We start from the raw sequence: 57,671 nt of genomic DNA, 5'->3' as shown, positions 1-57,671 counted from the left end.
GCTGCAGGTCTGGCTGCGCCGGCCGGGCTGGCGACCGGCCGATGTCGCGGCGCGGTATCCGAAGCCGGCGTTCGCGCTGGGACGGCCGATCTACGATCCACCGATGTCCGCGGCGTTGAAGGTCTACGGTGCGCTGCAATTCCTGTTGTTGCTGGGCATGGCGCTGCAGTTCCTGATGACGCAGGCGCAGCTGAGCACACCGACGCTGCTGGCATATTTTGCCTACATGGCGTTGTCGTTGATGTTGCTGGGCGGGGTGCTGGAAGGGCGCGCCTGGGCGCGTGGTCTGGAAGGCGCGCGGCTGGTGGGCAGTGCGGTGCTGGCGTTGATATCGGCCAGCTGGTTCGGTGCGTCGCTGCCCGCTTGGGCGCGCGGCGGCGTGCTGGTTTTGGCCGGGGTCAGCGTCTGCTTGCTCTGGTGGGTGCATCGTGGCCGAAGCACCTCGTCCCTATCGGCGGTGTAGACGGCCGTTCGCAGCTTTTTCGGCGGTTTTTCTGGACGTTAGACGACTGGTTTCTGGTTCTTCCGCTCAGCAAGCGGAATTTCTTTCTGGTATGTTTGTGCACTGTTGTGCAACAAAAGCGGCCTGAAAGACATGTTGGGTCGCGTTGCGTGAACAATGGGTGTGCAACCCTCTTCGGATCGAGTGCGGTGCCGGCTCGGTCCGAGTCATGTAGCGGTGCCGCGACGCGCAGTGTCGGGCACGGCGAGGGCACATTTGCGCACTGGGGAATGCGCCGAGGGCGCGACAAGGCACCGTGGTTCCGCGTGGCGTGAGGCCGAAGGCCCGCTACATCACATTCCGTATCCACATCCATCTCACTCCAAGGGGTAATGCATGGGATTCTGGTCCAAACTGATCCGACGCAAATCTGTCGAACAGTTGCAATCCGACGCCGGTGCCAGCACCGATTTCCGCCGCACCATGGGCGTGTGGCAGCTGACCGCCATCGGCATCGGCGCCATCGTCGGCGTGGGTGTGTTCGTGCTGGCGCCGCACGAGGCCGCGCTCAATGCCGGTCCGGCCGTGGTCATCAGCTTCCTGGTGGCTGGCATCGGCAGCGCCTGCGCGGCGCTGTCCTACGCCGAATTCGCCGGCATGATTCCGGTCACGGGCAGTGCCTACACCTACGGCTACGCCGTGCTGGGCGAGTTGCCCGCCTGGATCATCGGCTGGGACCTGCTGGTCGAGTACGCGCTGATCGTGGGCGTGGTCGCGGCGGGTACGTCGAACTACTTCCAGTCACTGATCGCCGACCTGACCGGTCTGCATCTGCCGATCTGGCTGCAGGGTGCCTACGATCCGGCGCATCCGGACAGCGGCAGGGTGGTGAACATCATCGCCGTGGCCGTGGCGCTGGGCATGGCCTGGATCCAGATCATGCGCACCGAGATCGGCGCGCGCCTGAACACCATTGTGGTGACCATGAAGGTGATCGGCGTGGCCATCGTCATCGTCGCCGGCGCCTTCTACGTGCACACCTCGAACTGGACTCCGTTCATTCCGCCGGAAGTGCATGACGCGGCGGCCAGCGGCGGTTCCCGCTACGGCTGGAACGGCGTGCTGGCGGCGGCCAGCATCGTGTTCTTCGCGGTATTCGGCTATGACACCCTGACCACGGCCGCCGAGGAAGCCAAGAATCCGCAACGCGATCTGCCGCTGGCGGTGGTCGCCTCGCTGGGCATCTCGATGCTGATGTATCTGGCCATCTCGCTGGTGCTGACCGGCATGGTGCCGTACAACGGCTGCGTCGATCCGAGCCAAGCCGCCGGCCACTGCAGCGAGATGATCCTGGCCAGCCAGGCGCCGGTGAGTGCGGTGTTCGCGGCGCGTGACCTGCACTGGATCAGCGCCATCATCGACATCGCCGCGGTCTGCGGCATCGCCAGCGTGGTGTTCGCCTTCATGCTGGGCGCAGCGCGCATCTGGTTCGCGCTGTCGCGTGACGGTCTGCTGCCGGGCTGGTTCGCCAAGAGCCATCCGAAGTACGGCACGCCGTATCGTCCGACCATGGTGCTGGGCGTCTTCACCGCGCTGGCGGCCGGCTTCCTGCCGATCCGCGAGCTGGCCGAGCTGGTCAACATCGGCACGTTGTCGGCGTTCATCCTGATCTGCGCCTCGGTGCTGATCCTGCGTATCCGCAGGCCGGAGCTGGAGCGCCGCTTCCGCACGCCGGCACTGTGGCTGCTGGCGCCGTTGGGCATCATTTTCTCGCTGTTCCTGATCATCGGCTGGCCGTGGTTCGAAAACGGCGAGTACCACCCGATCGGCGGTCTGGACATCGTCACGATCTGGCGTTTCGTGATCTGGATGGCGATCGGCCTGGTGATCTACCTGGCCTACGGCATGCGTCACAGCAAGGTCGAAGAGCAGAACCAGGGCAAGTAAGTCCCGGGAAACTGCGTGTTTCGCGCCCGCTGTCGCTTCGTGCGGCAGCGGGCGTTTTCGTTTGGGTCCGCCGTTTTCGGGCCTCCGGATTCGCCGGCTGCATGACCTTTGGCATGCGGGGCCGGCCGCGTGTGTGATCTAGGATGGTGGAATCGCCCATCGCCTGCGCACGTCGCGCGAGGGCACGTTTCGCAGTTTCCGTCCGGCAGCGCGGTTCACGCGTCTGCATGGCTGTCTTCCTGGAGTCCGTATGTCATCCGTATCGTTCCGTCCGCTTCTTGCCGCGCTGGCCGTTTCGGCCGCGCTGCTCGCGGCGCCGGCCCTTCGTGCCGAGTCGCCCGTTGCTGCACCGTTGCACCACAAGCATCCCAGCGATCATCCCTACCCGGGCGGCACGCTGCGCGTGCACGTGGACATGACCCGCGCGCCGGAGCGCATCTTCGACGTGCGTGAGACGATCCCGGTCGCGAAGGCCGGGGACTTCACCCTGTACTACCCGAAGTGGATTCCGGGCGAGCATGCACCCACCGGTCCGATCAACAACATCGCCGGTCTCATCATCAAGGCCAATGGCAAGCAGCTGCACTGGCGCCGTGATCTGGCCGACATGTACACCCTGCATCTGAAGGTGCCCGAGGGCGCGAAGGCGCTGGATCTCAGCTTCCAGTTCCTGTCGCCGGGCGACGGCGGCCTGTTCGGCGCGGGTCCTTCGACCAGCAACGAGCTGGCAGACATCGAATTCAACCAGGTGGCGTTCTACCCGGCCGGCTACTATTCGCGGCAGGTGATGATCCAGCCCACTGTGGAGCTGCCGACGGGCTGGAAGTTCGCCAGTGCGCTGCGGGTGGACCATCGGTCCGGCAACGAGGTGGCGTTCAAGCCGGTCAGCTTCAACAACTTCGTCGATTCGCCGCTGATCGCCGGCAAGTATTTCACCCGCGTGGACCTGGCGCCGGGCGCGAAGGTGCCGGTGCACCTGAACATCGTCGGCGACACGGCCGACAGTGTGAAGATCAGCAAGAAGCAGATCGACGATCACCGCAATCTGGTCACGCAGATCCTGGCGTTGTTCGGCAGCCATCACTACGACCACTACAACTTCCTGCTGACGCTGTCCGACCATGTCGATCATTTCGGGCTGGAGCATCACCAGTCCAGCGACGACCGGCTGCCCAGCAACTACCTGACCAGCAAAGCGATGTACCTGCGTGTGGCGACCCTGATGCCGCACGAGTGGGTGCATTCGTGGAACGGCAAGTTCCGTCGTCCGTACGATCTGTGGACGCCGAACTTCAACATGGTCAAGCGTGACGACCTGCTGTGGGTGTACGAGGGGCTGACCGACTACTGGGCCGGTGTGCTGACCACGCGTTCGGGTCTGTGGACGACGCAGCAGTACCACGACTCGATCGCCGGCATCGCAGCGGCGATGGCGCACCGTACCGGTCGCACGTGGCGCTCGCTGCAGGACACGGCCGATGCCGCGCCGCTGACCTACGCCGGCGCCAGCGGCTGGAGCAACTGGCGTCGTCGCACCGACTTCTATCCGGAAGGTCAGCTGCTGTGGCTGGATGTGGACACCAAGATCCGCGAGCTCAGCCACGGTCGCAAGTCGCTGGACAACTTCGCGCATCTGTTCTACGGCATGGACAACGGCAGCTACGTGACGCGCACCTACACCTATCAGGATGTCCTCGACACGCTGAACAAGGTGCAGCCGTACGATTGGAACACCTTCCTGCGCAAGCGCCTGGACTACACCGGCGATCAGCTGCCCGAGACGGGTCTTGCCCGTGGTGGCTGGAAGCTGGTCTACACCGACCAGCCGTCGGGGCTGGAGAAGGCCACGGCCGCGGTCAGCCATGGCGTGAACCTGGCGTATTCGGCCGGCTTCTCGGTCTCCAGCAGCGGCCATGTCTACGATGTGCAGTGGAACGGGCCGGCCTACAAGGCAGGACTGGTGCCGGGCATGACCGTGGTCGCCGTCGACGGCAAGGATTTCGACACCGATGCCCTCAAGCACGCCGTGACCGCCGCCAAGTCCGACAAGGCGCCGATCAAGCTGCTGGTCAAGAACATCGACCAGTACCGCACGATCGCCATCGATTACCACGGCGGCCTGCGCTACGCGCATCTGCAGCGCATCAAGGGCACGCCGGATCGGCTCGACAAGATCCTGAAGGCGCGCAAGTAACCCCTTTCCCCGCCGCCCGCGCCATGCATCCGGCGCGGGCGACCCACGACGATTCACAGGAGGCTCTCTCGTGAAAATCCGTTTCATCGCCGCCGCCGTGCTGGCGGCCACCGTCGGTCTGACCGGTCTGCCCGCGCACGCCAGCGCCGGCCCGCAGCCGACGCCGAACGAATTCACCATTCCGGCACCGCGCGACATCGCCTATCCGGGCACGATCCAGCTGCACGTGGACGCGACCGACCTGGCGCACCGCATCTTCAATGTCAGCGAGACGATTCCGGTCAGCTCCGGCCCGTTCACGCTGCTGTACCCGGCCTGGATTCCCGGCAACCACTCGCCGACTGGCCCCATCGACAAGTTCGCCGGTCTGGTCATCAAGGCCAACGGCAAGGTGCTGGAGTGGACCCGTGACCCGGCCAACGTCTACGCGTTCCACGTCGACGTGCCGCAGGGCGTGTCCTCGCTGGACGTGCAGTTCAAGTACCTGTCGCCGCAGAACCGCAGCCAGGGCCGCGTGGTGATGACGCCGGAGATGCTGAACCTGCAGTGGAACACGGTGGCGCTGTACCCGGCCGGTTACTTCAACCGCGACATCACCGTGCAGGCCGGCGTCACGCTGCCCGAGGGCTTCAAGTTCGCCACCGCGCTGGAAACCGCCAGCCAGTCGGGCAACAAGATCGAGTTCAAGCCGATCGACTTCGAGAACCTGGTCGATTCGCCGATGTTCGCCGGCAAGTACTACAAGCGCTTCGATCTGAACCCGGGCGGCAAGGTGCCGGTGCACCTGAACGTGTTCGCCGACCAGCCGAAGGATCTGGACGCGAGCAAGGAAGCCATCCAGAAGCACCGTAATCTGGTGGTGCAGATGAAGCGCCAGTACGGCAGCTTCCACTTCAACCACTACGACTTCCTGCTCGCGCTGAGCAAGAAGATGAGCGGTATCGGCCTGGAGCACCACCGTTCCAGCGAGAACGGCACTTCGACCAACTATTTCACCGAGTGGAAGCAGAGCTGGGCGCGCCGTGATCTGCTGGCGCACGAGTTCAACCATTCGTGGGACGGCAAGTACCGTCGTCCGGCACGTCTGTGGACGCCGAACTTCAACGTGCCCAAGCGCGATCATGGTCTGTGGGTCTACGAGGGCTTCACCCAGTACAGCGGCTACGTGATGGCCGCGCGCTCGGGTCTGTGGGACAAGAAGCAGGCCATGCAGATGCTGGCCTTCGTCGGCGGGCGTTACGATCGCGGGCGGCCGGGCATGAAGTGGCGCAACATTCTCGACACCACCAACGATCCGACCATCGCGCAGCGCGCGCCGCTGCCGTACCGCAGCTACCAGATGAGCGAGGACTACTACTCCGGCGGTCAGCTGATCTGGATGGCGGTGGACGCGAAGATCCGCGATCTGACCCGCAACAAGCGCAACCTCAACAACTTCGCGCGGGACTTCTTCGGCGTCGACCCGGGTGCATGGGACATCAATACCTACACCTTCGACGACATCGTCAGCGCGCTGAACAAGGTCGCGCCGTACGACTGGAAGTCCTTCCTCAACAAGCGTCTGACCGGTCACGTGAACCTGTCCAAGGCCTTCGAGGCCGAGGGCTGGAAGCTCGTCTACACCCACGAGGAAAGCGCTGCGGTGAAGGCACTGGAAAGCCATTACCACATGGCTGACCTGACCTACTCGCTGGGCATCGCCGTCAACAACAAGGGCGAGATGCGCGACGTGTTGTGGGACAGCCCGGCGTTCAAGGCGGGCCTGTCGCCGGCCATGACCATCGTCGCGGTCGACGGCAAGGACTTCAGCACTGAAGGACTGAAGAACGCCGTCAAGCAGGCGGTCGACAGCAAGGCGCCGATCAAGCTCCTGGTGAAGAACTTCAACGAGTACAAGACCGTCGAAATCAACTATCACGGCGGCCTGCAGTACCCGAGCCTGGAGCGCATCAAGGGTCGTCCGGACTACCTGTCTCAGGTGCTGACACCACTCAAGCGCACACTGAAGGCGGTCAAGTAAAGCGATTGCGTCGCACGCCTTTGCGCATGGACGAAGACCCTCGCCGTTACCGGCGAGGGTCTTTCTTTGCGTCCGGTCAGCCGATGCGCGTGAAGGTCGACGGGTAGATCGCGGTGGCCATCCAGTCCGGCGTCTGCGCGTCGGCATTCTGCTGCAGCAGATAGGTGGTGGCGATCTGGTCCTGGCCGTCCTTGTGCTGCAGCAGCCCGGTGAAGCCCGACACCCAGTGCCAGGACGGGTCCGGTTTGCCTTCCAGGCTGCGCCAGCTGACCGCGAACGAGATGGCCACGCTGTCGCCGTCCGGATGCGGGTCGGCGACGCCAACCACCGGATAATCGCCGCTGGCGCCGGTGCTCGACGTGTAGCGGCCACGGAAGCAGCCGTCGGCGTCGAGTGGGCCGATCTCCAGCGTCGAACCGAAACCGTTTCTCCACAGGCCGGTGACGCGCGAAGACGTGTGCCGGCGGGGCGTGGCCAGCGCCACGATGCACGGTCCGGCATCCGACGGCTGATACCAGAAAATGCTGTAGACCCAGTCCAGGAACACCGAGCCGACCACGAGCATTTCGTCCGGCAGGCCTTCCAGCACATGCACGCCGGCTTCCCAGCGGTGCGCGCCGAGGCGCTGGAAATATTGCGGCGGGGTCAGCGTGTAGACCGTGCTGTTGAGTTCGACCTCGATGTCCGGATAGGCGGCCAGCGCGGTCGCGTCATGCACCGTCAGCGGGCGCTTGCCGCCGTCGGTGATGGCGTTCTGGAAGCGCGCGATCACGGCTGCGCCCCCCTTGAAGCGCGACGAGCCGGTGTCCAGCACCAGCGCGCTGTCCTCGGCCACCACGCCGCTGCCGCAGCGCAGCGCCTGCATCGGCACGTTCCACAGGTAGGCGAGATCGCCTTCCAGTGGCTGCACCGGCAGAACGTTGAGGCTGCCTGGGTCGAAACGATGCAGGTCGATCGCGCCCATCGTGCACTGTCCGCGACCGTGCAGCGGATCGACGTCGAACGTCGCGATGGCATGGTCGATGAGTCCCTGGCGGGTGAGCTGTTCAAGCAGGGCGCTCGGCTGTGCCGAGGGCACGGCCGGGATCGCCAGGCCGCCATCGCTGTCCAGCATGGCGAACTGCACGCCGTTGTAGTCGGTGGCCAGGTAGAAGCTGATCGGCTCGTCGAGCGGCGTGGTGCGGACCTGACCGCCGACGTCGCGCTGCAGATGGCAGATGTCGTAGCCCAGCTCGACCTGCATCGTGCCCCAGGGGCCGAAGTCGACGGATTTGGGCGAATCGCCGCTGGCGCGAAAGGTGCTTGAGGCCGCGCTGTCGAAGGCGCGGTGTGCGCGGCAGGCATGCGTGGTGCAGGCGCTCGACGTCACCCAGGTGTTCAGGGTGCCAGTGTCGAGCATGAAGCGCAGCGGCTGCGCGGGGTTGCCCAGGCCGAGCGTGCAGGTCCAGGGCGTGGCGCCGTTGTCCGTGATGGCTCCGCGCCGAAGCGGAAAGCGGACGCGCGGCGTGTCCGGTCTGGCGATGACGCCGGCGTCGAGCGCGGTGATGAAGGCGTGTGCGGCGTCCATGCCGTGGCGGGTCATGAGGGCTCCCGGGTCTCGTGGGGCGCGGTGTGCTGCGGCGGTGGCGGAAATGGCAGCGCATTGCAGATCTGGTTGCGGCCGCATTCCTTGGCGCGATACATGGCACGGTCGGCCGCTTCGGCCAGTTGCTCCGCGGTGGCCACATGTTCGGGCACCGCCGCCACGCCGATGCTCAGGGTGATCCCGACCGCTTCGCCGCTCGGCAGCTTCAGAGGCATGGACTGCATGGCTTGCTGCAGCGTCTCGGCGATGCGGGTGGCCGCTACCGCGTCCATGCCCGGGAGCACCATGACGATCTCGTCGCCACCGAAGCGTGCGGCCAGGTCGTTGGTGCGCAGGTGGTCGCGGATCATGCGGCTGACCTGGCGCAGCACTTCATCGCCGGCGAGATGGCCATGCACGTCGTTGATCTGCTTGAAGTCGTCGATGTCGATCCACAGCAGGGAAAGCGGCTTGCGTTCGTGCTCGGCACGTTCGACGGCTTCCTGCAGGGCCATTTCCAGCTCGCGGCGATTGCGCAGGCCGGTACGGGTCCTGCACCGCCAGCTGTTCCAGTTGCCGTTCCATGCGCTTGCGGTCGGTGATATTGACGATGATGCCTTCCAGGTGCGGGCCGTCTTCGGCCTGCACGGCGCGGCCCTGCTCCCAGACCCATCGATGCTGGCCGTTGCGATGCCGGATGCGGTATTCGAGGGCGAACGCCTGATTTTCGCGCAGCGCATGATGGGTCTCGTGCTGCACGCGTTCACGATCCTCCGGGTGCACCAGCGAGGCGTAGGACATGCTGCGGTTCTCGACCAGATCGTCGGCGGCGTAGCCGGTCAGTCCGAGACAGCCGCTGGACACGAAGCGCAGGGTCCATTCGGTGTTGCAGCGCCGACGGTAGACCATGCCTGGCACGTTCGCCATCAGGATCGCCAGCTGACGGTCGCGGGCGCGCAGCATCTGCTGCATCTGCTTGTGCTCGGTGACGTCGCGGCCGATGGCGATGGAGCCGAGTTCTTTCTTCTGGTCGAAGAACCGGCGAGAACTCCAGTCGATGATCTTCTGCTGCCCGTCGCGACAGCGGATGCGGGTTTCCAGGTTCTCCACCTCGACACCCTTGGCCAGGATCTCGTTGACTTTGGCGACCACGCTCTGCCGGTAATCGCTGTCGGGGTAGAGGTGCTCCCAGATGTCGCTGCGGCCGACGACCTCGTCGCGGCTGTACCCGCTGATCTGCTCGGCCGCCTTGTTCCACAGCACCACCTTGGCCGAGGAGTCGAGCACGTTGATCCAGATGCTGGCGTTGTCGATCACGCTCTCGCGGAACTGGTTGAGCATGTGTACGTCGCTGCGCTGCTCCGCGTAGCGCTGCAGCAGGCCCGCGTCCTGGCGGAACAGGCGATAGAGCAAGCCGAACAGCAAGGCGCCCGTGGCCAGTGCGAAGATCCAGCCGTTCCATGTCTGCGCCTGCACTAGCAAAGCGTGGTCGGTGATCCATCCGTGAAGCAGGGCGTCGGAACCCGCGATCCAGATCGCAGCGAGCAATACATAGGTGATCGCGAACCATGCGGCTCGCTGCAAGGGCGGGCGCGGTATCCGCGGACCGTCCGTCCGTGTCGTCTTTGGTTCTTCCACTGACATTGCATCCGTGGCGACGGTATCCCCTTCCGTCGAAGATCGATTGTAGACCCAGGCCATGCCGGGCGCCACGTCGTATCCAGACTCAGTCAAAACCGCATAGTGGCGCCGTTTCAGGAAGGCCCCGCACCGGGGGCGTAGGCGCAGCCGCACGCCTCGGCTACAATGCGCGCCAACGCGCTCGTAGCTCAGCTGGATAGAGTACTGCCCTCCGAAGGCAGGGGTCGTGGGTTCGAATCCCGCCGAGCGCGCCATCTTTTCAGGGCTTTCCGCTCATGCCCGGTGGACTCGCGAGCGGGTCACAGTGTGTCCGCGGTTCTCGCGAAGCACTGACACGTGAAGCGGCGCACCATCCGCGTTGCCATCGAACCCAACACTTTCGGGCCAGGAGTGAGCACGGAATCTTTCCGTAGGATCAGGGCTGGAAAAAGGTGTCCGACATCATGGGCGATGACGCAGGCGCGAACTCTTCCCGCAGTTTCAAGTTCGGAGGGCTCTGGTTCCCGCTTCTCGTTCTGGCATGCATGCTGGTTTCATTCGTGGTGGTGCTTGTCGTGTCACTCGTGCAGGAGCGTGGAGTGGGTGTCGGAATGGTCGCGATCCTGATTCTCGCGATTGCTTTTCTGACATTCATAGGAAGAATTTACGCCTTTGCGCGAGCGGACATGGTTCTGGATGACGGTGCTGTCTCAAGGGCGCTTTTCGGAAAAATCGTGCAGTCCATCGACTGGCGGAACGTGGCGAAAATAAAAGTCTTTCCGCTGCGAAAGTCCGGCAACAAGGTGACTGTGACGGGGTACAACATCATGCCTCGCGATCACTCGATGACCCGGCCCAAGACCCGGAAGATCTATTTCTCGAGGCATGACAACGACTACGCGGAACTGCTCGATGCGCTCAATGAGTACGTGCGTCGGCACAACATCATCGTGGAGCGGGTCGTCAACGGAGTGACCACCACGTCGAACCAAGTGTGACGTGGTTTCGCGATAACTGTGCTGAGGGAGTGCGGGTTCGATTCAGCGGAATCGCCAGAGTTTCTGCTTGCGCCAGACCCCGGCGGGCATCGGTTTCAGCGCTGGACACACCGATTTCAGTCCTGCCTGGAACGCTCCGTTCGGCATGTACCTCCCGGTCACGAACAGCGCGTCGGGGTGCTGCTTGGCCAGCTCGCAGGCGCGTTGCTGGCTGCCTTCGGTGCGCCAGGCGACGCCGTAGAGGGGGCGGTTCAGGTACATGCGCATGCCCCACGGCGTGGTTTCGTCGACGTCGCTTTCCGAGTCGCTGTTGCGCACGAAGACGAGTGAATCGAAGTGCATGTCGCGGGTGATGCCGAGCAGCTCGCGGGTGCGCAGGCGGTTGTCGATCTTGGGGTGTTCGTAGAGCGAGACGCCCCCCTTCAGGCCGATCAGGATCAGCACCCACACGACCAGCAGTACGCGCTGGGATCGACGGCGCAGATCGATGCGCGTCCGCAGCACGTAGGCCAGCAGCAGCGAGAGCGGCAGGAACAGCGGCAGCAGATACAGCGGCAGGCGCGAGCGCGCGAGGATGAACACGCACAGCGGCAGCACGAACCACAGCAGCAGGAACAGGCGCGGTCCGGGCACACGCCAGAGCGTGCGCAGCCGGCTCGGTGCGAGCGTGCGGCGCAGGCCGCGCAGCAGGGACCACCACCACGGCAGCGTGCCCAGCATCAGGGCGGGCACGTAGACCTTGATCCAGCCGTACCACTGCCCGTGGCGATCGTGCACGCTGGTGAAGATGCGATCGTAGACCTCGTAGCGCAGATAGTGCTCGAGCAGACCGGGATGCGTCAGCACCACGGCGGCGTACCAGCCCAGGCCGGTCACCAGAAAGACCAGCAGGCCGAGCGGCGTGAACAAGCGGCCGAGTCCGCGCCAGCCGTCGCGTCGCGCGACGAACGGAACCATGCCCAGCAGGGGCATCAGTCCCGGCGGTCCCTTGGTCAGGAAAGCCAGGCCGAAGCCCAGCCACATCAGCACGCGCCATCTGCGTGGATGCGTCGCGTCCTGGTCCAGGAAGGCGCGGACGAAGCCGAAGCCGGCCAGGGCCTCGAAGAGCGTCAGGAAGACATCGGTACTGACGATGTTCGCGGTCAGGAATGGGTACAGCGTGCAGGCATAGATCAGTCCCGGTAGCCAGGGTTTGTCCGGGATCAGCGTGCGTCCCATGCCGACCAGCAGCAGGGCGGTGAAGATGAAGGCCAGCGCATAAGGCGTGCGCACGGCCCAGGTGTTCTGCCCGAACGTGCGCATGGAGCCGGCGATGAGCCAAGCCGTCATCGGCGGTTTGTTGAAGTTGGTGCGGTCGGCGTTGTAGGCCGGCACCAGATAGTCGCCGCTGGCGATCATCTGCAGGGCATTGCCGGTGTAGCGACCTTCGTCGCGGCTCCACAGCGGGCGCGTGCCCTGGAAGGCGAAGCCTAGAAGAACCAGCAGGCAGGCGAGCAGCGCCATGGCCCGTCGCGTGGACGTGTTTGCGTGTGCAGAGCTTGAGTTCGGCATGCAGACCTTCGTGTCCTTGCAGTGTCTTGCCGGCGGGGCGCGGCCCATCGAGGGGCGATTATATCGGCTCGGATGTCTTCGTGATGACCGCCAATGGAAGGGGTGGCATCGATTTTTCAGTCATATCAACGTCATGCGCGGATAAAGTCGCTGCAACATGAACCCTGCATGCTGCGGACACGAGACCCCATGGGCGTGCCGCATGCAGATCGCCATCGTTACGGAAACCTATCCGCCGGAGACCAACGGCGTGGCCTTGACCGTGCAGAGCATGGTGCAGGGCATGCGCGCGCGCGGCCACCGCGTGATGCTGGTGCGTCCGCGGCAATACGGCGAGGCGAAGGACGCCGTGCCCGAGGCGGACGCGATGCTCACGCCGAGTGCAGCCCTTCCCGGCTATGCGGGCCTGCGTTTCGGTCTGCCGGCGGATCGACGACTTCTTCGGGCTTGGCGTGCGCGGCGACCCGATGCGATCTATGTCGCGACCGAGGGGCCGCTCGGCGCCAGTGCGCTGCGTTGTGCGCGCCGCCTGGGCATTCCGGCGACGACCGGATTCCATACCCGGTTCGACCACTACGCTTCGCATTACGGCGTGGGTTGGCTGACACCGATGGTTCGCGGCTATCTGCGCCGTTTCCACCGGCGCGCCGCAGCGACGCTGGTGCCGACCGACGCACTGGCCCGCGAGCTGCGGAGGCTGGGTGTGGACAATGTGCGCCTGCTGCATCGTGCGGTCGATACCGAACAGTTCGATCCGGCGCATCGCGACGCCGAGTTGCGTGCCCGATGGGGCGCCGGTTCGCGGGCGCCGGTGATGCTGTACGTCGGGCGCATCGCGGCGGAGAAGAATCTGCCGCTGGCGGTGCACGCCTTCTACGCCATGCGCAAGCGCTGTCCGGACTTGCGCTACGTCTGGGTCGGCGACGGCCCGGCGCGCGAGGCGGTGCAGCGCGCGCACCCCGAATTCGTGTTCATGGGCATGCAGCACGGCGAGGCGCTCGCGCGCTGTTACGCCAGCGCCGATCTGTTCGTGTTCCCCAGCCGCAGCGAGACGTTCGGCAACGTGATCCTGGAAGCGTTGGCCAGCGGCTTGCCCACGGTCGCCTTCGACAGCGGCGCTGCGCACGAGCATCTGCGCAGCGGTCACAACGGGTACTGCATCGAGGACGGCGACGAGTCGGCATTCACCGCGGCCTGCGTCAAGCTGATTCGCGACGAGCGGTATCGGGACATGCGCGCCAGTGCGCGCAGCAGCGTAGCCGCGCTGAACCCTGACGCCGTGATCGCCGATTTCGAAGCCCTCCTGCTCGGCGTCAGCGCGCCGGGGCGCACGACGCGTCAGGCGCGTGCGCTGGGTTTCAGCGGTCATCCCCGGGACAGCGGAGCACGCACATGAACCCGATGATCCAGCCCCCCGTCGCGCCGCATCCGACGCTGGACGCACGGCTGTGCAGCCGTGCCAACCGCTGGGGCACGCGGCGTGCGATCGGACGCTTCTTCGCCGTCGTCAGCCGGCTCGGCGACGGCATGTTCTGGTACGCGTCGATGGCGGCGCTGGCGATCTTCGGCGGCGCGCGCGGACTGCAGGCGTCCGTGCACATGGCGGCGACCGGCTTGTCCGCGTTGCTGCTCTATCGCGCCCTAAAGGGGTGGACCAAGCGTCCGCGCCCGTTCCGGGCCTGTCCGGGGGTGATCGCGCACGTGCCTCCACTGGACGAATTCAGCTTCCCGTCCGGGCACACCCTGCAGGCTGTGGCGTTCACGCTGGTGGCGTTGGCGTATTACCCCGTGCTGGCCGCCGTGCTGATGCCGTTCACGGTGCTGGTCGCGTTGTCGCGGGTGGTGCTCGGTCTGCACTATCCCAGCGACGTGCTGGCGGCGTGTGTCATCGGTGGCGCGCTGGGCAGCCTCTCGCTGTATGCCGTGCAGGGCGTGTCGTTCTGGTTGTGAAACCGTGTCGTGCATTCCGCGGCGGACGATCATTTTCGTTTCCACACGACGTCGGGACGCAGCGTCGGGCACATGTCCATCGAGCTGTCCTCGAGCGGAGCGCGCGCTGTTCGGCGGCGATGTCAGGCATCCCCCGATCCAGTTGCTGCGCCTGGGATGGAATTCGTGCTCCTGCGGTGCGGCGGAGCAGGCGCGGGGATCGCGCGCCTGGGTGCAGGATTTCGTGGCGCGGTGCGGTGCGCTGTGTTTCAGCTCGCGCTTCGCGAGAACTTCCGTGGTCCGCGCCGAGCACGTGCGCGGAGGTCTGCGGTGGGGTTCGTCTAGTCCTCGGCGTGTCGCGCAGGCGCGGACCACGCACGGGAGTCCTTGCAAGACCGTCGACGCGAGATGCGGCCGGCTTCGTCAGGGCGCGGCGAGTTCCGAGGTAGACGACCGGTGTTTCTGATGCCGGACCCAGGCCAGCAACTCTCGGTGCGAGGCGGTGCGCGGGTGGATGCGGACCAGTGCGGCGCGCAGGGGGTCGATGCGCCGTCCGTGCCGCCACAGCTCGAAGTACAGATGCGGGCCGGTCGACAGTCCGGTGGTGCCGACATAGCCGATGACCTGCCCGCGCCGAACGTGCGTGCCGCGGGTGACGCCTTTGGCGAAGCGCGACAGGTGGCCGTAGCGGGTGGCCAGATGGTCCGGGTGGCGGACTTCGACCAGGCGGCCGTAGTTGCCGTGCCATCGCGCCAGATCGACCACGCCGCTCATGGCCGCGCGGACCGGGGTGCCGATCGGTGCGGCGTAGTCGATGCCCTTGTGGAACTCGTGCCAGCCCAGCACGGGTTGCGTGCGCCAGCCCCAGCCGGACGAGATGCGGGTGTGCACGACCGGGTTGCGCAGATCGATCGCCTGCAGCATGCGCCCGTGGCCGTCGGCCAGCAGCAGCCCGTGGTGCGACTCACGCACCAGGAACACGCACTGGCTGCGATCGCCGTGGCGCATCGCGAGGGCGAGATAGGCGCTGTGGTCGTCGGTAGGCGCTTTGCCGAACCGGATGTCGACGCGTGCGTGATGCGGCAAGCGGCCAGCGTGCGCCCAGTAGCGGTGCACGTAAGCCAGCGCGGCGCGGATGGTGGTCCAGCGCACGTCGCGGTGACGCAGCCGCGCCACCAGGGCGCGGACACTCGCGACCGGAACGTGCCGTGCATGCGCGGCGGCGAGTGCGACATTGTGCGCGAGATGCCGGGCCGGCGGCGTGAACGGGGGCGGCGGCGCCAGCGGAACGGCTGGAGACGCCGGCTGTGTCGGGTTCGCTTGGGCAGTCCGCGGTGAGAGGGTGTCCGGTTGCGGATGCCATGCGACAACAAGACTCCATGCGGACAGGGCGGAAAGTGCCGTCAGCGCGAGCAGCAAGGGAGTGGCGATGTACTTCATGGTGTCTTTGCGATAAATTGTTATGTTATAACGTAACGTTTAGTGATGCGGCAAGCCGATATGCCCCCATGGATTCCCGCCCTCTTGGCCAGCGTCGCGGTGGCCGCGACCAGCGTGACGACGCGCTGGGTCGTGTTGACGCCGATGCGTCGGGTGCAGGCGTGGCTGCCGTGGATGCAGGCGGCGACGGCCGGGCTGCTGCTCGGCGACGGTCTGCTGCACATGTTGCCGGAAGCGATGTCCCACGGCGTGCCCGGCCATGCGGCCGGCGGCGTGATCGCGCTTGGCGTGCTGTTGCTGGTGTGTGTGGAGAACCTGGTGCGCGTATGGGCGTCGAGCCGTGATGTGGCGGCGTTCGCGCGTATGGATGTACTCGGCGATGCGCTGCATCACGTGGTCGACGGCGTGGTCATCGGCGCGGCCTTCACCGCAAACACTTCGCTGGGCGTGTTCGTGGCGGTGACCGTGCTGCTGCACGAGCTTCCGCGCAGCGTGGGGCACGCCGGAGTGCTGGTCGCCGGGGGCTATGCGCCGGTGCGCGCGTTCGGGTTGTCGATCCTGGCGGCCGCCGGGGTACCGCTGGGCGCCGGGCTGGCACTCGGGCTGGGCAGCGCGAGCGGGTTCGTCGGCTACGGTCTCGCGTTCGCCGCCGGATGCACGATCTATCTGGCCTGCGTCGACGTGCTGCCGGCGGTGTGGCAGCGGCTCGACGCACGCAGCCGCCTCGCGCCCGCAGTGGGCATGATCGGCGGCGTGGTGTTCATGTGGGCGGCGGCACTGGTCGATCACGTACATTGAGTTCTTAGTCATCATGCGGCCGCGCAAGTTCAGCCGCGTGCGCAGAGATCGGGGCGGATGCACATGCAAAGAAAGACATGGTCGATCACCATAGCAGGCTTGCTCTGGGGCGTTGTATGCGTCGCCGGGGCGGCACGACCGGAAATCACGCCGGGCTTCCAGATAGTGGAAAGCGTGCCGGAGGCAACGAACTACGGCGCGCCGGGCGTGCCGCGCACGCAGGCCGTGTGGCTGGACATGATCCACAGCGCGCACAAGCGCATCGACGTGGCCGCGTTCTACCTCGCCAACAAGCCGGGCAGTGCGCTGGCGCCGGTGCTGGACGCCGTGATTGCTCGTGCACGCGACGGTGTGAAAGTGCGATTCCTGCTCGATCGCACGTTCATGAAATACAGCCGCGACAGCGTGGACAGACTGCGCAAGGTGAAGAACATCGAAGTGCGCGTGCTGCCGATGGACGCGCTGACCGGCGGCGTCCTGCATGCCAAGTACATGGTGGTCGACGGTCGCGAGGTGTTCGTCGGCAGCGCTAACTGGGACTGGCGCGCGCTGACCCAGATTCACGAGATCGGCGCGCGGATTCGCAATGCCCGCTTCGCGCGCACCTTCGAGGCCAGTTTCGATTTCGACTGGCATGCGGCGGCGCATCCGGACATGCCGAAACTGGCGAAGCGGGCCGAACGCTCGTTGCCGTTCGCGCCGGTGACAGCGGCCGATCCGGTGACGTTGCACGATAACTCGGGCGAAGCCCTGAGCGCTTTTCCGGCCTTCAGCCCGCCATCGTTGATTCCGCATGGCGTCAGCGCCGAGCAGCCGGCGCTGGTCCGCATGATCCACGACGCGCGCCATGTGCTGCGCGTGCAGGTGATGACGCTGACGGCGATCCGGCAGTACGGCCCGAAGGGTTGGTGGACGCCGGTCGATGCGGCTCTGCGCGATGCTGCCGCGCGCGGTGTCGATGTGCGCATCATCGTCGCCGACTGGGCCCTGCGCGAACCCATGCAGGCCTATCTGAAGAGCCTGGCGGTGCTGCCGCACATCACGGTGAAGTTCAGTCATCTGCCACCGTCGCCGCAGGGCTTCATCGACTACGCCCGCGTGGAGCACGCCAAGTACGCGGTGGCCGATGATCGCAGTGTGTACATCGGCACCGGAAACTGGGGCTGGAGCTACTTCAACAACACAGTGGACGCGTCGGTGTTCGCGCATGGGGCCGGGCCGGCGAAAACGCTCATCGGCATCTTCGACCATGACTGGAGCGGTCCGTACGTGACCACGCTGGAACCCGGAAAGGACTACAAACCGCCCCGCACGCATTGAGCGTGCAGGAGCGTGACGCCCGCCGCGGAAGAGTCATTCCGCGGCGGGCGCATGGGGCTTACTGGTGCCCTTTTTCCAGTTCCTCGGCCAGACGCGGCAGGTGATAGACCTTGCGCAGTGCCTGATCCAGTGCGGCGGTGTCCACGGCGACGGCGCGGTTGACGCTGTCGTCGAAGGTGAAGTTGCCGCCCAGCGAGTGGATGTTGCCGTCGAAGATCAGGCCGACGACATGGCCTTCCTTGTTGATGACCGGGCTGCCCGAGTTGCCGCCGATGATGTCGTTGTCGGTGACGAAATCCATCGGCGTGGACAGATCCAGCGACGACTTGGCCTTCAGCCAGCTCTCCGGCAGCTTGAACGGATCGGCGCCGGTGGCGCGCTTGTACAGTCCGGCGAAGTGCGTGAACGGCGGCACTTCCTTGCCCTTCTCCATCCAGCCCTTCACGGTGCCGTAGGACAGACGCATGGTGAAGGTGGCGTCCGGATAGCTGGACGCGCCGTCCCGTGCGAAACGGGCCTGGGCGATGGCCTCGGAGGCCTTGCGCATCGGCGCATCGACTTCGTCCTCGTACTGCTTGCGCAGCTTGCGGGCGACTGGGTCGATCTTGCGCGCCAGTTCGATCATCGGGTCGTGCGAGGCCTCGATGGCCTTCTCGCCGCCGTTCCACAGCTGCTTGCGCACGGCAGGATCGCCGAGCTTGCTGTTGTAGACGAGCTCGTGGGCCAGTTGTTCCGGCGACTTCTTGCCCAGCACTTCGTGCACGAACGGATCGTCCGCGCCCAGGGCCTGGCGCATCTTCTCCAGGGTCCAGGCCAGCTTGGTCTCGTCGTACTGCGGATAGAACGGGGTCTTCGCTTCCACCCGCTGCTGCATCGCCGGCAGGTTGGCGTCGCGGTACGGCGGCAGACGGTCGGCGTCGGGCTTGGTGCGTTCGGCGGCGGCGCGGACCAGCATGCGCGCATCGCTGAACAGGGTGCTGCCGAAGCCCTGGCCACGTTCGATCATGGCGTAGCGCTCGCGCAGCTGCGCGCCGCGCTGCTGGGCCTTGTCGAGCATCTTCCACGGATGTCCGAATTTCTTCACGCGTGCCGGGTCGGCGTTGATCCAGTCACGCAGCGAAGCGTCTTCCTGCTTCTTCTTGGCCACGAAGGCTTCGTTGTTGAGCGTTTCCAGCCAGCCCTTGAACACCTTGAGCGAGTTGTCGATACCGAACAGCGAATCCTGGGCTTCCTTGGCCTGCTGCTTGCCCATGCGGCTGTACTGCCAGAGCAGTCCGCGTTCCTCGGACAGGTAGCCGAAGAGTGGGACAAGGATCTTGTCGCGCATGTAGGCGAGCGAGGTCCACGGCGTCTGGCGCTGGGTGGAACCCGGATTGCCGACCACGAAGGTCAGTTCACCGGCTTTCGGACCCTTGGGGTCGAACTGGAAGAAATCGGGTGTATGCGCCGGCTTGCCGTTGACGTACGCGCGGAAGAAGGTGACGTCGAGGTCGTAGCGCGGGAAGTTGAAGTTGTCCGGATCGCCGCCGAAGAAGGCGATCGACTGTTCCGGCGCGAACACCAGGCGCACGTCCTGGTAGCGGCGGTACTTGTACAGTGCATAGCGGCCGCCGTGGTACAGCGTGACCACGTCGCAACGCCAGGTGTCGGGATCGCCGTTGACGCACGCCTTCTCGATGGCGCTGTCGACCGCGCGCTGTGCCTTGATGCGCGCCGCGCCGTCCTTGCCGGCGGTGGCCGCGTTCACGCGGGCGGTGACGTCGGTGATCTTCTCGAGCTGATTCAGCTCCATGTCCGGGCACTTCGGCTCGTCCTTGTCGTCCTTGGCGACGTAGCCGTCCTGCATATAGTTGTGGTTCTTGTCCGACAGCTGCGACAGGCAGGTGTTGGCGCAGTGGTGATTGGTCATCACCAGGCCGTTGGCGGACACGAACGAGCCGGAGCAGCCCTCGGCCAGACGCAGCGCGGCGCGCTGTACATGGTCGATCCACTGCTGTGAGGGCGTGAAGCCGTATTTCTGCTGCATTTGCTTGATCGGCAAGTGGTTCATGGTCCACATGCCCTCGTCGGCCATGGCCGATCCGGCCGTGGCGAGCAGCAGACCCGTGAGCAGGGTCAGAGCGAGTCGTTTCATGATGCCTCCCTTTGAGATGCGCGCAGAGCGCCGTCCAGCCATTATCAAACTGATGTTATAAAGTAACAACATGACTTTCGTAGCACGCGCGACGGTGTACACCTCGCGTGCTTTTGGTCGACCGGGGTTACGCCGTGCGGTAGTGATCCTGCAGCGGATAGCGTCGCGCGTAGAGCGCGAACACCAGGGCGGCGAGGAAGGCGAAGCCGGCGAAGAAGAACATCAGGAATGCGTTCTCGCCGATGCCGCTCTGCGCGATCTGGTGCGTGACGGCCTCATTGCGCACCGCGGCGTTGGTAATCAACACCCACAGGTTGCCGTAGGACACCGACAGCAGCCAGAAACTCATGATGACGCCCTTCATCTGCTGCGGCGCCTGGCTGTAGGCGAACTCCAGGCCGGTGGCCGAGACCAGCACCTCGCCCATGGTCAGCAGCACGTATGGCGCGATCTGCCAGGCGATGGAGACGGCGTCGCCGTCGTCGATGTGCAGCTGGATCAGTGCCGCCACCACCCAGGCGACGCCGGAGAACGCCAGTCCCGCGCCGATGCGGCGCAGCGAGGTGACCTTCACGCCCATGCGGCGCAGCAGCGGGTAGATCACGAGATTGTTGAACGGGATCAGCAGCATCACCAGGATCGGGTTCAACGCCTGCATCTGCGCCGGTTCTTTCACCAGCCAGCTCGGCCACCACCATTGATCGTGCGGGATGACCATGGCGTTGCCCTGGATGATCCAGGTCGAGGCCTTCTGGTCGAACAGCGACCAGAACGGCGTGACGATGGCGAACACCACCAGAATGCGCAGCACCGCGCGCGCGCCGTCGACGGCACTGTCCGGATGCACGCTGCGCGCGCGCTCCATCTGCATCGCCGCGCCCGCGCCGCCGAAGCCGATGATCAGCCCGAGCGCCAGCAGCACGGCAATGACGAAGTCGTCGACGGCCAGCCAGGCCAGCACGATCAGGGCCAGGGTGAAGCCGGTGACGGCCAGGATCAGGCCCGGGCGTCCCCTGTCCGGCGCATTGGCGAACAACGCCGTGCGCACCACTTTCAGGAAACTGTGCGGGTCGGAAGCGACCGGCGGCACCACCACGTATTTCCTGCGGCCGGACCAGAAGATCACCGTGGCGATGAACATCAGGATGCCGGGAATGCCGAAGGCCCAGGTCGGACCGTATTCGCGCAGGATGATCGGCATCAGCAGCGAGGCGAAGAACGAGCCGAAGTTGATGATCCAGTAGAAGGCGTCGTAGACCACCTTCGCCAGATGCTTGTTGGACTGGTCGAACTGGTCGCCGACGAAGGCCGATACCAGCGGCTTGATGCCGCCCGATCCGAGCGCAATCAGGAACAGGCCGGTGTAGAAGCCGGTGCGGTTGTCCTCGAACATCGCCAGACAGGCGTGGCCGGCGCAGTACACCAGCGACATCCACAGCACGGTGTTGTACTTGCCGAAGAAACGGTCCGAGATCCAGCCGCCCAGCAGCGGGAAGAAGTACACGCCGATGACGAAGGTGTGGAACACGTCCTTGGCGATGCCGATACGCTCGGCTTCAGGGGCGAACAGCAGCAGGCTGGAGATCAGGAACGGCGTGAGGATGTTGCGCATGCCGTAGAAGCTGAAGCGCTCACATCCCTCGTTGCCGATGATGTAGGGAATCTGGCGCGGCAGCGCGCCTTTGCCGGCCGGAGCCGCGGCGGTGGTTTCCATACGTGAAGCGGTCGCGGGTCGTTGGGAGCGCTCAGGCTAGCCAAATCCCGCGAACCGGACACCTGCCTAGGCAGGTGCTCCCGAGGGTGAGGATGATTCGGCGCCGTTCGGGCACTCAGCGCGCCGTTTTCCGAGGTCGGAAATGGTGCGCCAGGCGGTTTCTGAAGAACCGCTGCTGTGGAGCAGGCTACTGCAGCGAGAACAGCCAGTGACCGAGGATCGCACCGAAGCCCAGGTGCAGGCCGGCCCAGACCACGGCGCTGAATGCGTCGGCGAGGAGGAACCGGCGAAGCGTCAGTTCGGACATGCCCGCCAGCACCGGCATCAGCGCACGCAGCGGCGGGACCTGGCGACCGACGAACACGGCCACGTCGCCGCGGCGGGCCAGCAGGTCGGTGGCGCGCGCGGTCCATTCCGGGCGGTAGGCGAACGGGCGCATCGCCAGCATGCGCGAACCGTGGCGGCGGCCCAGCTCGTAGGAAAGCAGGTCGCCGGCGACCGCGCCCAGGGTGGCCCACACGATCAGCCATGTCAGCGAGACATGCTGCGAGCCGGCACTGGTGGCGATGGCGACCAGCAGTGTCGAGCCGGGGACGAACGAACCGACGACGGCGATGCCCTCGGCGAAGGCGATCGCGCCGACCAGTGGCGCGGCGAGGAAGCCGTAGGTCAGTATGAAGTGCGCGACCCGTTCGATGAGCGCATGCCAGTTCACTGGCGCGCCCCGCGCGGGTTGCCGGGCGTGTGGCCGGATTCGCTGCTGCGGAACGGGTTGATGTCGAGGCCGCCGCGGCGCGTATAGCGTGCGCTGACGTCCAGTCGCGCGGGCGCGCAGTGCCGGATCAGGTCCATGAAGATGCGTTCGACGCAGTGCTCGTGGAATTCGCGGTGTTCGCGGAACGAGACGATGTAGCGCAGCAGGCCTTCGCGGTCGATCGGCGCGCCGACGTAGTCGATGCGCAGACTGGCCCAGTCGGGCTGGCCGGTGACCGGGCAGTTCGACTTCAGCAGGTTCGACAGCAGGGTCTCCCGTACCGGTGCGGCGTCGGTATCCGCGCGCAGAAACGACGGGTCGGGCGGGCCATAGACGTCGATGTCGAGATCCAGCGCATCAATCAGCACGCCCTCCGGTTCCTCGATGCGCTGGGCGCCGAAATCCGCCGCCGGGGTCAGGTGCACGGCGACCGGCGCGCCCGCGGCCTCGCCGAGATCGCGCGCGAGGCGTTCGACCAGTGTGGCCTCGTCCAGGCGCTCGCCGCTGAAGCTGTTCAGGTACAGCTTGAACGACTTCGACTCGATGATCGCTGGCGAATCGGACGGTACGTGGAATTCGGCCAGCGCCACCACCGGTTTGCCGCGCGGGTCCAGCCAGGACAGTTCGTAGGCATTCCAGATGTCCACGCCCTGGAATGGCAGGTTGCCGTGCAGGCCCAGTTCCGCACGGCCCTTGCTGCGCGGAATCGGGAACAGCAGGTCCGGCGCGTAGCGGTTGCGGTACGCGGTGGCCTTGCCGAGCTGGGAGTCTTCGGGGGTGGTCATGGCGGATTCGGCGGGACGGAATGACGCATTGTACGCGCTGCTGCGAGGCGATATGGCGGCGGGCGCGGCATTCGTTCAGATCAACTCATGGCACGGGTCGGCGTGGGCCGGTCCGCGCTAGGATGTTCGCTTGCGCTGCGTCCGCAGTTTGTCCAAGGGGATTTTCATGCATTCGTTGAACCGTACCTCCCGTACGCTGCTGGGCCTCGGTCTGGCGCTGGCCTGCACGGCCGCCGCCGCTCAGGGCCGCACCCTGAACGCCAAGGATTACGCGCAGGCCGCGCAGGCACTTTCGATTCACACCAACCCGCTGATCGACCACGATGTCAGCGGCGTGCATTGGCAGAACGACCACGTCGTTCTGTATCGGGAACAGACCGGCGGCAAGACCGCCTACATGCGCATGGATGCCGCGACCGGCAAGGCGCGCGTCGCCTTCGATCCGGCGCAGCTGGCCACGCGTCTCGCGGCGGCGTCCGGCAAGCCGGTGGATGCCGGGCATCTGCCCGTGCGCGACTGGAGCTTCGGTCAGGACGGCCGTCTGCAGGTCTCGGCCTTCGGTGGCTGGTATGCCTGCGGACTTGGCGCCAGGGACGTCTGCGTGAAAGGGCGCGCCGTGCGCACCGAGGCGTCGCGCAAGAAGATGTCGGCCACGCGCGACGAGCCCGGTGTGTTGTCACCGGACGGCACCAAGGAAGTGTTCGTGCGCCGCTGGAACCTGTGGGTGCGCGACCTGAAGACGGGCGACGAATTCCCGCTGACCACCGACGGCGTGAAGAACTTCGGCTACGCCACCGATAACGCCGGTTGGTTGCATTCGAACGGCGCCATCGTGCGCTGGTCGCCGGACTCGACGCACGTGGTCACCTACCAGCAGGACCAGCGCAAGGTTGGCGACATGTACACCCTGCGCACCCAGGTCGGACATCCCAAGCTCAATGCCTGGAAGTACCCGCTGCCGGGCGACAAGCACGTGTTCATGATCGAGCCGGTGGTGATCGACGTCGACACGCACAAGATGGTGCGCGTGAAGATGAAGCCGCAGCAGCGCCTGTCGAGCCTGTGCGACGACATCGACTGCAACCGCGACGGCAGCTGGGACGACGTGAAGTGGGCACCGGACGGCAAGAGCTTCGCCATCGTCACCACCTCGCGTGACCGTCATCACGAGTGGTACCACGTGGTCAACGCCGCCAACGGTGACGTGCGCACCGTGTTCGAGGATTCGGTCAAGACTTTCTACGAAAGCGGCCATGGCATGGTGAACTGGCAGTACCTGCCGGCCAGCGACCAGGCCATCTGGTTCTCCGAGCGCACCAACTGGGGCAACCTGTACCTGCGTGACCTCAAGACCGGCAAGGAACTGCACGCCATCACCACGGGTGAGGGCAACGTCACCCAGGTGCGTCACGTGGACCGCAAGAACCGCGAACTGTGGTTCGTCGGCGTCGGTCGCACGTCGGGTGTGAATCCGTACTACCGCCAGTTCTGGAAGGTGAGTCTGGACGGCGGCAAGCCGGTGCTGCTGACGCCGGAAGACGCCGACCACGACATCACCATGTCCAAGGACGGCACGTACTTCGTCGACCGCTACTCGACGCCGACCACACCGCCGGTGACGGTGCTGCGCTCGTCCGCCGACGGCCATGTCATCGCCACCATCGCGAAGACCGACATTTCGCGCCTGAAGGCCGCGGGCTGGGTGCCGCCGGTGCCGTTCACGGTCAAGGCGCGCGACGGCAAGACCACGCTGTACGGCATGATGTTCAAGCCGGCGAACTTCGATCCGCACAAGAAGTATCCGATCGTCGACTACATCTACCCGGGTCCGCAGACCGGTTCGGTGCGCGGCCGCAGCTTCCTGGCCTCGCGTGGTGACAACCAGGCGCTGGCCGATCTCGGTTTCGTCGTGATCGCGCTGGACGGCATGGGCACGCCGTGGCGCTCCAAGTCGTTCCACACCACGTGGTACGGCGACATGGGCGACAACACGCTGCCCGACCAGGTGGCCGGCATCAAGGAACTGGCCAAGCGTTATCCGTGGATCGACCTGTCGCGCGTTGGCATCTGGGGCCATTCCGGCGGCGGCAACGCCACCGCGGATGCGCTGTTCCGTTACCCGGACTTCTTCAAGGTCGGCTGGGCCGAGAGCGGCAACCACGACAACCGCAACTACGAGAACGACTGGGGCGAGAAGTACCAGGGTCTGCTGGTCAAGCACAAGGACGGCACCACCAACTACGACAACCAGGCCAATCAGGACATCGCCAAGAACCTGAAGGGCCATCTGATGCTGGTGCACGGTTCCATCGACGACAACGTGCCGACCGGCGAGACGCTGCTGGTGGTCGATGCGCTGATCAAGGCCAACAAGAACTTCGACATGCTCATCATCCCGAACGTGCACCACGGCTACGGCTTGACCGGCACGATGTACGCCATGCGCCGTCGCTGGGACTACTTCGTGAAGCATCTCGCCGGCGACACGCCGCCGCCGGCGTTCCACTTCGAGCTGCCGGAGTGGATGAAGAAGATGCGTCATCACTGAGTTCGCGCTGCTGGCGACGGCAACAGGTCATCGTCGGCATGCGGTTTAGGGTGAGCGAGTTCGTTGGCCGTTCGCCATCATGCATGACGTCGGCCGCGTCGATATCAAGGGCCTGCCCGGGGAACCGGGCAGGCCCTTTTGTAAGGCTGGTGCGGGCTGACGGGACATGCCCATCTGATGGATGTTGCGGAAATTATGCGCCGCCCGGTAGGCGTACGGATGCGTGTGGACATCAGGGGGCATCGGGAAGTCCGGCCACGGCCGTCGGCGAGCCGTGCGCGTCCAGCGCGATCATCACGAAGCGCGCCTGCGTGCACACGCGGCGGTCGCCGCTGAGCAGGTCCTCGGCCGTCAGCGTCACCTCGACCTGCATCGAGCTGCGGCCGACGCCGGCGACGTGCGCGCGCAATTCGACCAGCTGGCCCTGGCGCACCGGCACGTGGAAGTCGGCCTGCTCGGAACGGCCGGTGACCACGGTCCGGCGCGCGTAGCGCGAAGCGGCGATGAAGGCGGCCTTGTCCATCCACGCCAGCGCCTGGCCGCCGAACAGCGTCCCGAGGTGGTTGGTGTGGTGCGGGAACACCATCTCCATCAGCACCGCCTCGCGCGGTGCTGCATCGGTATCGGTGGCAGCCATGCTCAGAACGCCACGTCGAAGGCGACCTCGCCCTCGACGCCGACCTGATAGGCCGACACGCGGCGCTCGAAGAAGTTGGTCACTTCCTGCACGTCCTGCAGATCCATGAAGTCGAACGGATTGGCGACCCCGTACTTCGGCGTCATGCCGAGCTGACGCAGGCGCTGGTCGGCGACGTATTCGAGGTACTGGCGCATGTCCTTCAGCGACAGGCCGGCGACGCCGCCGGCGAGCACGTCTTCGGCGAACTGCGTTTCGCAGGCGATGGCCTCCTCCAGCATTGTTTCGACGTCGGCCTGCATGGTTTCGTCGAACAGGTCCGGCTCTTCCTTGCGCACCTGCTCGATCACGGCGAAGGCGAAGGCCATGTGGCCCGATTCGTCGCGGAACACCCAGTTGGTGCCGCCGGCCAGGCCGTGCAGCAGGCCGCGCGCGCGGAAGTGGTAGACGTAGGCGAAGGCGGCGAAGAAGAACAGGCCCTCGATGCAGGCCGCGAAGCAGATCAGGTTGAGCAGGAACTGGCGGCGATGTTCGCGCGTCTCCAGGCGATCCAGCTGCTGCACCGAATCCATCCACTTGAAACAGAAGTCGCCCTTGGCGCGGATCGATGGGATGGTCTCGATGGCGGCGAACGCCTTGTGACGCGCCTCCGGATCGGGCAGGTAGGTGTCGAGCAGGGTCAGGTAGAACTGCACGTGCAGCGCTTCCTCGTACAGCTGGCGCGACAGGAACATGCGCGCTTCGGGCGCGTTGATGTGCTGGTACAGGTTCAGCACCAGATTGTTGGAAACGATGGTGTCGCCGGTGGCGAAGAAGGCGATCAGGCGCTCGACCAGGTGGCGGTCGGCGTCGCTCATCTTTTGCTTGAGGTCGGCGGTGTCCATGCCGAAGTCGACTTCCTCGACGGTCCAGGTATTGCGGATCGCGGCGCGGTACATCTCGTAGAACTGCGGGTAGCGCATCGGCCGCAGGGTCAATGCGAAGCCGGGGTCGAGCAGGCGGGATGAAGGGTTCATGGGCATTCCTTGTGCGTGCGTGTCGGTCGACCCGAGGCGGGTGCCGCGTTCGTGCGGCAGGCGTCGTCCATGCGCATCCGTGCCGTCGGGTCGTCCGTGATGCCGCATCCGTGCGGCGGGTTCGTCCATGGCTACGAAGGGGTCAGACGGAGGCGTCGGTCACTGGCAGGCCTCGCAGTACTCCGGGTTCTCCAGCGAGCAGACCACGGCGGCGTTGTCGTCCGGCTTTGTCTGCGCGGCGGTGTGGCCGACGGTGGTCTGCGCGATGCGCGTGGCCGGGCGTGAGCGCAGGTAGTAGGTGGTCTTGATGCCGGCCTTCCAGGCGTACATGTACATCGACGACAGCTGGCCGATGTTGGGGTTCTCCATGAACAGGTTCAGCGACTGGCTCTGGTCGATGTAGGCGCCGCGTGCGGCGGCGTGGTCGATCAGCGCCTTCTGCGGCAGTTCCCACGCGGTACGGTAGATGCGGCGCAGCGGTTCGGGGATGGCCGCGATGCCTTGGATCGAACCCTCGGCGCGCTTGATGGCGTCGCGCACTTCGGCAGTCCACAGGCCCAGCGTCTTCAGCTCCTCGACGAGGTGGCGGTTGACCACCACGAAGTCGCCCGACAGCGTCTCGCGCTTGAACAGGTTGGACACCTGCGGCTCGATGCATTCGTAGCAGCCGCAGATCGAGGCGATGGTGGCGGTCGGCGCGATGGCGATCAGCAGCGAGTTGCGCAGGCCGGTGTGCCGGATGGTTTCGCGCAGGGTCTGCCAGCGCTCGGCGTCGTGCGGCGCGGCGTCCGTCCAGTGGTCGAACTGCAGCTGGCCGCGCGCCGCGCGGGTGTCGGCGAAGGCCGGGTGCGCGCCGAGCTCGGCGGCCAGTTCGCTGGAGGTGTCCAGGGCGTGGAAGTAGATGTCCTCGGCGATGCGCGCCGACAGCGCGCAGGCCTCGTCGCTGTCGAACGGCAGGCGCAGGCGGAAGAATACGTCCTGCAGGCCCATCACGCCCAGGCCCACCGGACGCCACTTCATATTCGCCGCGCGCGCGGTGTCGATGGGGTAGAAGTTCAGGTCGATCACGCGGTCGAGCTGGCGCACGGCCAGACGCACGGTGTCGGCCAGCTTGTCGAAGTTGAACGACCAGCGACCGTCGTCGTCGCGCGCGAGGTGGCGCGACAGGTTGATCGAGCCGAGGTTGCACACCGCGGTCTCATCGTTGGACGTGACTTCCAGAATCTCGGTGCACAGGTTGGACAGGTGTACCGTGTTCCCGGCCACGGCGGTCTGGTTGCAGGTGGCGTTGGCGCGGTCCTTGAAGGTTATCCAGCCGTTGCCGGTCTGCGCCAGCGTGCGCAGCATGCGCGTGTACAGCTCGCGTGCGGGCAGGGTGCGCACGGCCAGGCCGTCGGCCTCGGCCTTGCGGTAGGCGGCGTCGAAGTCGTCGCCGTGCAGGTCGACCAGCTGCGGCACGGTCTTGGGGTCGAACAGCGACCAGTCCGCGCCGGCCTCGACGCGACGCATGAACTCGTCGCAGATCCAGTTGGCGAGGTTGAGGTTGTGCGTGCGACGGGCGTCGTCGCCGGTGTTGTCGCGCAGTTCCAGGAATTCCTCGATGTCGGCGTGCCACGGTTCCAGGTACACGCAGGCCGCGCCCTTGCGGCGGCCGCCCTGGTTGACCGCGGCGACCGAGGCGTCGAGCGTCTTCAGCCACGGCACCAGGCCGTTGGAGTGGCCGTTGGTGCCGCGGATCAGCGAGCCGCGCGAGCGGATGCGGGAGTAGGCCAGGCCGATGCCGCCGGCGAACTTGGACAGCTTGGCGACGTCGGCGTACTTGTCGTAGATCGCTTCCAGCGTGTCCGCGGGCGAGTCGAGCAGGAAGCACGAGGACAGCTGTTCGTGCCGCGTGCCGGCGTTGAACAGCGTCGGCGAGCTGGGGATGTAGTCGAGCGAGGAAAACAGGCCGTACAGCGCCAGCGTCTCGCCCATGTCGCCGCCGCCCAGCGCGCAGGCGATGCGCATGAAGAAGTACGGCGGGCTCTCGATCACGTGGCGCGCTTCGGGATGGCGCAGCAGGTAGCGGTCGTAGACGGTGCGTAGGCCGAAGTACTCGAAGCGGCGCGTGGCGTCGTGGTCGATGGCGTCGTCGAGCTTGCGCGCGTTGGCGGCGACGAAGGTCTGCAGGCGCTCGTTGATCAGACCCAGCTCGGCGCCGCGCGCGACCGATTGCGAGAACGACTGGATGTCCTGGCCGCGCACTTCCTTGTCGATGGTGGCGGCCAGCAGGCGCGCGGCGAGCTGGCCGTATTCGGGTTCCTCGGCGGTCAGCGCGGCGGCGGTGCGGATGGACAACTCGTCCAGTTCGCGGGTGCTGGCGCCGTCGTACAGGCCGCCGATGGTCTTGTGCGCGACGCGCATCGGGTCGACGGCGTGCAGGCCGTCGGCACAGCGCTGCACCGCGCGCACGATCTTGTTGACGTCGACCGGCTCGTGCGCGCCGTTGCGCTTGGCGACGTGCATCTGTGCGGCGTTGTGCGCCGGCGTCAGGCGGAAGGATTCGTCCGTGCCGCGCGCGGCGGTGGACGGCGAAAATGCGGGTGGGACGGACGCGTCGGCAGACGCCGCGTCCACGGGCGATGAAGCCGTTTCCGGCAGGGTGTCGAGTGGATCCATGGCGGACCTCCGGATGGGTGGACCCGCCGCGCCGATCTGGGATAGCGCGACGGGTCCGTGACTCAAACGCCTGCTCCCTCGCGCAGGGCCTGAGGGTGTCGCCATGCGGATCACGCTCGCCAACGGACCGGCGGACCGGTCCCTTCAGCGACGCGCCTCCCCGCGGAAGCGGTCACCCGCACCAGGCGGCTTCTAGGTTCGGTCCCTCGCATCTCACGGACTGCGACGGCCGGACGGCCTGGCGTGTCGGCAGGTCTTCGGGCTTGCGGCTCGAGTCGTGCGACTCACCTACTGGCCTTCGCTTCCCGGGTACAGCGACCCAGTGCGCGGGAGTGATCCCATCAAGGCGTTCGATACCGCTTACCGCTGCGGGGCAGCTCCGGATTCACACCGGATTCCCTATTGTGTCCGCCGCGAGGCGAACACCGACGAACCCAAGATATGGGGTTTTGCGGGGTGGGTCAACGCGAAATATGGAGATGCTTCGCAAATCAGACAGTTGCCGTTCCGGGTCGTGATCCGTGCTGCATGGCGCTTGTGCGCGACGCGCGCGGGCGCTACGCTGCGCCCTCGTTTCGGGTGTCCTGCGGCGTGTTCGCGACGCGGGATGAAACGGGAAGCCGGTGTGAATCCGGCGCTGCCCCCGCAACGGTGAGTGCGCGACGGCATCGATGGATGCCGCGGCGTGACCTTCCGCCACTGTGCTTCGCGGCATGGGAAGGCGGTCACGCCGGGTCCGAGGTTGGAGGATCCGCCACAAGCCCGGAGACCGGCCCGATACGTGCGACTGCGGCTTGCGCCGCGGCGCATTGTCCGGTGGCTTCGCGGAGGGCGAAGGCGGATCGAGCCGCGCCCGTTCCGGGTTTCCGCGTCCGTCCGTTTTCTCTTCCTCGTGTCGCCTTCATCCGCACCATGCCGTCGCGCGGGGCGCACGGCGAGGAGACGTTGCATGTACATCAAGATTCCGGGCGCGCCGTTCGCGTTTCTGACCCTGCTGACGGCATCGGCCGCTGCGACGGCTGCATCGCCGATGCCCGCTTCCAGCGATCTGAAACCGGTGGTGGTCACCGCCACCCGTACCGACGTGTCGCTGGACGATACGCTGGCGCCGGTCACCGTGCTCACTCGCGACGACATCGCACGCCTGCAGCCGACCTCGCTGGTCGGGTTGCTGGAAGGTCTGCCGGGCGTGAGCCTGGCCAATTCGGGCGGCATCGGTCAGCAGACATCGCTGTTCCTGCGCGGCACCAGTTCGACCCACACGCTGGTGCTGATCGACGGCGTGCGCGTCGGTTCGGTTAGTGCCGGGCTGGCTGCGTTCGAGCAGATTCCGGTCGACCAGATCGAGCGCATCGAGGTCGTGCGCGGCCCGCGTTCGTCGCTGTACGGCGCCGACGCCATCGGCGGCGTGATCCAGATCTTCACCCGCCACGGCCAGGCCGGCGAGGGCATCACGCCGTCGTTCCGCCTCACTGGCGGCGGGCACGGCTATCGCGACGGCCAGGTCGGTCTGTCCGGCGGCACGCGGCACGCCTGGTACAACCTCAGCGTCGGCGGCACCTACACGCGCGGCATCAACAGCTGCAAGCAAGGCGCCGGCACCGTGTTCGCCGGTTGCTTCACCAACGAGCCGGACGCCGACGGCTACCGCTCCTGGAACGGCCTGTTCAACGCCGGCTACCGCTGGGACAACGGCACCGAACTGGCCGGCAACTTCCTGCGCAACAAGAGCTACGTCGAATACGACGGCAGCTACCAGAACCAGAGCCGCCACGTGCAGCAGGTGGCCGGCGCGCGTCTGCGCCTGCAGCCGACCGCGGCCTGGACGGTCACGCTGACCGCGGGCCAGAGCCTGGACAAGGCCAGCAACTACAAGAACGGCACGTTCGTCGGCTACGGCGATTCGCGGCGCAACCAGTTCGGCTGGCAGAACGACATTGCGCTGGGCGACGGCCAGTTGTTGACCGTCGGTCTCGACGATCAGCACGAGCACATCGACAGCGACACCGCCTACCTGCGTACCGCGCGCGAGGACGTCGGCGCGTACGCGCAGTACCAGGCCAGCTTCGGCGCCAACGAAGTGCAGATCAGCGGTCGCCGTGACCACAACCAGCAGTTCGGCAACCACAACACCGGCGCGCTGGCCTGGGGCTATCACTTCGACGGCGGTCTGCTGCTGACAGCGTCGTACGGCACGGCGTTCCACGCGCCGACCTTCAACGACCTGTACTACCCGTCGTATCCGGGCTTCCCGCCGAGCGCCGATCCGAATCTGAAGCCGGAGAAGTCGCGCAACGTCGAGCTGGGTCTGGGCGCGGTGCACACGCACTGGCACTGGCGCGTGGACGCCTACCGCAACACCATCCGCGACCTGATCGCGCTGGACAGCCACTTCACGCCAGGCAACATCAGCCGCGCGCGTATCCGCGGCGCCGAGGCGCAGGTCGGCGGCGACGTCGGCGCCTGGCGCGTGGCCGGCTACGCGACCTGGCTGCAGCCGGAGAACCGTGACGGCGGACCGAACGACGGAAACTGGCTGCCGCGCCGCGCCGGACGCAGCGCACGCATCGACCTGGATCGCACGTTCGGCGCGTTCTCGGTCGGGACCACGGTGTCGGCCTACGGCCACCGCTACGACGATGCGGCCAACCTGCATCGCCTGGGCGGTTACACCACGGTCGATCTGCGCGCCAGCTGGCAGTTCCGTCCGCGCTGGCAGTTGCAGGCGCGCCTGGCCAATGCGCTCGACCGCGATTACGAGACGGTCTACTACTTCAATCAGCCCGGCCGCACGGCGTACTTGACGCTACGCTACACGCCTTCACGCTGATCCACGCAGGCGGGCGCGGCGCTTGATCGGCGTCGCGCCCGCGTCGATAGTGGAGCCATGACCGTCATCGCGCCCCTGAAACTGCACGCCGATCTCGATTTGCGCGCCTGCGTGGACGCGTTCGCGCTGCCGTGGACGCCTTCGCCCGCGGCCGGCGTCGAGCGGCGCCTGATCGAGCGTGATGGCGCCGAGGCCGCGCGCGCCACCTCGCTGGTGCGCTACGCGCCCGATTCACGCTTTCCCTCGCACACGCATCCGCGCGGCGAGGAGATTTTGGTGCTGGAGGGCACCTTCGGCGACGAGTTCGGCGACTATCCGCCCGGCACGTACCTGCGCAATCCGCCAGGTTCCAGCCACGCGCCGCGCACCGACGAAGGCTGCACGATCTTCGTCAAGCTGCGGCACATGCACCCGCTGGAATCCGAGCGGGTCGTCGTTGACACTGCCGAACGCCCTTGGTGCGCGAGTGCCGTGCGCGGACTGGAGATCATGCCGCTGGGCGGTTTCCGTGGTGAGCGCGCTGCGCTTGTACGGCTGGCGTCCGGCACGCGCGTGCCGCTGCGCCGACATGCGGGCGGCTGCGAACTGCTAGTGCTGGGCGGCGCACTGCGGGACGACGATGGCACCTATCCGGCCGGCACCTGGCTGCGGCTTCCGCGCGGCTCGCGGCAGTCGGTGTCCAGCGACAAGGGCTGCACGGTCTTCGTGAAGGCCGGTCACCTGCGTTGAGCGCGCATCAGTCGGGGCGATGCGGCAGCGCCAGATAGTCCTGGCTCTGCATCTCGATCAGGCGCGATTCGGTGCGTCCGAATTCGGCGCGTAGGCGGTCGCCCTCGTACAGGTCGATGATCGGTGCGGCGGCCGACAGCACCAGCTTCACGTGGCGGTCGTAGAACTCGTCGACCAGATGGATGAAGCGCCGCGCCGGATCGTTGTTGTACAGACCGAAGATCGGCACGTTGCCGATGACCACGGCGGGGAAGCGCCGCGCGAGCTCGATGTAGTCGTCGTTGCCGCGCGGGCCGTCGCACAGCGCGTCGAAGTCGAACCAGGCGATGTTGTCGGCGCGGCGCTGCACGGCGATCGGGCGGTCGTTGATGCGCAGTTCGCCGCCCTCGGCGACGACGCCCTCGGCGTAATCGGCGAAGATGCGCTGCAGCACGTGACTGGCCTCGGGACCGGGCGGCGTCTGGTAGATCGGCGCCTGTTCCAGCGCGCGCAGGCGCCAGTCGTGGCCCGAGGTCATCTCCAGCACCCGGCAGTGCTGCTCGATCTGGCGGATGGCGGGCATGAAGCGCGCGCGCTGCAGACCGTCGGCGTAGAGGTTCGCCGGCGCGGTGTTGGAGGTGGTGACCAGCGCCACGCCACGCGCGAACAGGCCGCGTAGCAGGCCGCCGAGGATCATCGCGTCGCCGATGTCGTCGACGATGAACTCGTCCAGGCACAGCACGCGGGCACGCGCGGCGAGGTCGGCGGCGACCTGCTGCAGCGGGTCGCTCTGCTGGCGCTTTTCGTGCTCGCGCAGGGCCTCGTGGACTTCGCGCATGAAACGATGGAAATGTCGTCGCAACGCCACGCCCTGCGGCAGGCCGGCGACGAACAGGTCCATCAGAAAGGTCTTGCCACGGCCGACACGGCCCCACAGGTACAGGCCGTCGGGCGCGTCCGGCACATCGTTGTTCAGCAGCGAGCGCAGGCGGCCGAGTACGCCGCGTTCAGGACGCGGGCGTGCGCAGAGTGCGTCGTGCAGCCGGTCGAACTCGACCAGCGCGGCTTGCTGGGACGGATCGCTCTCCCAGCGATGCGCGGCCACGCCTTCGCGGTAGCGTTGGCTGGGACGGATCGCGTGGTCGGCGTCTGCGTGCGGCGCCGGATCGAACTCAGGCATCGCGCTCGCTCGGCAGCCAGCTGCGCACGCCGTTCTTGATCGCGCCGCGCAGGTCCATCAGACGGCGGTGGAAGAAGTGGCTGGTTTCGGGCATGCGTACCAGGTTGGGCGCGGGCTTCAACTTTTCCGCCCAGTCGAACACGGCGTCCGGATCGACCACCTCGTCTTCTTCGCCCTGGACGATGAGCCAGGGGCAGGCGGGCATCTCGAAGCCTTCGAAGTCCCAGCGCCCGACCGGTGGCGCCACGGTGATCAGTGCGTCGGCGCCCAGGCGCGCGGCATTGCGCAGCGCCACGTAGCTGCCGAAGGAGAAGCCGGCCAGCCAGATTGCATCGTCGGTGCGGCGGCTGCGCACCCAGTCGACCACGGCGGCCAGGTCGTCGCCCTCGCCGATGCCTTCGTCGTACTCGCCCTCCGACGCGCCGACGCCACGGAAGTTGAAGCGCACGGTGGCCAGACCCGATTCGCGCAGGCTGCGCTCGAGCATGGTCACGACCTTGTTGTGCATGGTGCCGCCGTGCTGCGGATGCGGGTGGCAGATAATGGCCACACCGCGGCGCGCACTGCTTTCCGGCAGGTCGACGGCCACTTCGAGCCGGCCGACGGGACCGCGCAGCGCGAAGCTGCACGCCGCGTCCGGAAACGTCTCGGGTGCGGGGGATAGGGTGGTTTCGGTCATCGCAACATCATAACCGCGCCGTTGCCCGCGTGCGTGAGGTGGGCGGAGCGCGATTCCACAAGTGTCTGATTGAATTTGATTAATAACCGGGTTCCCGGAGAGCGGCAAGGGTCGCCAGTCATGTTGTGCAAAGCCGCTGCACGCTGCGGTGGAGCGGGTCCGCATACGAAAATGCCGCCCGAAGGCGGCATTTCAAGTCCACGGGCAGGCGCGATGCGCGCCCGCGAAGATTATTTGGACTGGCTGACCATCCACTTCACGGTGGCGGCGACCTGTGCGTCGGACAGCGACGGATTGCCGCCGCGGGCCGGCATGTGGTTGCCGTCCGGGCCGGTGTAGCCCTCTTCGGCATGCTTGATGAGGGTGTCGATGCCCTGGGCGATGCGCGGCGCCCAGTTGGCCTTGTCGCCCAGCTTCGGCGCGCCGGCGACGCCGGCGGTGTGGCAGCTGTGGCACAGGTGACCGTAGATGGTCTTGCCGTCGGTGGTGCCGCCGTAGGCGACCTGTGCGGCGGCGGCCTTGGCGGCAGCGGCCTGCGCGGCCTGCATGGCGGCGAAACCGGACTTGCCGGCGTAGACGCCGCCGACCGGCGCGATACGCTGCTCGGTCACCTGGCGTGCGCCCGGAACGTCATCCTTCGGCGCATCGCTATAGATGTGCCAGGCCAGGAAGATCAGGACCAGCGCAACCAGCACCAGGAAGAAGATGACCATGGAGAACTGACGCAGAAAACTCTGGTCGGATTTGCTGATAGGACCGCTCACTCGTCGTTCCTCATTGTGTTGAATACGGCCGGAGAGCTGCCGGCTCAGCGCATGCAAAGGTTGCGAGTATAGCGGGCCGGGCGGGGTGGAAAAAGCGCACCCGGAAGCGATTCGCCGATGGCTTGTGCCATCAGTCATGTCGCGTCTGTGTCAACTGGCAGTGTTACAGAACGTTTAGGACCTTCTATGCTACGCGCAAGGATGGGCAAGAAGGCCGCTTTGCAGTGCGCGTCGACACCATTTCCGCGGGAGCGGGGAACGGTCCGGCGACGTGTCGTGGCGGACGGACTCATGCAGGGCGCGGATCGAAGCGCGCTGGGCATTTCATAAACGGAGCAATTCCATGTCGCGTTGGAAAATCGCGCTGATCGTCATTGTCGTCATCGTTCTTGCCCTGCTCGGTCTGAGCATGTGCCAACACCGTGCGAAGAACGTCGCAGCGGACGGCAAGAATGGTGCGCCGACGGCGGCCAAGGCAGACGGTCAGAATGGTGACAACGCCCCGGTGCCGGTCACCGTGGTGCCGGTGACCAAGAAGAATGTGCCGGTCTACCTGACCGCGCTGGGCACGGTGCAGGCGCTGAACACCGTCAGCGTGCGCCCGCAGGTGGGCGGCCAGCTGCTGAAGCTGACGTTCGATGAAGGTCACCCGGTGAAGAAGGGACAGGTGATCGCCAAGATCGACCCGCGCACCTACCAGTCCACCTACGATCAGGCCGTGTCCCGGCGGAATCAGGACCGGGCCCAGCTGGCGACCGCGCGCGGCAATCTCAAGCGCAGCGAGGACCTGATCAAGAAGGGCTTCATTTCGCGCCAGGATCTGGATACGCAGCGCAACACCGTGCATCAGCTCGAGGCGGCGGTGGCCGGTGACAACGCCAGCATCCGCGACGCCAAGATCAATCTGGACTACACCGACGTCACCTCGCCGATCGATGGCCTGGCCGGCATCCGCCAGGCCGACCCGGGCAATGTGCTGTCGACCAGCGACACCATCGTGGTGCTGACCCAGGTGCATCCGATCAATGTGCTGTTCACCCTGCCCGAGCAGGATCTGGACCGCGTGCGCCGCGCGCAGGCGGCGCAGGGCAGTCTGCCGGTCACCGCGCTCGATCGCGTCGACAGCCATGTCGTGGCCGATGGCGGCAAGCTGAAGGTCATCAACAACCAGATCGACACCAGCACCGGCACCTTCCAGTTGAAGGCCGAGTTCGCCAACGCCCACAACGAGTTGTGGCCGGGCCAGTTCGTCAATGTGCGCATGCAGGTGAACACGGTCGACAACGGCCTGGTGGTGCCGACGCAGGCGGTGCAGCGCGGCCCGGACGGCGACTACGTATATGTGGTCGGCAAGGACGACACCGTGCAGATGCGTTCGGTCCAGGTTTCGGGCGAGGCCAGCGACACCGAGTCGCTGATCGGCAGCGGACTGAAGCTGGGCGAGCGTGTGGTCACCGAGGGCCAGTTCCGCCTCAAGCCGGGACGCAAGGTCAAGGCCTACAAGCCGGGCGAAGTGCCCAAGGCGCCAACCGCCGAGGAAATCAAGAAGGCGGCGCAGGACAGCGGGCGGCGCCGGCGCTGATCCGGTCGCGCAGAACGTTCATGGACAGGATTTCGTCCCCAATCGCAGGAATCGCATAGCGTGGGCTTCTCTAGCATCTTCATTCGCCGTCCGATCGCCACTTCGCTGCTGATGGCGGCGGTGCTGCTGCTGGGCATCCTCGGCTACCGCGCCCTGCCGGTGTCGGCGCTGCCGGAAATCGACGCGCCGACGCTGGTGGTGACGACGCAGTATCCGGGCGCCAGCGCGCAGACCGTGGCCACCCTGGTGACCACGCCGCTGGAGCGCCAGCTGGGCCAGATCTCCGGCATCGACATGATGAGTTCGGACAGCTCCGCGGGGCTGTCGACCATCGTGCTGCAGTTCAACATGAAGCGCGACATCGACGTCGCCGCGCAGGACGTGCAGTCCGCGCTGCGCGCCGCGAGGCTGCCGGGGGGGTTGCCGTACCAGCCGGTCTACAACCGCGTGAATCCGGCCGATGCGCCGATCATGACCCTGGTGATGACTTCCGACAGCCTGCCGCTGCGCGAGGTCAACAACTACGCCGACTCGATCATCGCGCAGAAGCTGTCGCAGGTATCCGGCGTCGGTCTGGTGTCGATTGCCGGCAACGTCAAGCCGGCGGTGCGCGTGCAGGTCAATCCGGCGCAGCTGGGCAATCTCGGCCTGACCATGGAGGACGTGCGCAGCGCGCTGACCCGCGCCAACGTCAACGCCGCCAAGGGCACCCTCAACGGCGCTACCCAGACCTATTCCATCGGCACCAACGATCAGCTGTCCAGCGCCAAGGAATACGGCGACGTCATCATCAGCTACAAGGACGGCGCGCCGGTGCATCTGCGCGACGTGGCCAAGGTGATCGACGGCGTCGAGAACGACCAGCTGGCGGCCTGGGCGAACGGCAAGCCGGCGGTGCTGCTGGACATCCGTCGCCAGCCCGGCGCCAACATCATCGGTACGGTCGAGCGCATCCACCGGATGATTCCGCAGCTGCGCAGCGTGCTGCCCGACGGCGTGCATCTGGGCGTGTTCGCCGACCGCACGGTGACCATCCGCGCCTCGGTGCGCGATGTGCAGTTCACGTTGATCCTCACCGTGCTGTTGGTAGTCGCGGTGATCTTCGTGTTCCTGCGACGACTGTGGGCGACGGTGATTCCGTCGGTGGCGGTGCCGCTGTCGCTGCTGGGCACGTTCGCGGTGATGTCGTTCACCGGTCTGTCGCTGGACAATCTGTCGCTGATGGCGCTGACCGTGGCCACCGGTTTCGTGGTCGACGATGCGATCGTGATGATCGAGAACATCGTGCGCTACATCGAGCAGGGCAAGGACGGTCCCGAGGCCGCCGAGCTCGGCGCGCGCGAGATCGGTTTCACGGTGCTGTCGCTGACCGTCTCGCTGATCGCGGTGTTCCTGCCGCTGCTGCTGATGCCCGGCGTCACCGGTCGCCTGTTCCATGAATTCGCCTGGGTGCTGACGGCGGCGGTGGCGATCTCGATGCTGGTTTCGCTGACGTTGACGCCGATGATGTGCGCCTACCTGCTGAAGGCCGACGCATTGCCGGAGGGCGACGACGCGCACGAGCGCGCGGCCAAGGCCGGCAAGCGCACCCTGTGGTCGCGCACCGTGGGCCTGTACGAGCGCAGCCTGGACTGGGTGCTGGCCCATCAGCGATTGACCATGCTGGTGTTCGGATTGTCTGTCCTGGTCACGGTCGGCCTGTACATGGCCATCCCCAAGGGCCTGCTGCCGGAGCAGGACACCGGCATGATCACCGGCGTGGTGCAGGCCGACGACAACATCGCCTTCAAGGCGATGGAGCAGCGCACGCGCGCGGTTGCCGACGCGCTGCGCAAGGATCCGGCCGTGTCCGGCGTGGCCGCCTTCATCGGCGCCGGCTCGGTGAATCCGACGCTGAACCAGGGCCAGCTCAGTATCGTGCTGAAGCCGCGCGGCGAGCGCGGCGACCTGCAGAGCGTGGTCGCGCAGCTGCAGAAGGACGTGGCCAATATTCCCGGCGTGGCGCTGTACCTGAAGCCGGTGCAGGACATCACCCTCGACACGCGCGTGGCCGCTACCGAGTATCAGTACGCGATGTCGGACGTGAACAGCGACGAGCTGGCCACCTACGCGGCGAAGATGACCGACGCCATGCGCCAGCTGCCGCAGCTGGCCGATGTCGACAACAACCTGGCCGACAAGGGCCGTGCGCTGCACCTGACCATCGATCGCGAGAAGGCCAGCCGTCTCGGTGTGCCGGTGCAGACCATCGACGACACGCTGTACGACGCCTACGGCCAGCGCCAGATCTCCACCATCTTCACCCAGCTCAACCAGTACCGCGTGGTGCTGGAGGTGGCACCGCAGTTCCGCAACAGCGCCGACCTGCTGAACAAGCTCACCGTGCGCAGCAACGGCAGCGGTGCGCTGACCGGTTCCAACGCGACCAGCTACGGCATGGTGAGGTCGGCCAACTCGTCGACGGCGACCGGTATCGGCCAGTCCAACACCGGCATTCCGCTGGGCAGCGGCGGTAACGTGCCGCTGGCCAGTCTGGTCAGCGCGAAGGTCAACAACGCGCCGCTCATCATCAGCCATCAGAACCAGCTGCCGGCGGTGACCATCTCGTTCAATCTGGCGCCGGGCTACTCGTTGTCCGAGGCTGTGGACGCCATCCACAAGGCCGAGAATCAGCTCAACGCGCCGGCGTCGGTGCAGGCGCAGTTCATCGGCAAGGCGGCCGAATTCTCGTCCTCGGTCGGCGATGAGGTCCTGCTGCTGCTGGCGGCCATCGTGGTGATCTACATCGTGCTGGGCGTGCTCTACGAGAGCTACATCCATCCGCTGACGATCATCTCCACACTGCCGCCGGCGGGCGTCGGCGCGCTGCTGGCATTGATGATCTTCGGCATGAGCCTGTCGGTGGACGGCATCGTCGGCATCATCCTGCTGATCGGCATCGTGAAGAAGAACGCGATCATGATGATCGACTTCGCCATCGAGGCGAAGCGCACCGGCATGAACGCGCACGACGCCATCCGACGCGCCTGTCTGCTGCGTTTCCGGCCGATCATGATGACCACCTTCGCGGCCCTGTTCGGCGCGCTGCCGCTGGCCTTCGGCACAGGCATCGGTTCCGAGCTGCGTCAGCCGCTGGGCGTGTCGATCGTCGGCGGCCTGTTGCTGTCGCAGTTGGTGACGCTGTACACCACGCCGGTGATCTATCTGTACATGGAGCGTTTCGCCGATTGGCTGGCCGCGCGTCGCGAGCGTCATGCGCTGCGTCTGGCCGAGCGGCAGGGAGCGGCGTGACCGGCGGCGATCGAACATGAACATCTCCGCGCCCTTCATTCGCCGCCCCATCGGCACCTCGCTGTTGGCGCTGGGCGTGCTGATCGCCGGCATCGTCTGCTACCGCCTGCTGTCGATCAGCGCGCTGCCGCAGGTGAACTTCCCGGCGATCTTCGTCACCGCCAGCCAACCCGGCGCGGACGCATCGACCATGGCCACGACGGTGGCGGCCCCGCTGGAGCGCCACCTCGGCCAGGTGCCGGGTGTCGAGCGCATGCGCTCGCGCAGTTCCGAAGGCAGCATGTTCGTCATCCTGTTCTTCCAGGGCGGGGTGAACCTGGACCAGGCCGCGCAGCAGGTGCAGGCGGCGATCAACGCGGCGCAGCCGGATCTGCCCTCGGGCCTGACCTCGCCACCGGTCTATCGCAAGGCCAATCCCAACGACGATCCGGTGCTGCAGATCGCGCTGACCTCCGACACCGAGCCGCTGTCGGAACTCTACGACCGCGCCAGCACGCTGCTTGCACCGCGTCTGAGCCAGCTTCCGGGCGTGTCCAACGTCGACGTGTCCGGCAGCGCGCAGCCGGCCGTGCGTGTGGACGTGAACCTGCGCGCGCTGAACGCGATGGGTCTGTCGTCCAATGAACTGCGCAACGCGCTGACCGCGGCCAACGTGACCTCGCCGCTGGGCTTCCTCGACGACGGTCACAGCACCATGGCGGTGACCGCCAACGACCAGCTGCACAATGCCGAGGACTTCGCCAACCTCATCATCGCCGTGCGCAACGGCACGCCGGTGCGCCTGAAAGATGTGGCGCACGTCTACCAGGGGGCCGAAGACAGCTTCCAGGCGGCCTGGTTCAACGGCAAACCGGCCATCGAACTGGACTTGTTCAAGCGTCCGGACGCCAACATCATCGACACCGTCGACAGCATCAAGGCCGCGCTGCCGGGCGTGCGCACGCTGCTGCCACCGGGCACGAAGATGACGCCGTACTACGACGGCACGCCGACCATCCGCGATTCGGTGCGCGAGGTGCAGCTGACCCTGCTGATCAGTCTCGGCATGGTGGTGCTGACCATGGCGCTGTTCCTGCGCCGCCTGGCGCCGACAGTGATCGCCGCCATCGCCATGCCGATGTCGCTGGCCGGCGCGTTCATCGCCATGTATCTGCTGCATTTCACGCTGGACAACCTGTCGCTGCTGGCGCTGGTCATCGCCATCGCCTTCGTGGTTGACGACGCCATCGTCATGATCGAGAACGTCATCCGGCATGTCGATGCGGGCATGCCGCCGCGCGAGGCGGCGCTGAAGGGCGCACGCGAGATCGGCTTCACCATCGTCTCGATCACCGCCTCGCTGGTCGCGGTGTTCATTCCGCTGATGTTCGCGCCCGGCTTCATCGGGCTGTTCTTCAACGAGTTCACCGTCACGTTGGTCGCCGCGATTCTGGTCTCGGCGGTGGTGTCGCTGACGCTGACGCCGTCGCTGTGCGCGGTGTTCCTGCGTCCGACGGCGGCGGCCAAGACCACTCGCGTCGGCCATGTGCTGGAGCGTTTCCACGACGGCATGCTCAACGTCTACCGCGGCTCGCTGCGCTGGGCGTTGCGGCATCCGTTGCTGATGTCGCTGTCACCGCTGATCCTGATCTTCGTCACCGTGTTCCTGTTCGGCCGCATCCACGCCGGCCTGTTCCCGCCGCAGGACACCGGCCTGATCTGGGCCCGCGCCAGCGGCGGCGCCACGCTGTCCTTCGCCGACATGAAGGCGCGCCAGAAACGCATCACACAGATGTTCCTGGCCGATCCCGCGGTGGAGTACGTCGGCGCCAATCTGGGCAGCGGGCGGCACGGCAGCAGTGGCCGATTCAGCATCCAGCTCAAGCCACTGGGCAAGGGGCGGCGCGTTTCGACCCAGCGGGTGGTGGCGCGGCTCAGCGCCAAGGCATCCAAATTCCCGGATCTGGAAGTGCGCATGCGCGCGCACCAGGACCTGTGGAGCGGCGGAGGCGGCGGTACCAGTCAGGGCGCGCAGTACAGCGTCGGCCTGAAGGGCAACGACCTGAAGCAGCTGCAGGTCTGGCTGCCGAAGCTGGTCGACGAATTGAAGAAGAATCCGATCTTCCGCGACGTCGGTTCGGACGTGGACGAATCCGGTCTGCGCCAGAACATCGTCATCGACCGCTCCACGGCCAGCCGCCTTGGCGTCACGCCGGCGGCGGTGGACGATGCGCTGTACAACGCCTTCGGCCAGCGGCAGGTGTCGACGATCTACTCGGATACCAGCGAGTACCAGGTCGTGGTCAATGCCCTGCCCAGTCAAACCGCCACGCCAGCGGCGCTCGATCACGTCTACGTCACCACGACCAACGGCACGATGATCCCGATTTCCGCTGTGGCGCGGCAGGAGCCGGGGCTGGCGCCGACCCAGATCACGCACGAAGACCAGTTCACCACCATGGACCTCAGCTTCAATCTCGCGCCGGGCGTGGGTATGGGCGAGGGCATGGCGGCCGTGCGCAAGACCATTCGCGACATGCGTCTGCCGGGCGACATCCAGCTGAATCTGGGCAGCGGCTTCCGCCGTCTGCAGGAAAGCGCCGCCAGCATGCCGGTGCTGCTGCTGGGCGCGATTCTCGCGGTCTACATCGTGCTGGGCATGCTTTACGAGAGCCTGATCCATCCGATCACCATCGTGTCGACCATTCCCTCGGCGGGCACCGGCGCGCTGGCGGCGCTGCTGCTGGCGCACATGGAGCTGTCGATCGTGGCGATGATGGCGCTGGTGCTGCTGATCGGCCTGGTCAAGAAGAACGCAATCATGATGATCGACTTCGCCCTGGTCGCGCAGCGCGAGCAGGGCATGTCGCCGCGCGACGCCATCTTCGAGGCCTGCATCGTGCGTTTCCGACCGATCATGATGACCACCATGGTGGCGATCCTCGCGGCTCTGCCGCTGGCGATCGGCCTCGGCGCAGGCGCCGAGCTGCGTCGCCCGCTGGGCGTGGCCGTGATCGGCGGCCTGCTCATTTCGCAGAGTCTGACCCTGCTCAGTACACCGGCCATCTACCTCGTCTTCACGTGTCTGTCCGAACGCTGGAAGGGCTTCCGCGCGCGGCGACGCGAACGCCGTCGGCAACGGCGGCTGCGCATGGCCTGAAGGCGCTTGTTGATCCGCGGTCGATCTGCGGCATGGAGTCCGAACCCTGCGCAGGCGTGCCCATTGTGGTGTCTTGCATGGTAGTCGTGCGTGCTTCGCCATGCGCTCGTTCGCGGCCTCGTGCAGAAGACGCCATGGCTGGTCGCTTTGCCCCGCCCGCGCGAAACCGCGACAATGGGCGCTGGCGTGCGTCGCGTCGAATGCTTGCAACGCCCGCATCCGCCCGCATGTCCCTATGCGCATTCGCGCCGTTCCGCGCTACGCGCCGGGTCGCGCCGCCCCCTGAATTCGCAAGAGAGCCCGAGCACTCATGTCCAAGACCCCGAAGATCATCTACACGCTGACCGACGAAGCTCCGTTCCTGGCCACGCAGTCGCTGCTGCCGATCATCGACGCCTTCACCGACACCGCCGGTGTGGCGCTGGAGACGCGTGACATCTCGCTGGCCGGACGCATCCTGGCGCAGTTCCCGGACATGCTGAAGGACGAGCACAAGGTGTCCGACGACTTGACAGAGCTGGGTGAGCTGGCCAAGACGCCGGAAGCCAACATCATCAAGTTGCCCAACATCAGCGCCTCGGTGCCGCAGATCAAGGCGGCGGTGAAGGAGCTGCAGAGCCAGGGCTACGCGCTGCCGGACTACCCGGACGAGCCGAAGACCGACGAGGAGAAGGCGATCCGCGCGCGCTACGACAAGGTCAAGGGCAGTGCGGTGAATCCGGTGCTGCGCGAGGGCAATTCCGACCGCCGCGCACCGAAGTCGGTCAAGGCCTACGCACGCAAGCATCCGCACCGCATGGGCGCGTGGAGCAAGGATTCCAAGACCCACGTCGCGCACATGGACGACGGCGATTTCTACGGCAGCGAGAAGTCCGCCACGATGGTCAAGGCCGGCGCGCTGAAGATCACCCTGCACGGCGCCGACGGCAGCACCACGGTGCTGAAGGAATCGGTGCCGGTGCTGGAAGGCGAGATCGTCGACGGCTCAGTGATGAGCCGCAAGCAGCTGGCGGTCTTCATCGACGCGCAGATCGCCGACGCCAAGGCGTCCGGCGTGCTGTTCTCGGTGCATCTGAAGGCGACCATGATGAAGGTCTCCGATCCGATCATCTTCGGCGTCGTGGTCAACGAGTTCTACAAGGCGGTGCTGGACAAGCACGCCGAGGCGCTCAAGCAGATCGGCTTCAGTGCCAACAACGGCATCGGCGATCTGTACGCGCGCATTGCCTCGCTGCCGGAAGACCAGCAGAACGCCATCAAGGCCGACATCGACGCGCTGTACGCCGAGCGTCCGCCGCTGGCGATGGTCAACTCGGACAAGGGCATCACCAACCTGCACGTGCCCAGCGATGTCATCATCGACGCCTCGATGCCGGCGATGATCCGCGACTCCGGCAAGATGTGGAACGCGCAGGGCGAGCGTCAGGATGCCAAGGCGATCATTCCCGATCGTTCCTATGCCGGCGTCTACCAGGCGGTCATCGAGGACTGCAAGGCGCACGGTGCGTTCGATCCGGCGACCATGGGCAGCGTGCCCAATGTCGGTCTGATGGCGCAGAAGGCCGAGGAATACGGTTCGCACGACAAGACCTTCCAGGTCCCGGCCGATGGCACCGTGAAGGTGACCGATGCCGACGGCAACGTGGTCTTCGAGCACGCCGTCGAGGCTGGCGACATCTGGCGCATGTGCCAGGTCAAGGACGCGCCGGTGCGCGACTGGGTCAAGCTGGCCGTGACCCGCGCCCGCGACAGCGACACGCCGGCGGTGTTCTGGCTGGACGAGAACCGCGCCCACGACGCGCAGCTGATCGCCAAGGTCGAGACCTACCTGAAAGACCACGACACCGACGGTCTGGACATCCAGATTCTGTCGCCGGTCGAGGCCACGAAGCATTCGCTGGCGCGCATTCGCGAAGGCAAGGACACCATTTCGGTGACCGGCAACGTGCTGCGCGACTACCTCACCGACCTGTTCCCGATCATGGAGCTGGGCACCAGCGCCAAGATGCTGTCGATCGTGCCGTTGATGGCCGGCGGCGGCCTGTTCGAGACCGGCGCTGGCGGCAGCGCGCCCAAGCACGTGCAGCAGTTCGTCGAGGAGAACCACCTGCGCTGGGATTCGCTGGGCGAATTCCTGGCCCTGGCGGCCTCGCTGGAGCACCTGGGCAAGACCTACGACAACGCTCGCGCCAAGCTGCTGGCCGATGCGCTGGACAAGGCGACCGGCCAGTTCCTGGATGCCAACCGTTCGCCTTCGCGCAAGGTCGGCGAGCTGGACAACCGCGGCAGCCATTTCTATCTGGCGATGTACTGGGCGCAGGCCCTGGCCGCGCAGGACGACGACGCCGAGATGAAGCAGGTGTTCGGCGCGCTGGCCGAGATGCTGGCGGCGAACGAGCAGGCCATTGTCGACGAGCTGAACGCGGTGCAGGGTCAGCCGGTGGACATGCACGGCTACTACCACGCGGATCTCGACCGCGTCGGTCAGGCCATGCGTCCGAGCAAGACCTTCAACGCCGCGCTGGCGAAGTTGTCGCAATCGGTGTGATCGACGTCCGGTCTGGCCGGGACCGTTGATCCATCATGGAACATCGGCGTCGCGCGGTTCGTGCGGCGCCGATGTCTTTCGACAAGGAGAAACGGCATGCGAATACTGGTGACCGGCAGTGCGGGCCATCTGGGCGAAGCCCTGATGCGCACGTTGCGCGCGGACGGACAGGAGGCTGTGGGCCTGGATCGCGTGGCTTCGCCCTGCACGGACCGTGTCGGTTCCATCGCCGATGCCGCCACCGTGCGCGCGGCGGTCGGCGGCATCGACGTGGTGCTGCACACCGCCACGTTGCACAAGCCGCACATCGCCACGCACACGCGGCAGGATTTCATCGACACCAACATCACCGGCACGCTGAATCTGCTCGATGCCGCGGTCGATGTCGGCGTGCGCGCGTTCGTCTTCACCAGCACCACCAGCAGTTTCGGCGACGCGATGACGCCGCCCCCCGATGCACCGGCGGCGTGGATCACCGAGGACACCGTGCCGCAGCCGAAGAACATCTACGGCGCGACCAAGCTGGCTGCCGAGGATCTGTGCCGGCTGGCGCACCGCAACCAGGGGCTGAATTGTCTGATCCTGCGCACCTCGCGCTTCTTTCCCGAGGCCGACGACCTGCCGGCGTCGCGCGAGACCTTCGCGGACGCCAACCTGAAGGTCAACGAATTCCTGCATCGACGTGTCGCCATCGAGGATGCGGTCGACGCGCATCTGTGCGCCATCGAGCGCGCGCCGCAGCTCGGTTTCGGCCGCTACATCATCAGCGCGACCACGCCGTTCCGGCGTGAGGACGCGGCGGCCCTGCGGCGCGACCCCGCCGCGGTGATGGATCGCCGCGTGCCCGGCTGGCGTGAGGCCTACGCGGCGCTGGACTGGCGCATGGCGCCGTCGCTGGATCGCGTCTACGACAATGCCCGGGCGCGTGAGGCGCTGGGCTGGCAACCGCGCGACGATTTCGCGACCGTGCTCGCGCGGGTGCGCGAGGGTGGCGCGGTGCTGGGCGCCATGGCGCATCGTCTGGGTATCAAGGGCTATCACGGCGATCGCTATCGCGACGGACGCTATCCGGTCGAGCGCGCCTGACCGACAAACGACTGTCGGCATGTGCGGCCATCCCGGTTACGATGAGCGCATCGCGAGCCGCTGCCGGCCGGTAGCGGCCGCCGTCGAAACGCATGGGCGTCGCCGGCGCCGTGCAACGTTCCCTTTTCCGTCTGCGTTGCGCGCGGACGTGCACTTTCCCGAGAGAGGAATCCTCCATGAAATCCAGAGCCGCCGTTGCATGGGAAGCGGGCAAGCCGCTGTCCATCGAGGAAGTCGAAGTCGCCAAGCCGAAGAAGGGCGAGGTGCTGGTGCGCATCGTCGCTACCGGTGTGTGCCACACCGATGCCTACACACTGTCGGGCAAGGATCCGGAAGGCCTGTTCCCGGTGATCCTGGGCCACGAGGGCGGCGGCATCGTCGAGGAAGTCGGCGAGGGCGTGACTTCGCTCAAGCCCGGCGACCACGTGATTCCGCTGTACACGGCCGAATGCGGAAAGTGCAAGTTCTGCCTGTCCGGCAAGACCAACCTGTGCCAGGCGGTGCGCGCCACCCAGGGCAAGGGCGTGATGCCGGACGGCACCTCGCGCTTCTCCCTCGGCGGTAAGCAAATCCTGCACTACATGGGCACCAGCACGTTCTCCGAGTACACCGTGGTGCCGGAGATCTCGCTGGCCAACATTTCCAAGGAAGCGCCGCTGGACAAGGTTTGCCTGCTCGGCTGCGGCATCACCACCGGCATCGGTGCGGTGCTCAACACCGCCAAGGTCGAACCCGGTTCCACCGTGGCCATCTTCGGCATGGGCGGCATCGGCCTGTCGGTGGTGCAGGGTGCGGTCATGGCCAAGGCTTCGCGCATCATCTGCGTCGACCTGAATGCGGACAAGTTCGATATGGCGAAGAAGCTCGGCGCGACCGACTTCGTCAACCCGAAGGACTACCCGGACACGCCGATCCAGGATGTCATCGTCGACATGACCGACGGCGGCGTCGACTACTCGTTCGAGTGCATCGGCAACGTGCACGTGATGCGCTCGGCGCTGGAGTGCTGCCATAAGGGCTGGGGCGAGTCGACCATCATCGGTGTCGCCGGCGCCGGCGAGGAGATCAGCACCCGTCCGTTCCAGCTGGTCACCGGGCGCGTGTGGCGCGGTTCGGCCTTCGGCGGCGTGAAGGGCCGCACGCAGCTGCCCGGCTACGTCGAGCGGTATCTCAAGGGCGAGATCAAGATCGACGAGATGATCACCGAGGTGATGCCGCTGGAGGACATCAATCGCGCTTTCGATCTGATGCACGAGGGCAAGGTGATCCGCTCGGTCATCCGCTACTGAGCCGACGTCTGGACGCCGAATCGCGGACCGCTGCCCCGGACCGCGATTCGGCGATAAGCTGGAGAAGAGGTCCGCTCGGTAGATTGCAGGGGGTGCTGAACGGCGCGCCGGGTGCCTGCGCCGTAGGCAGATCGGAGCGAAATTCGTGTGTGCGCCAGTGGGCAGCAAGCGCTGCGATGCCTTGACGCTTCCGGTCCAGGCCTATGTAATATCGCCTCTTTTCGTGCGCGCGACGCGCGCGCGAGACCCCAATTCACGATTATGGACATCCAGTTCTATGCCTTCGACCGCCGTTCTCATCGACGGGGCGTTCTTTCTCGCCCGTTTCCGCAAGGTCTACACCGATCGCGACGCCAATGATCCGCGCGTCGTGGCCAAGACCGCCTTCACCATGGCCATCGAGCACATCCGCGCGCTGGATCGGCCCAAGGATGCGCTGTTCCGCATCTTTTTCTACGACTGCGAGCCGCTGGACAAGGTGTTCCAGCGTCCGGTGAGCGGCAACGAGATCGACTTCGGCGACAGCGGCATGGCGCATTTCCGCTGGGACCTGCACGATAACTTGCGTCGCCAGCGCAAGATGGCGTTGCGTCTGGGTCGTCTGAGCGATCGTGGCGGCGAGTGGCAGCTCAAGCGCGCCGCGTTGCAGAGCCTGCGCGAAGGCGCGCTGTCGTGGGACGATCTGCGCGACGATCACTACGAACTGGACATGCGCCAGACCCAGGTCGACGTGAAGATCGGCATCGACATCGCCTCGATGGCGTACAAGCGCCAGGTCGACCAGATCGTGCTGGTGGCCGGCGACGCCGATTTCATTCCGGCCGCCAAACTGGCCCGCCGCGAGGGCATCGACTTCATCCTCGATCCGATGTGGCAGGGTATCGCCGCCGAATTGAACGAGCACGTCGACGGCCTGCAGTCGGTCTGTCCGCGGCCCTACTGAATTTGCGTCATGTAGCGCGTGCGCGCCGGAGTGTGCGCATTGCGGCATGGTAATCTGCGGCGGGGGCCGGGGTGGAACGACGTCGTCGAGGGATACGTCATGAAGAAACTTTGGATTCTGGGCCTGGCGGCCCTGCTCGCCGCCTGCGGCTCCGCGCAGCAGGGCGCGTCGTCCGACAGCCCGGCCTCATCGGCCTCTGCGGCCGGGTCGGCGCAGGCGTCCAACGCCTCGGCCATGGCCGACGATCAACCGAATCAGATCGTGCCGCCGACCACGGCCAGCCAGATGTCGGCCCAGCGTATCCGCGCCGTGCTCGCCGGCGCCTGGCGCCCGGCCACGGACAAGGCGCGCGACACTTATCGCCATCCGCTGCAGACGCTGCAGTTCTTCGGCATTCGCCCCGATCTGACGGTGATCGAGATCACCCCGGGCGGCGGTTGGTACGCGCGCATCCTGGCGCCGCTGCTGCGTGACAACGGCCAGTACATCGCCGCCGAATTCATGCCGTCCTCCAGTGACGAGGCGAAGCAGGACGACGACACGCTCAAGGCGCTGTTCGCCTCGGCGCCGAAGGTGTTCGGCAAGGCGCGCGTGATCCGCATGGATCCGAAGACGCCGAATCTGGGCACGCCCGGTTCGGTGGACATGGTCCTGACCTTCCGCAACGCGCACAACTGGGTGCAGGCCGGCACCGCCGAAGCCATGTTCAAGGCGTTCTACGACGTGCTCAAGCCGGGCGGCACGCTTGGGGTGGTCGACCATCGCGCCGCGCCCGACGTCACGCTGGCCTCGGTCCGGGGCAGCGGCTACCTGCCGCAGGACTACGTGATCAAGCTGGCCGAGCAGGCCGGTTTCAAACTCGACGCGAAGAGCGACGTCAACGCCAACCCGAAGGACACCAAGGATTATCCCAAGGGCGTGTGGACGCTGCCGCCGACGCTGGCCATGGGCGATCAGGACAAGGCCAAGTACCAGGCCATCGGCGAGTCGGACCGCATGACGCTGCGCTTCGTCAAGCCGGTGCTGCCGGCCGCGACGTCTTCCGCGCAATGAGTCGGCTGCGGCGACGGAGTATGGCGCGCCCGCACGAAGGGTGCGCCCGCGAGGCATGCTGATCGCGCTCAACAAGCCGTACGGCGTGCTGTGCCAGTTCACCGATCGCGAGGGACGCCCCACGCTGGCCGATTACGTCGCGCAGAAGGGCGTCTACGCGGCTGGACGGCTGGACCGCGACAGCGAAGGTCTGCTGCTGCTGACCGACGAAGGCCCGCTGGCGCATCGCCTTACCGATCCCAGGCACAAGCAACCCAAGACCTATCTGGTGCAGGTCGAGGGCACGCCGAGCGCCCAGGCGTTGCAGCAGCTGCAGCGCGGCGTGCGGCTGAAGGACGGCATGACGCGTCCGGCGCAGGTCGAACTGCGCGCGACCGCGCCGGGCTGGTTGTGGCCGCGCGATCCGCCGGTGCGTTTCCGCAAGCACATTCCCACGGCCTGGCTCGAATTGACGATTCGCGAGGGCCGCAACCGCCAGGTGCGACGCATGACGGCCGCGGTCGGGTTGCCGACGCTGCGCTTGGTGCGCACCCGCGTCGGCGCGGTCGAGCTGGGCGATCTGGCGCCGGGCGACTGGACCGAACTGCAGGGCGATGCTGCGGCTGCCCTGCGCACGGATGGAGTACCTCGTAAATGAGCTTCAAGGACCATTTTTCCGGCCATGCCGAACTCTATCGGCAGGCGCGTCCGGTGTATCCGCCGGCGCTGTTCGACTGGCTCGCCGTGCAGGCGCCGGGCACCGCGCTGGCGTGGGACGCGGGTTGCGGCAACGGCCAGGTGGCCACGGCGCTGGCCGAGCGCTTCGCGCGGGTTAGGGCGACCGATCCCAGCGCCGAGCAGGTCGCGCAAGCCGCGCCGCACGCGCGTATCGACTATCGCGTGGAGCCGGCCGAGCAACCCAGTCTCGACGATGCGTCGGTCGATCTGGTCACGGTCGGGCAGGCGCTGCACTGGTTCGATGCCGGGCGCTTCTTTGCGGAGGTGCGTCGGGTACTCAGGCCGGGCGGTCTGTTCGCCGCCTGGACCTATGCCGACTGCCATGTCGCGCCGGAGATCGACGTCCTGAAGCAGCGCGTCTACGGCGAGCTCACCGCGCCCTACTGGCCGCCCGAGCGACGTCTGGTCGAGTCCGGCTACGCGGACATCCCGATGCCGTTGGAGACGGTCGATACGCCGGTCTTCGCCATGCAGGCGTCGTGGACGGCCGAACAGTTCCTGGCCTATCTGCGCTCATGGTCGGGCAGCCAGCGCTATCGCAAGGCCACGGGCGAGGATGCCGTCGCCACCATCGAAAAGGCGCTGCGCCGCGCCTGGGGCGATCCGGAGACGACCCGCGTCGTGCACTGGGACTTCCACGTTCGCGCGGGCCGCGCGCCGCGCTGAGCATCATTGTCTGCCGAGCGCGACGCCGAGCGCGTTCAGTCCGGCGCGCCCGGTCGGCGTCAGACGCAGCGCGCGCGAACCGTTGCACGGACGTAGCCAGTCGCGTTGCCGCATGCGTGCCGTCAGCATCACCCCGAGCGGGCCGCCCAGGTGGAATCGCCGTTCGGTCCAGTCCAGGCACTGCCGACCCGCGAGCGAAAGCGAATCCTCCGTCGTGAGCAGGCCGGCATCGGTCAGTGCGCGCAAGCCGGATGTGCTGAGATGGACCGCACGCTCGCCCAACTCGATCCACGCGCATTCGCGCAGCCGGTCGTGCAGCGCCACGCCGAGGCGGCCGGCGAGGTGGCGGTAGCAGGTGCGGGCCTCTTGTAGCGGACGTTGACTGGCGGGTACCGGGACATCGCGCGGCATTGGTCGCATCAGCGGCAGGGTTTCCAGCGCATGGGCCACAGTGTCGTCGGCGATGCGGAAATAGCGGTGCCGTCCCTGCTGCAGCACGCTAAGCAGGCCGCCCGCGACCAGGCGCGCCAGGTGCGCGCTGGCCGTACTCGGCGCGATCCGGGCCATCCGCGCCAGTTCGCCGGCCGGACGTGCGCGACCGTCGGCCAGCGCCAGCAGGATCGCCGCCCGAGAAGGATCGGCGAGCAGGCTGCCGATCTCGGCGAGCTGGTAACGGGTGGGGACGACGGCCATGCGCGCCATGCTAGCGCGTGCGGCGCATACCGATGATTCGTTCGCCGCCGAAACGTCCGCCGCGCTCGACCGCGCATCATGCGGCCATGTCCGATTCGATCGCCCTCCGCACCATTCGTCCCAGCGTGCTCTATTTCGGTACGCCGGTCCTGCTCATCGCCACGCGCAACGCCGACGGCAGCGCCAACTTGACGCCGATGTCCTCGGCGTGGGCGCTGGCCGACCGCGTCGTGCTGGGGCTGGCCGGCGGCGGTCAGGGACTGGCGAATCTCGAACGGGAGGGTGAGTGCACGCTCAACGTGGCCGGTCCCGATGCCTGGCGCGCGGTCGAGGCGCTGGCGCCGACCACCGGGTGCGATCCGGTGCCGTCCTGGAAGGCGGGCTACCGGTATGCCGCCGACAAGTTCGCGTTGGCCGGACTGACGCCGCGGCCCTCGGAGATCGTGGCTCCGCCCCGGGTGGCGGAATGTCCGCTGCAGATGGAGGCGCGCGTGGTCGAGATCCGCCGACGCGCGCTGCCGGCCTGGCGCGAGGCGGCGGGCGGGTTCGCCATCGTCGAGACCGAGGTGCTGCGCGTGCACGCCCATGCGGACATGACGCTCGCCGGCAGCGATCATGTCGACCCGCAGCGCTTCCGCCCGCTGCTCTACGTGTTCCGCCACTACGTCGGCGGCGGTCCGTCGCTGGGGCGGACGTTCAAGGCCGAGGTCTAGCGCGAAGACGACAGCGTCAGTCAGACGGTCGCTTTGTCAGCATGGTCGGTTGTTACGCGGGTTTCCGGTCAATGACGTCGTTTCTGCGTCGGCGAGGGAAACAAGAACAGATCCCGCGCCGTCGTCGCTGCGCCTTCCTCTTGCGCAACGGCGCCTGCTCAGGAAGCAGGCGCTTCGAGGCCGAAGAACGCGCGCGCGGTGTCGGTGGTGTGGGCTGCGGTCTGTTCCAGGGTCTCGCCGCGGTCGCGCGCCAGTTCTTCGCAGATGTGCTTCAGGAACATCGGCTCGTTGCGGCGATGATCGGGCTTCGGGCGCACCGTGCGCGGCAGCAGGTAGGGCGCGTCGGTCTCGATCATCAGGCGGCCCTCGGGAATCTCGCGCACGAATTCGCGCAGGTGAGTGCCTCGGCGCTCGTCGCACAGCCAGCCGGTAATGCCGATGTGGCAGTCCAGGTCCAGGTAGTCGAACAGCGCTTCGCGGGTGTCGGTGAAGCAATGCACCACCGCTGCCGGCAGGGCGTCGCGGAAGGACTTCAGCAGGGCCAGGAAATCGGCGTGTGCGTCGCGCTGGTGCAGGAACACCGGCATGCCGCGCTCGGCGGCGATGGTGAGCTGCTTCTCGAACGCCTCCAGCTGCACGCCGCGCGGCGAGTAGTTGCGGTGGTAGTCCAGGCCGGTTTCGCCGACCGCCTTCACTTCGGCCTCGTCGGCCAGGCGGCGCAGCAGGGCATCGGTGTCGGCGTCGTACTCGACTGCATGGTGCGGGTGCACGCCGGCCGTGGCGAACAGCCGGCCGGGATGCGCCTTCGCCAGTGCCAGCGCCTGTTCGCTGCCCTCGCGGCTGGCGCCGGTCACCATGATCTGCGCCACGTCGTGTGTGCGGGCGCGCTCGAGCACGGCGTCGAAGTCGTGCGCGAAGGATTCGTGCGTCAGGTTGGCGCCGATGTCGATCAATTCCATGCGTGGCTGGCTTGGCAAAAACGCACATTGTAAGTGGTCGGGGACGGAGGGCGTTAAGCTGCTGCTTAACGCCCTCCGTCCCCGCTTGCGCAGGTATGAAATTCCCCATTACTCCCTTGTTGCCGCAGATCCTCGAGGCTCTGGAACACAACACACGCCTGGTGCTGGAGGCGCCGCCGGGCGCGGGCAAGACCACACAGGTGCCGCCGGCGCTGCTGGAGGCGCCGTGGCTGGACGGCAAGCGCATCCTGCTGCTGGAACCGCGCCGCATCGCCGCGCGCGCGGCGGCGACGTTCATGGCCGGGCAACTGGGCGAGGCGGTGGGCCGTCGCGTGGGCTATGCGATCCGCTTCGAGTCGCGGCTGAGCGCGGCGACCCGCATCGAGGTCATCACCGAAGGCCTGCTGACGCGCCGCATCCAGGACGATCCGGCGCTGGAGGATGTCGGCGCGATCCTGTTCGACGAATTCCACGAGCGGCATCTGGCCGGCGATCTGGGCGCGGCACTGGCGCTGGACGTGCAGGCGGGGCTGCGTCCGGACCTGCGTCTGGTGGTGATGTCGGCCACGCTGGACGGCGAGCGCATCGCGCAGTGGCTGGATGCGCCGCGCATCAGCAGTCCAGGCCGCAGCTTTCCGGTGCGCATCGAGCACCCGCCGGCGCGCGCGCAGGAGTCGACCGAACAGCATCTCGCCCGCACGGTGCGGCAGGCGCTGGCCGAGATCGAGGGCGACGTGCTGGCCTTTCTGCCCGGACAGCGCGAAATCGCCCGCGCGACCCGGCTGCTCGATGAGCAGCTGGACGCGGACATCGAAGTGCTGCCGCTGCACGGCGAGCTGGCGCTGGCCGATCAGCAGGCCGCGTTGGCGCCGGCCGACGATGCGCGTCGCCGCGTGATTCTGGCCACCAATGTCGCCGAATCCAGCGTCACGCTGCCCGGCATCCGCGCCGTGGTCGACAGCGGACTGGCGCGGGTGCCGCAGTTCGATCCGAATTCCGGCTTCACCCGGCTGCGCACGGTGACCGTCGCCCGCGATTCGGCCGATCAGCGCGCCGGCCGCGCCGGCCGTGTCGCACCCGGCGTCGCCTATCGCTTGTGGCCGCAGAGCCAGCGGTTGGACGCCGAACGTATCGCCGAGATCGCTCAGGCCGAATTGTCCGGTCTGGCGTTGGAGCTGGCTGCCTGGGGCCACGACGCGCTGCCGTGGCTGGACCCGCCGCCGTCCGGCGCGCTGGCGCAGGCGCGCGATCTGCTGCGCCGCCTCGGTGCGCTCGATGCCGAACATCGCATTACCGCGCTGGGGCGCGCCATGCATGCGCTGGGCGCGACGCCACGGCTGGCGGCGGCGGTCACGCGTGCGAACGAAGCGCAGCACGGCCTGATGGCGGATCTGCTGGCGCTGCTCGATGCGCGTTCGCCGCTGCGTGGCGAGCATGCGCGCAACGACGATTTCCGGCAGCGCGTCCAGGCCCTGCACGTCTGGCGCGATGGCGGGGCCTCGGCGGCGCGACGGTTCGGCGCCGACGCCGGCGCACTGGCGGCCATCGAGCGCGCGGCGCGCGGCTGGCGGCAGCGCATCGGCGCGCGCGCGGCGGCCAGCGGCACGCCGCACAGTCATGCGGTGGGCGATCTGCTGGCGCATGCCTTCCCCGATCGCATCGCGATGCAGGTCGAGGGACAGCCGTTGCGCTATCAGCTCAGCAACGGTCGCGGTGCGCGCCTGCACGAGGCGACGGCGCTGCTCGGCGAGCCCTGGCTGGTGGTGCTGGATCTGCGTCTGGAAAGCCGCGACAGCCTGATCTTCGCCGCCGCGCCGTTCGATCCGGCGTTGCTGCAGCGCGACTACGGCGAGCGTTTCGTCACCCAGCGCGCCGTGCGCTGGAACGCCGATCGCGAGGCCGTGGAGGCCTTCGAGGAGCGTCGTTTCGATGCCCTGGTGCTGGAACGCCGCAGCGTGCCGGTGCGCGCCGAGGATGCTCTGCCGGCGTTGCTGGCGCGCGTGCGCGAACGCGGGCTGGAAAGCCTGCCGTGGAGCGACGCGGCACGCCGCCTGCGTGCGCGCATCCAGGCACTGCGCGGCTGGATGCCGGAATCGGGCCTGCCGGATGTCTCCGACGACACCCTGCTGGCCACGCTGGAGACCTGGTTGGGACCGTATCTGGACGGCAAGCGCAAGCTGGATGCGCTGTCCGCGGCCGAGCTGTCGCAGGCGCTGGTGGCGCTGCTCGACTACGGCCAGCGCCAGCAGCTCGACGCCCAGGCGCCCGAGGCGCTGACCGTGCCCAGCGGTCGTACGCACAAGCTGGTCTACACGCCCGATGCGCCGCCGGTGCTGGCGGTGAAGCTGCAGGAACTGTTCGGTCTGGCCGACACGCCGCGCGTGGGTGGCGGGCGCGTGCCGGTGACGCTGCATCTGCTGTCGCCGGCGGGGCGTCCGATGCAGGTCACGCAGGACCTGGCCGGGTTCTGGGAGCGCACCTATCCCGAGGTGAAGAAGGAACTGAAAGGTCGCTACCCCAAGCACCCGTGGCCGGACGATCCGTGGTCGGCCACGCCCACGCATCGCACCCGCCGGCATGCGGGGCGTTGAAGCGGAGACCCGTTCCGTCGGACCTCCGGCCGCGCGCGATCAGTCGCGCAGCGCGTAGCGCAGCGTGGCGACCACGCGCACGGTCTTCTGTACCTGCCGCTGTTCCTGCAGCATCGGCGCCTTGTCGCGCGGCAGGATCTGGAACACGCCCTGGTTGGCCTGGACGATGCC

Annotated in this window: 42 protein-coding genes, 1 tRNA gene and 2 riboswitches (2 of these 45 running past the window's edge); of the genes, 25 read left to right on the top strand and 18 right to left on the bottom strand. The window is 66.7% G+C overall.

Translation table 11 applies throughout. The features are described 5' to 3' along the window. The 4 genes from HF690_RS06815 to HF690_RS06800 form a co-directional block, all read left to right on the top strand. Window positions 1-463 carry the end of a sterol desaturase family protein gene (locus HF690_RS06815; RefSeq protein ID WP_168608913.1) on the top strand. It extends 791 nt beyond the left edge of the window, so 463 of the gene's 1,254 nt are visible here — the last part of the coding sequence; its start codon lies beyond the left edge, outside the window; the stop codon is at window positions 461-463. Between the two features lie 375 nt (window positions 464-838). Then, window positions 839-2,389 (top strand): amino acid permease, encoded by a 1,551-nt coding sequence (locus HF690_RS06810; RefSeq protein WP_168608912.1) that lies wholly within the window; start codon window positions 839-841, stop codon window positions 2,387-2,389. 250 nt (window positions 2,390-2,639) lie between these two features. Further along, window positions 2,640-4,583 (top strand): M61 family metallopeptidase, encoded by a 1,944-nt coding sequence (locus HF690_RS06805; protein ID WP_168608911.1) that lies wholly within the window; start codon window positions 2,640-2,642, stop codon window positions 4,581-4,583. A gap of 70 nt (window positions 4,584-4,653) precedes the next feature. Then, the gene (locus HF690_RS06800) at window positions 4,654-6,603 is read left to right on the top strand and encodes a M61 family metallopeptidase (RefSeq protein ID WP_168608910.1); all 1,950 of its coding nucleotides are present in this window, start codon (window positions 4,654-4,656) and stop codon (window positions 6,601-6,603) included. Between the two features lie 76 nt (window positions 6,604-6,679). Here HF690_RS06800 and HF690_RS06795 read toward each other — a convergent pair whose 3' ends face one another. The 3 genes from HF690_RS06795 to HF690_RS06790 are packed head-to-tail and all read right to left on the bottom strand — an operon-like array spanning window position 6,680 to window position 9,751. Continuing rightward, window positions 6,680-8,185 (bottom strand): avidin/streptavidin family protein, encoded by a 1,506-nt coding sequence (locus HF690_RS06795; RefSeq protein ID WP_168608909.1) that lies wholly within the window; start codon window positions 8,183-8,185, stop codon window positions 6,680-6,682. Further along, window positions 8,182-8,676 carry a GGDEF domain-containing protein gene (locus HF690_RS15105; RefSeq protein ID WP_240151670.1) on the bottom strand — a complete coding sequence of 165 codons (495 nt, stop codon included), beginning with the start codon at window positions 8,674-8,676 and terminating at the stop codon, window positions 8,182-8,184. Before HF690_RS15105 ends, HF690_RS06795 begins: the two co-directional genes overlap by 4 nt. Next, entirely contained in the window at window positions 8,561-9,751 is a 1,191-nt protein-coding gene (locus HF690_RS06790) for a PAS domain-containing protein (RefSeq protein ID WP_168608908.1), read from the bottom strand. The genes HF690_RS15105 and HF690_RS06790 overlap by 116 nt, the downstream gene beginning before the upstream one ends. Before the next feature lie 234 nt (window positions 9,752-9,985). On the opposite strand from HF690_RS06790, the gene HF690_RS06785 reads away from it, so the two are divergent. After that, a tRNA-Arg gene (locus tag HF690_RS06785) sits at window positions 9,986-10,062 on the top strand. Window positions 10,063-10,239: 177 nt separating this feature from the next. After that, window positions 10,240-10,785 carry a hypothetical protein gene (locus HF690_RS06780; protein ID WP_113064053.1) on the top strand — a complete coding sequence of 182 codons (546 nt, stop codon included), beginning with the start codon at window positions 10,240-10,242 and terminating at the stop codon, window positions 10,783-10,785. 42 nt (window positions 10,786-10,827) lie between these two features. On the opposite strand, the gene HF690_RS06775 is transcribed toward HF690_RS06780, so the two are convergent. Further along, a complete protein-coding gene (locus tag HF690_RS06775) occupies window positions 10,828-12,288 on the bottom strand; it encodes an ArnT family glycosyltransferase (protein WP_168608906.1) in 1,461 nt (486 codons plus the stop codon). 250 nt (window positions 12,289-12,538) lie between these two features. Here HF690_RS06775 and HF690_RS06770 point away from each other — a divergent pair, with 250 nt between their 5' ends. Continuing rightward, window positions 12,539-13,732 carry a glycosyltransferase family 4 protein gene (locus HF690_RS06770; RefSeq protein WP_168608905.1) on the top strand — a complete coding sequence of 398 codons (1,194 nt, stop codon included), beginning with the start codon at window positions 12,539-12,541 and terminating at the stop codon, window positions 13,730-13,732. A 5-nt stretch (window positions 13,733-13,737) separates the two neighbouring features. Beyond that, window positions 13,738-14,286, top strand: a complete 549-nt coding sequence (locus HF690_RS06765; protein WP_168608975.1) for a phosphatase PAP2 family protein — start codon at window positions 13,738-13,740, stop codon at window positions 14,284-14,286. Window positions 14,287-14,688: 402 nt separating this feature from the next. Here HF690_RS06765 and HF690_RS06760 read toward each other — a convergent pair whose 3' ends face one another. Continuing rightward, window positions 14,689-15,705 carry a M23 family metallopeptidase gene (locus HF690_RS06760; protein ID WP_168608904.1) on the bottom strand — a complete coding sequence of 339 codons (1,017 nt, stop codon included), beginning with the start codon at window positions 15,703-15,705 and terminating at the stop codon, window positions 14,689-14,691. Window positions 15,706-15,789: 84 nt separating this feature from the next. On the opposite strand from HF690_RS06760, the gene HF690_RS06755 reads away from it, so the two are divergent. Continuing rightward, window positions 15,790-16,503: a ZIP family metal transporter gene (locus HF690_RS06755; RefSeq protein WP_168184659.1), complete on the top strand. Its 714-nt coding sequence runs from the start codon at window positions 15,790-15,792 to the stop codon at window positions 16,501-16,503. A gap of 174 nt (window positions 16,504-16,677) precedes the next feature. Beyond that, on the top strand, window positions 16,678-17,823 hold the full coding sequence (locus HF690_RS06750) for a phospholipase D-like domain-containing protein (protein ID WP_338042884.1): 1,146 nt from the start codon (window positions 16,678-16,680) through the stop codon (window positions 17,821-17,823). Window positions 17,824-17,881: 58 nt separating this feature from the next. Here HF690_RS06750 and HF690_RS06745 read toward each other — a convergent pair whose 3' ends face one another. The 4 genes from HF690_RS06745 to queF all read right to left on the bottom strand — a co-directional run bounded on the left by HF690_RS06745 (window position 17,882) and on the right by queF (window position 23,210). After that, window positions 17,882-19,957 carry a S46 family peptidase gene (locus HF690_RS06745; protein ID WP_168608902.1) on the bottom strand — a complete coding sequence of 692 codons (2,076 nt, stop codon included), beginning with the start codon at window positions 19,955-19,957 and terminating at the stop codon, window positions 17,882-17,884. A 127-nt stretch (window positions 19,958-20,084) separates the two neighbouring features. Then, window positions 20,085-21,671 carry a POT-type proton-dependent oligopeptide transporter gene (locus HF690_RS06740; RefSeq protein ID WP_168608901.1) on the bottom strand — a complete coding sequence of 529 codons (1,587 nt, stop codon included), beginning with the start codon at window positions 21,669-21,671 and terminating at the stop codon, window positions 20,085-20,087. A 187-nt stretch (window positions 21,672-21,858) separates the two neighbouring features. Further along, the gene (locus tag HF690_RS06735) at window positions 21,859-22,386 is read right to left on the bottom strand and encodes a DedA family protein (protein ID WP_168184660.1); all 528 of its coding nucleotides are present in this window, start codon (window positions 22,384-22,386) and stop codon (window positions 21,859-21,861) included. Continuing rightward, window positions 22,383-23,210 carry an NADPH-dependent 7-cyano-7-deazaguanine reductase QueF gene (gene queF, locus HF690_RS06730; protein ID WP_168608900.1) on the bottom strand — a complete coding sequence of 276 codons (828 nt, stop codon included), beginning with the start codon at window positions 23,208-23,210 and terminating at the stop codon, window positions 22,383-22,385. Before queF ends, HF690_RS06735 begins: the two co-directional genes overlap by 4 nt. Window positions 23,211-23,376: 166 nt before the next feature. Here queF and HF690_RS06725 point away from each other — a divergent pair, with 166 nt between their 5' ends. After that, window positions 23,377-25,758 carry a S9 family peptidase gene (locus tag HF690_RS06725; protein ID WP_168608899.1) on the top strand — a complete coding sequence of 794 codons (2,382 nt, stop codon included), beginning with the start codon at window positions 23,377-23,379 and terminating at the stop codon, window positions 25,756-25,758. 232 nt (window positions 25,759-25,990) lie between these two features. Here HF690_RS06725 and HF690_RS06720 read toward each other — a convergent pair whose 3' ends face one another. The 3 genes from HF690_RS06720 to HF690_RS06710 all read right to left on the bottom strand — a co-directional run bounded on the left by HF690_RS06720 (window position 25,991) and on the right by HF690_RS06710 (window position 30,069). After that, window positions 25,991-26,395, bottom strand: coding sequence for an acyl-CoA thioesterase (locus HF690_RS06720; protein ID WP_113064064.1), 405 nt, complete (start codon window positions 26,393-26,395; stop codon window positions 25,991-25,993). A gap of 2 nt (window positions 26,396-26,397) precedes the next feature. Beyond that, the gene (locus HF690_RS06715) at window positions 26,398-27,411 is read right to left on the bottom strand and encodes a ribonucleotide-diphosphate reductase subunit beta (RefSeq protein ID WP_425495903.1); all 1,014 of its coding nucleotides are present in this window, start codon (window positions 27,409-27,411) and stop codon (window positions 26,398-26,400) included. 159 nt (window positions 27,412-27,570) lie between these two features. After that, window positions 27,571-30,069 carry a ribonucleoside-diphosphate reductase subunit alpha gene (locus HF690_RS06710; RefSeq protein ID WP_168608897.1) on the bottom strand — a complete coding sequence of 833 codons (2,499 nt, stop codon included), beginning with the start codon at window positions 30,067-30,069 and terminating at the stop codon, window positions 27,571-27,573. Window positions 30,070-30,300: 231 nt separating this feature from the next. Then, window positions 30,301-30,514, bottom strand: a riboswitch (cobalamin riboswitch). Between the two features lie 115 nt (window positions 30,515-30,629). Continuing rightward, window positions 30,630-30,861: riboswitch (cobalamin riboswitch) on the top strand. A 157-nt stretch (window positions 30,862-31,018) separates the two neighbouring features. Between HF690_RS06710 and btuB the strand changes: the two genes are divergently transcribed. Together btuB and HF690_RS06700 are read left to right on the top strand one after the other, a co-directional pair. Further along, window positions 31,019-32,899: a TonB-dependent vitamin B12 receptor gene (btuB, locus tag HF690_RS06705; RefSeq protein WP_168608896.1), complete on the top strand. Its 1,881-nt coding sequence runs from the start codon at window positions 31,019-31,021 to the stop codon at window positions 32,897-32,899. 57 nt (window positions 32,900-32,956) lie between these two features. After that, the gene (locus HF690_RS06700) at window positions 32,957-33,628 is read left to right on the top strand and encodes a cupin domain-containing protein (protein ID WP_168608895.1); all 672 of its coding nucleotides are present in this window, start codon (window positions 32,957-32,959) and stop codon (window positions 33,626-33,628) included. A 7-nt stretch (window positions 33,629-33,635) separates the two neighbouring features. Here the strand turns inward: HF690_RS06700 and zapE are convergent, their stop codons facing one another. From zapE to HF690_RS06685, 3 genes are all read right to left on the bottom strand, one after another. Next, window positions 33,636-34,787: a cell division protein ZapE gene (gene zapE, locus HF690_RS06695; RefSeq protein ID WP_168608894.1), complete on the bottom strand. Its 1,152-nt coding sequence runs from the start codon at window positions 34,785-34,787 to the stop codon at window positions 33,636-33,638. Continuing rightward, window positions 34,780-35,466, bottom strand: coding sequence for an alpha/beta hydrolase (locus HF690_RS06690; RefSeq protein ID WP_113064069.1), 687 nt, complete (start codon window positions 35,464-35,466; stop codon window positions 34,780-34,782). The genes zapE and HF690_RS06690 overlap by 8 nt, the downstream gene beginning before the upstream one ends. Before the next feature lie 230 nt (window positions 35,467-35,696). Next, entirely contained in the window at window positions 35,697-36,218 is a 522-nt protein-coding gene (locus tag HF690_RS06685) for a c-type cytochrome (RefSeq protein WP_425495904.1), read from the bottom strand. A 355-nt stretch (window positions 36,219-36,573) separates the two neighbouring features. Between HF690_RS06685 and HF690_RS06680 the strand changes: the two genes are divergently transcribed. The 10 genes from HF690_RS06680 to HF690_RS06635 all read left to right on the top strand — a co-directional run bounded on the left by HF690_RS06680 (window position 36,574) and on the right by HF690_RS06635 (window position 52,544). Next, window positions 36,574-37,812: an efflux RND transporter periplasmic adaptor subunit gene (locus HF690_RS06680; protein ID WP_113064070.1), complete on the top strand. Its 1,239-nt coding sequence runs from the start codon at window positions 36,574-36,576 to the stop codon at window positions 37,810-37,812. A 60-nt stretch (window positions 37,813-37,872) separates the two neighbouring features. Further along, window positions 37,873-41,103, top strand: coding sequence for an efflux RND transporter permease subunit (locus HF690_RS06675; RefSeq protein ID WP_113064071.1), 3,231 nt, complete (start codon window positions 37,873-37,875; stop codon window positions 41,101-41,103). A 16-nt stretch (window positions 41,104-41,119) separates the two neighbouring features. Continuing rightward, entirely contained in the window at window positions 41,120-44,242 is a 3,123-nt protein-coding gene (locus HF690_RS06670; protein ID WP_168608893.1) for an efflux RND transporter permease subunit, read from the top strand. Window positions 44,243-44,552: 310 nt separating this feature from the next. After that, the gene (locus tag HF690_RS06665; RefSeq protein ID WP_168608892.1) at window positions 44,553-46,790 is read left to right on the top strand and encodes an NADP-dependent isocitrate dehydrogenase; all 2,238 of its coding nucleotides are present in this window, start codon (window positions 44,553-44,555) and stop codon (window positions 46,788-46,790) included. Between the two features lie 96 nt (window positions 46,791-46,886). Beyond that, a complete protein-coding gene (locus HF690_RS06660) occupies window positions 46,887-47,876 on the top strand; it encodes an NAD-dependent epimerase/dehydratase family protein (RefSeq protein ID WP_168608891.1) in 990 nt (329 codons plus the stop codon). A gap of 176 nt (window positions 47,877-48,052) precedes the next feature. Beyond that, window positions 48,053-49,165 carry an S-(hydroxymethyl)glutathione dehydrogenase/class III alcohol dehydrogenase gene (locus tag HF690_RS06655; RefSeq protein WP_113064074.1) on the top strand — a complete coding sequence of 371 codons (1,113 nt, stop codon included), beginning with the start codon at window positions 48,053-48,055 and terminating at the stop codon, window positions 49,163-49,165. Between the two features lie 277 nt (window positions 49,166-49,442). Continuing rightward, entirely contained in the window at window positions 49,443-50,108 is a 666-nt protein-coding gene (locus tag HF690_RS06650) for an NYN domain-containing protein (protein WP_113064075.1), read from the top strand. A gap of 234 nt (window positions 50,109-50,342) precedes the next feature. Beyond that, entirely contained in the window at window positions 50,343-51,161 is an 819-nt protein-coding gene (locus HF690_RS06645) for a class I SAM-dependent methyltransferase (protein ID WP_240151667.1), read from the top strand. Between the two features lie 55 nt (window positions 51,162-51,216). Beyond that, window positions 51,217-51,798 carry a pseudouridine synthase gene (locus HF690_RS06640; RefSeq protein ID WP_113064077.1) on the top strand — a complete coding sequence of 194 codons (582 nt, stop codon included), beginning with the start codon at window positions 51,217-51,219 and terminating at the stop codon, window positions 51,796-51,798. Next, window positions 51,795-52,544, top strand: coding sequence for a class I SAM-dependent methyltransferase (locus HF690_RS06635; protein ID WP_168608889.1), 750 nt, complete (start codon window positions 51,795-51,797; stop codon window positions 52,542-52,544). Before HF690_RS06640 ends, HF690_RS06635 begins: the two co-directional genes overlap by 4 nt. Before the next feature lie 3 nt (window positions 52,545-52,547). Here HF690_RS06635 and HF690_RS06630 read toward each other — a convergent pair whose 3' ends face one another. After that, window positions 52,548-53,237, bottom strand: coding sequence for an ArsR/SmtB family transcription factor (locus HF690_RS06630; protein ID WP_168608888.1), 690 nt, complete (start codon window positions 53,235-53,237; stop codon window positions 52,548-52,550). Window positions 53,238-53,323: 86 nt separating this feature from the next. Between HF690_RS06630 and HF690_RS06625 the strand changes: the two genes are divergently transcribed. Continuing rightward, entirely contained in the window at window positions 53,324-53,950 is a 627-nt protein-coding gene (locus HF690_RS06625; protein ID WP_168608887.1) for a flavin reductase family protein, read from the top strand. Between the two features lie 158 nt (window positions 53,951-54,108). Here the strand turns inward: HF690_RS06625 and HF690_RS06620 are convergent, their stop codons facing one another. Beyond that, on the bottom strand, window positions 54,109-54,909 hold the full coding sequence (locus tag HF690_RS06620) for a TatD family hydrolase (protein WP_168608886.1): 801 nt from the start codon (window positions 54,907-54,909) through the stop codon (window positions 54,109-54,111). Between the two features lie 95 nt (window positions 54,910-55,004). On the opposite strand from HF690_RS06620, the gene hrpB reads away from it, so the two are divergent. Beyond that, entirely contained in the window at window positions 55,005-57,500 is a 2,496-nt protein-coding gene (hrpB, locus tag HF690_RS06615; RefSeq protein ID WP_168608885.1) for an ATP-dependent helicase HrpB, read from the top strand. A gap of 39 nt (window positions 57,501-57,539) precedes the next feature. Here the strand turns inward: hrpB and HF690_RS06610 are convergent, their stop codons facing one another. Beyond that, window positions 57,540-57,671, bottom strand: partial view of an SIMPL domain-containing protein gene (locus HF690_RS06610; RefSeq protein WP_168608884.1) — the final stretch only. 582 nt of this gene lie beyond the right edge of the window; the window shows 132 of its 714 coding nt (coding positions 583-714); its start codon lies beyond the right edge, outside the window; it ends in the stop codon at window positions 57,540-57,542.

It is taken from the genome of Oleiagrimonas citrea, from assembly GCF_012395255.1.
GTDB lineage: Bacteria > Pseudomonadota > Gammaproteobacteria > Xanthomonadales > Rhodanobacteraceae > Oleiagrimonas > Oleiagrimonas citrea.
This window is presented reverse-complemented; position numbering and strand designations above follow the sequence as displayed.

What these genes read in the sequence shown, in the direction of transcription:
- HF690_RS06810 (WP_168608912.1), top strand. Translation starts at nt 839, where the DNA reads ATGGGATTCTGGTCCAAACTGATCCGACGCAAATCTGTCGAACAGTTG.
- HF690_RS06805 (WP_168608911.1), top strand. Translation starts at nt 2,640, where the DNA reads ATGTCATCCGTATCGTTCCGTCCGCTTCTTGCCGCGCTGGCCGTTTCG.
- HF690_RS06795 (WP_168608909.1), bottom strand. Translation starts at nt 8,185, where the DNA reads ATGACCCGCCACGGCATGGACGCCGCACACGCCTTCATCACCGCGCTC.
- HF690_RS06775 (WP_168608906.1), bottom strand. Translation starts at nt 12,288, where the DNA reads ATGGCGCTGCTCGCCTGCCTGCTGGTTCTTCTAGGCTTCGCCTTCCAG.
- HF690_RS06770 (WP_168608905.1), top strand. Translation starts at nt 12,539, where the DNA reads ATGCAGATCGCCATCGTTACGGAAACCTATCCGCCGGAGACCAACGGC.
- HF690_RS06765 (WP_168608975.1), top strand. Translation starts at nt 13,738, where the DNA reads ATGATCCAGCCCCCCGTCGCGCCGCATCCGACGCTGGACGCACGGCTG.
- HF690_RS06760 (WP_168608904.1), bottom strand. Translation starts at nt 15,705, where the DNA reads ATGAAGTACATCGCCACTCCCTTGCTGCTCGCGCTGACGGCACTTTCC.
- HF690_RS06745 (WP_168608902.1), bottom strand. Translation starts at nt 19,957, where the DNA reads ATGAAACGACTCGCTCTGACCCTGCTCACGGGTCTGCTGCTCGCCACG.
- HF690_RS06740 (WP_168608901.1), bottom strand. Translation starts at nt 21,671, where the DNA reads ATGGAAACCACCGCCGCGGCTCCGGCCGGCAAAGGCGCGCTGCCGCGC.
- queF (WP_168608900.1), bottom strand. Translation starts at nt 23,210, where the DNA reads ATGACCACCCCCGAAGACTCCCAGCTCGGCAAGGCCACCGCGTACCGC.
- HF690_RS06725 (WP_168608899.1), top strand. Translation starts at nt 23,377, where the DNA reads ATGCATTCGTTGAACCGTACCTCCCGTACGCTGCTGGGCCTCGGTCTG.
- HF690_RS06720 (WP_113064064.1), bottom strand. Translation starts at nt 26,395, where the DNA reads ATGGCTGCCACCGATACCGATGCAGCACCGCGCGAGGCGGTGCTGATG.
- HF690_RS06715 (WP_425495903.1), bottom strand. Translation starts at nt 27,411, where the DNA reads ATGAACCCTTCATCCCGCCTGCTCGACCCCGGCTTCGCATTGACCCTG.
- HF690_RS06710 (WP_168608897.1), bottom strand. Translation starts at nt 30,069, where the DNA reads ATGGATCCACTCGACACCCTGCCGGAAACGGCTTCATCGCCCGTGGAC.
- btuB (WP_168608896.1), top strand. Translation starts at nt 31,019, where the DNA reads ATGTACATCAAGATTCCGGGCGCGCCGTTCGCGTTTCTGACCCTGCTG.
- HF690_RS06700 (WP_168608895.1), top strand. Translation starts at nt 32,957, where the DNA reads ATGACCGTCATCGCGCCCCTGAAACTGCACGCCGATCTCGATTTGCGC.
- zapE (WP_168608894.1), bottom strand. Translation starts at nt 34,787, where the DNA reads ATGCCTGAGTTCGATCCGGCGCCGCACGCAGACGCCGACCACGCGATC.
- HF690_RS06690 (WP_113064069.1), bottom strand. Translation starts at nt 35,466, where the DNA reads ATGACCGAAACCACCCTATCCCCCGCACCCGAGACGTTTCCGGACGCG.
- HF690_RS06680 (WP_113064070.1), top strand. Translation starts at nt 36,574, where the DNA reads ATGTCGCGTTGGAAAATCGCGCTGATCGTCATTGTCGTCATCGTTCTT.
- HF690_RS06670 (WP_168608893.1), top strand. Translation starts at nt 41,120, where the DNA reads ATGAACATCTCCGCGCCCTTCATTCGCCGCCCCATCGGCACCTCGCTG.
- HF690_RS06665 (WP_168608892.1), top strand. Translation starts at nt 44,553, where the DNA reads ATGTCCAAGACCCCGAAGATCATCTACACGCTGACCGACGAAGCTCCG.
- HF690_RS06660 (WP_168608891.1), top strand. Translation starts at nt 46,887, where the DNA reads ATGCGAATACTGGTGACCGGCAGTGCGGGCCATCTGGGCGAAGCCCTG.
- HF690_RS06655 (WP_113064074.1), top strand. Translation starts at nt 48,053, where the DNA reads ATGAAATCCAGAGCCGCCGTTGCATGGGAAGCGGGCAAGCCGCTGTCC.
- HF690_RS06650 (WP_113064075.1), top strand. Translation starts at nt 49,443, where the DNA reads ATGCCTTCGACCGCCGTTCTCATCGACGGGGCGTTCTTTCTCGCCCGT.
- HF690_RS06645 (WP_240151667.1), top strand. Translation starts at nt 50,343, where the DNA reads ATGGCCGACGATCAACCGAATCAGATCGTGCCGCCGACCACGGCCAGC.
- HF690_RS06640 (WP_113064077.1), top strand. Translation starts at nt 51,217, where the DNA reads ATGCTGATCGCGCTCAACAAGCCGTACGGCGTGCTGTGCCAGTTCACC.
- HF690_RS06635 (WP_168608889.1), top strand. Translation starts at nt 51,795, where the DNA reads ATGAGCTTCAAGGACCATTTTTCCGGCCATGCCGAACTCTATCGGCAG.
- HF690_RS06630 (WP_168608888.1), bottom strand. Translation starts at nt 53,237, where the DNA reads ATGGCCGTCGTCCCCACCCGTTACCAGCTCGCCGAGATCGGCAGCCTG.
- HF690_RS06625 (WP_168608887.1), top strand. Translation starts at nt 53,324, where the DNA reads ATGTCCGATTCGATCGCCCTCCGCACCATTCGTCCCAGCGTGCTCTAT.
- HF690_RS06620 (WP_168608886.1), bottom strand. Translation starts at nt 54,909, where the DNA reads ATGGAATTGATCGACATCGGCGCCAACCTGACGCACGAATCCTTCGCG.
- hrpB (WP_168608885.1), top strand. Translation starts at nt 55,005, where the DNA reads ATGAAATTCCCCATTACTCCCTTGTTGCCGCAGATCCTCGAGGCTCTG.